Annotated in this window: 60 protein-coding genes, 20 tRNA genes, 3 rRNA genes and 4 riboswitches (1 of these 87 only partly in view); of the genes, 20 read left to right on the top strand and 63 right to left on the bottom strand. The window is 36.9% G+C overall.

Translation table 11 applies throughout. The features are described from left to right. The first annotated feature begins 6 nt into the window (after positions 1-6). The gene (locus AC0ONG_RS02610; protein ID WP_000456251.1) at positions 7-1662 is read left to right on the top strand and encodes a Na/Pi cotransporter family protein; all 1656 of its coding nucleotides are present in this window, start codon (positions 7-9) and stop codon (positions 1660-1662) included. Between the two features lie 36 nt (positions 1663-1698). Here the strand turns inward: AC0ONG_RS02610 and AC0ONG_RS02605 are convergent, their stop codons facing one another. Further along, positions 1699-2736, bottom strand: coding sequence for a YhdH/YhfP family quinone oxidoreductase (locus tag AC0ONG_RS02605; protein ID WP_223697953.1), 1038 nt, complete (start codon positions 2734-2736; stop codon positions 1699-1701). Positions 2737-3011: 275 nt separating this feature from the next. Here AC0ONG_RS02605 and AC0ONG_RS02600 point away from each other — a divergent pair, with 275 nt between their 5' ends. Together AC0ONG_RS02600 and AC0ONG_RS02595 are read left to right on the top strand one after the other, a co-directional pair. Next, positions 3012-4211 (top strand): LCP family protein, encoded by a 1200-nt coding sequence (locus AC0ONG_RS02600; RefSeq protein WP_000437428.1) that lies wholly within the window; start codon positions 3012-3014, stop codon positions 4209-4211. Positions 4212-4359: 148 nt separating this feature from the next. Beyond that, entirely contained in the window at positions 4360-4800 is a 441-nt protein-coding gene (locus tag AC0ONG_RS02595; protein ID WP_000642364.1) for a hypothetical protein, read from the top strand. Between the two features lie 32 nt (positions 4801-4832). Here the strand turns inward: AC0ONG_RS02595 and AC0ONG_RS02590 are convergent, their stop codons facing one another. From AC0ONG_RS02590 to AC0ONG_RS02530, 13 genes are all read right to left on the bottom strand, one after another. Next, positions 4833-5597 carry a sulfite exporter TauE/SafE family protein gene (locus AC0ONG_RS02590; RefSeq protein ID WP_000060621.1) on the bottom strand — a complete coding sequence of 255 codons (765 nt, stop codon included), beginning with the start codon at positions 5595-5597 and terminating at the stop codon, positions 4833-4835. Positions 5598-5630: 33 nt separating this feature from the next. Next, positions 5631-6110 carry a DsrE/DsrF/DrsH-like family protein gene (locus tag AC0ONG_RS02585; RefSeq protein ID WP_000437741.1) on the bottom strand — a complete coding sequence of 160 codons (480 nt, stop codon included), beginning with the start codon at positions 6108-6110 and terminating at the stop codon, positions 5631-5633. Between the two features lie 73 nt (positions 6111-6183). Further along, positions 6184-6480 (bottom strand): rhodanese-like domain-containing protein, encoded by a 297-nt coding sequence (locus tag AC0ONG_RS02580; protein WP_000661799.1) that lies wholly within the window; start codon positions 6478-6480, stop codon positions 6184-6186. A 13-nt stretch (positions 6481-6493) separates the two neighbouring features. Then, entirely contained in the window at positions 6494-6853 is a 360-nt protein-coding gene (locus tag AC0ONG_RS02575; RefSeq protein WP_001092313.1) for a rhodanese-like domain-containing protein, read from the bottom strand. Positions 6854-6890: 37 nt separating this feature from the next. After that, positions 6891-7118 carry a sulfurtransferase TusA family protein gene (locus AC0ONG_RS02570; protein ID WP_001022560.1) on the bottom strand — a complete coding sequence of 76 codons (228 nt, stop codon included), beginning with the start codon at positions 7116-7118 and terminating at the stop codon, positions 6891-6893. 25 nt (positions 7119-7143) lie between these two features. Beyond that, positions 7144-8280, bottom strand: a complete 1137-nt coding sequence (locus tag AC0ONG_RS02565) for an MBL fold metallo-hydrolase (RefSeq protein ID WP_000351932.1) — start codon at positions 8278-8280, stop codon at positions 7144-7146. Positions 8281-8318: 38 nt separating this feature from the next. Beyond that, a complete protein-coding gene (locus AC0ONG_RS02560; RefSeq protein ID WP_000023975.1) occupies positions 8319-8879 on the bottom strand; it encodes a sulfurtransferase TusA family protein in 561 nt (186 codons plus the stop codon). Positions 8880-8967: 88 nt separating this feature from the next. Beyond that, the gene (locus AC0ONG_RS02555) at positions 8968-9231 is read right to left on the bottom strand and encodes a metal-sensitive transcriptional regulator (RefSeq protein WP_000456202.1); all 264 of its coding nucleotides are present in this window, start codon (positions 9229-9231) and stop codon (positions 8968-8970) included. A gap of 189 nt (positions 9232-9420) precedes the next feature. After that, positions 9421-9810 carry a DUF2606 family protein gene (locus AC0ONG_RS02550; protein ID WP_000335660.1) on the bottom strand — a complete coding sequence of 130 codons (390 nt, stop codon included), beginning with the start codon at positions 9808-9810 and terminating at the stop codon, positions 9421-9423. After that, complete coding sequence (locus AC0ONG_RS02545; protein ID WP_000887271.1) at positions 9776-10744, bottom strand: trypsin-like serine peptidase; 969 nt, start codon at positions 10742-10744, stop codon at positions 9776-9778. Before AC0ONG_RS02545 ends, AC0ONG_RS02550 begins: the two co-directional genes overlap by 35 nt. Before the next feature lie 174 nt (positions 10745-10918). Continuing rightward, positions 10919-12190, bottom strand: a complete 1272-nt coding sequence (locus AC0ONG_RS02540) for a neutral/alkaline non-lysosomal ceramidase N-terminal domain-containing protein (RefSeq protein WP_000034541.1) — start codon at positions 12188-12190, stop codon at positions 10919-10921. 108 nt (positions 12191-12298) lie between these two features. Further along, positions 12299-13714 carry a stage V sporulation protein SpoVR gene (spoVR, locus tag AC0ONG_RS02535; protein ID WP_001202690.1) on the bottom strand — a complete coding sequence of 472 codons (1416 nt, stop codon included), beginning with the start codon at positions 13712-13714 and terminating at the stop codon, positions 12299-12301. A gap of 114 nt (positions 13715-13828) precedes the next feature. Then, positions 13829-14389 carry a nitroreductase family protein gene (locus AC0ONG_RS02530; protein ID WP_086398169.1) on the bottom strand — a complete coding sequence of 187 codons (561 nt, stop codon included), beginning with the start codon at positions 14387-14389 and terminating at the stop codon, positions 13829-13831. 232 nt (positions 14390-14621) lie between these two features. Here AC0ONG_RS02530 and AC0ONG_RS02525 point away from each other — a divergent pair, with 232 nt between their 5' ends. From AC0ONG_RS02525 to AC0ONG_RS02465, 13 genes are all read left to right on the top strand, one after another. Next, positions 14622-15218: a hypothetical protein gene (locus AC0ONG_RS02525; RefSeq protein WP_000276997.1), complete on the top strand. Its 597-nt coding sequence runs from the start codon at positions 14622-14624 to the stop codon at positions 15216-15218. Positions 15219-15343: 125 nt separating this feature from the next. Next, positions 15344-16861: a spore germination protein gene (locus tag AC0ONG_RS02520; protein WP_000467499.1), complete on the top strand. Its 1518-nt coding sequence runs from the start codon at positions 15344-15346 to the stop codon at positions 16859-16861. After that, positions 16858-17940 carry a Ger(x)C family spore germination protein gene (locus AC0ONG_RS02515; protein WP_000756805.1) on the top strand — a complete coding sequence of 361 codons (1083 nt, stop codon included), beginning with the start codon at positions 16858-16860 and terminating at the stop codon, positions 17938-17940. The genes AC0ONG_RS02520 and AC0ONG_RS02515 overlap by 4 nt, the downstream gene beginning before the upstream one ends. A gap of 16 nt (positions 17941-17956) precedes the next feature. Beyond that, positions 17957-19066, top strand: coding sequence for a GerAB/ArcD/ProY family transporter (locus AC0ONG_RS02510; RefSeq protein WP_001092365.1), 1110 nt, complete (start codon positions 17957-17959; stop codon positions 19064-19066). A gap of 45 nt (positions 19067-19111) precedes the next feature. After that, positions 19112-19624 carry a PCYCGC domain-containing protein gene (locus tag AC0ONG_RS02505; protein WP_000761022.1) on the top strand — a complete coding sequence of 171 codons (513 nt, stop codon included), beginning with the start codon at positions 19112-19114 and terminating at the stop codon, positions 19622-19624. 120 nt (positions 19625-19744) lie between these two features. After that, the gene (locus AC0ONG_RS02500; protein ID WP_001195459.1) at positions 19745-19993 is read left to right on the top strand and encodes a YhdB family protein; all 249 of its coding nucleotides are present in this window, start codon (positions 19745-19747) and stop codon (positions 19991-19993) included. A gap of 165 nt (positions 19994-20158) precedes the next feature. Next, entirely contained in the window at positions 20159-20578 is a 420-nt protein-coding gene (locus AC0ONG_RS02495) for a disulfide formation protein C (RefSeq protein ID WP_000532272.1), read from the top strand. A gap of 12 nt (positions 20579-20590) precedes the next feature. Further along, positions 20591-21043: a thioredoxin family protein gene (locus tag AC0ONG_RS02490; RefSeq protein ID WP_474203510.1), complete on the top strand. Its 453-nt coding sequence runs from the start codon at positions 20591-20593 to the stop codon at positions 21041-21043. 72 nt (positions 21044-21115) lie between these two features. Then, positions 21116-21331 carry a DUF1540 domain-containing protein gene (locus AC0ONG_RS02485; RefSeq protein ID WP_016078097.1) on the top strand — a complete coding sequence of 72 codons (216 nt, stop codon included), beginning with the start codon at positions 21116-21118 and terminating at the stop codon, positions 21329-21331. Between the two features lie 117 nt (positions 21332-21448). Continuing rightward, entirely contained in the window at positions 21449-22435 is a 987-nt protein-coding gene (locus AC0ONG_RS02480; protein ID WP_001140399.1) for a LacI family DNA-binding transcriptional regulator, read from the top strand. Positions 22436-22569: 134 nt separating this feature from the next. Then, positions 22570-23946, top strand: a complete 1377-nt coding sequence (locus tag AC0ONG_RS02475) for a sucrose-specific PTS transporter subunit IIBC (RefSeq protein ID WP_000367316.1) — start codon at positions 22570-22572, stop codon at positions 23944-23946. Between the two features lie 17 nt (positions 23947-23963). After that, on the top strand, positions 23964-25439 hold the full coding sequence (gene scrB / locus AC0ONG_RS02470) for a beta-fructofuranosidase (protein WP_000049745.1): 1476 nt from the start codon (positions 23964-23966) through the stop codon (positions 25437-25439). Then, a complete protein-coding gene (locus tag AC0ONG_RS02465) occupies positions 25436-26377 on the top strand; it encodes a carbohydrate kinase family protein (protein WP_474203509.1) in 942 nt (313 codons plus the stop codon). The genes scrB and AC0ONG_RS02465 overlap by 4 nt, the downstream gene beginning before the upstream one ends. A 13-nt stretch (positions 26378-26390) precedes the next feature. Here AC0ONG_RS02465 and AC0ONG_RS02460 read toward each other — a convergent pair whose 3' ends face one another. The 3 genes from AC0ONG_RS02460 to AC0ONG_RS02450 all read right to left on the bottom strand — a co-directional run bounded on the left by AC0ONG_RS02460 (position 26391) and on the right by AC0ONG_RS02450 (position 28440). After that, a complete protein-coding gene (locus AC0ONG_RS02460) occupies positions 26391-26642 on the bottom strand; it encodes a hypothetical protein (RefSeq protein ID WP_000834195.1) in 252 nt (83 codons plus the stop codon). 103 nt (positions 26643-26745) lie between these two features. Then, positions 26746-27507, bottom strand: coding sequence for a L,D-transpeptidase (locus tag AC0ONG_RS02455; RefSeq protein WP_033669406.1), 762 nt, complete (start codon positions 27505-27507; stop codon positions 26746-26748). A 66-nt stretch (positions 27508-27573) separates the two neighbouring features. Beyond that, on the bottom strand, positions 27574-28440 hold the full coding sequence (locus AC0ONG_RS02450) for an SDR family oxidoreductase (protein WP_001136284.1): 867 nt from the start codon (positions 28438-28440) through the stop codon (positions 27574-27576). Between the two features lie 201 nt (positions 28441-28641). Between AC0ONG_RS02450 and AC0ONG_RS02445 the strand changes: the two genes are divergently transcribed. Beyond that, the gene (locus AC0ONG_RS02445; protein ID WP_000482710.1) at positions 28642-29943 is read left to right on the top strand and encodes an NCS2 family permease; all 1302 of its coding nucleotides are present in this window, start codon (positions 28642-28644) and stop codon (positions 29941-29943) included. 83 nt (positions 29944-30026) lie between these two features. Here the strand turns inward: AC0ONG_RS02445 and AC0ONG_RS02440 are convergent, their stop codons facing one another. The 3 genes from AC0ONG_RS02440 to AC0ONG_RS02430 form a co-directional block, all read right to left on the bottom strand. Next, positions 30027-30230: a hypothetical protein gene (locus tag AC0ONG_RS02440; protein ID WP_000432821.1), complete on the bottom strand. Its 204-nt coding sequence runs from the start codon at positions 30228-30230 to the stop codon at positions 30027-30029. 126 nt (positions 30231-30356) lie between these two features. Further along, positions 30357-31211 (bottom strand): patatin-like phospholipase family protein, encoded by an 855-nt coding sequence (locus AC0ONG_RS02435; protein ID WP_000892695.1) that lies wholly within the window; start codon positions 31209-31211, stop codon positions 30357-30359. A 128-nt stretch (positions 31212-31339) separates the two neighbouring features. Further along, on the bottom strand, positions 31340-31801 hold the full coding sequence (locus AC0ONG_RS02430) for a MarR family transcriptional regulator (RefSeq protein ID WP_000384217.1): 462 nt from the start codon (positions 31799-31801) through the stop codon (positions 31340-31342). 140 nt (positions 31802-31941) lie between these two features. Here AC0ONG_RS02430 and AC0ONG_RS02425 point away from each other — a divergent pair, with 140 nt between their 5' ends. Beyond that, the gene (locus AC0ONG_RS02425) at positions 31942-33123 is read left to right on the top strand and encodes an MFS transporter (RefSeq protein ID WP_000748586.1); all 1182 of its coding nucleotides are present in this window, start codon (positions 31942-31944) and stop codon (positions 33121-33123) included. Positions 33124-33145: 22 nt separating this feature from the next. On the opposite strand, the gene kdpDN is transcribed toward AC0ONG_RS02425, so the two are convergent. From kdpDN to tenA, 18 genes are all read right to left on the bottom strand, one after another. Further along, a complete protein-coding gene (kdpDN, locus tag AC0ONG_RS02420; RefSeq protein ID WP_074790778.1) occupies positions 33146-34300 on the bottom strand; it encodes a KdpD-like non-kinase potassium sensor in 1155 nt (384 codons plus the stop codon). A 56-nt stretch (positions 34301-34356) separates the two neighbouring features. Then, the gene (gene kdpC / locus AC0ONG_RS02415) at positions 34357-34938 is read right to left on the bottom strand and encodes a K(+)-transporting ATPase subunit C (RefSeq protein WP_001085562.1); all 582 of its coding nucleotides are present in this window, start codon (positions 34936-34938) and stop codon (positions 34357-34359) included. Between the two features lie 17 nt (positions 34939-34955). Next, positions 34956-37046 (bottom strand): potassium-transporting ATPase subunit KdpB, encoded by a 2091-nt coding sequence (gene kdpB / locus AC0ONG_RS02410; RefSeq protein WP_001247991.1) that lies wholly within the window; start codon positions 37044-37046, stop codon positions 34956-34958. A gap of 13 nt (positions 37047-37059) precedes the next feature. After that, positions 37060-38727, bottom strand: a complete 1668-nt coding sequence (gene kdpA / locus AC0ONG_RS02405; RefSeq protein WP_000638320.1) for a potassium-transporting ATPase subunit KdpA — start codon at positions 38725-38727, stop codon at positions 37060-37062. A 19-nt stretch (positions 38728-38746) separates the two neighbouring features. Beyond that, positions 38747-38824 carry a K(+)-transporting ATPase subunit F gene (kdpF, locus tag AC0ONG_RS02400; protein WP_223153441.1) on the bottom strand — a complete coding sequence of 26 codons (78 nt, stop codon included), beginning with the start codon at positions 38822-38824 and terminating at the stop codon, positions 38747-38749. After that, positions 38824-38928, bottom strand: coding sequence for a SipW-dependent-type signal peptide-containing protein (locus AC0ONG_RS02395; RefSeq protein WP_000887894.1), 105 nt, complete (start codon positions 38926-38928; stop codon positions 38824-38826). The genes kdpF and AC0ONG_RS02395 overlap by 1 nt, the downstream gene beginning before the upstream one ends. 99 nt (positions 38929-39027) lie before the next feature. Then, positions 39028-39173, bottom strand: a riboswitch (cyclic di-AMP (ydaO/yuaA leader). Between the two features lie 260 nt (positions 39174-39433). Then, on the bottom strand, positions 39434-39667 hold the full coding sequence (locus tag AC0ONG_RS02390; RefSeq protein WP_003309103.1) for a hypothetical protein: 234 nt from the start codon (positions 39665-39667) through the stop codon (positions 39434-39436). Positions 39668-39680: 13 nt separating this feature from the next. Further along, the gene (locus AC0ONG_RS02385) at positions 39681-40067 is read right to left on the bottom strand and encodes a hypothetical protein (protein ID WP_000424070.1); all 387 of its coding nucleotides are present in this window, start codon (positions 40065-40067) and stop codon (positions 39681-39683) included. 93 nt (positions 40068-40160) lie between these two features. Beyond that, positions 40161-40308: riboswitch (cyclic di-AMP (ydaO/yuaA leader) on the bottom strand. 85 nt (positions 40309-40393) lie between these two features. Beyond that, positions 40394-41206, bottom strand: a complete 813-nt coding sequence (gene thiD, locus AC0ONG_RS02380) for a bifunctional hydroxymethylpyrimidine kinase/phosphomethylpyrimidine kinase (RefSeq protein WP_000867373.1) — start codon at positions 41204-41206, stop codon at positions 40394-40396. Positions 41207-41221: 15 nt separating this feature from the next. Continuing rightward, on the bottom strand, positions 41222-42241 hold the full coding sequence (gene thiF / locus AC0ONG_RS02375; RefSeq protein WP_098829423.1) for a thiazole biosynthesis adenylyltransferase ThiF: 1020 nt from the start codon (positions 42239-42241) through the stop codon (positions 41222-41224). After that, positions 42234-43004, bottom strand: coding sequence for a thiazole synthase (gene thiG, locus AC0ONG_RS02370; RefSeq protein WP_000931979.1), 771 nt, complete (start codon positions 43002-43004; stop codon positions 42234-42236). The genes thiF and thiG overlap by 8 nt, the downstream gene beginning before the upstream one ends. Positions 43005-43006: 2 nt before the next feature. Then, entirely contained in the window at positions 43007-43210 is a 204-nt protein-coding gene (thiS, locus tag AC0ONG_RS02365) for a sulfur carrier protein ThiS (protein WP_001049502.1), read from the bottom strand. Positions 43211-43225: 15 nt separating this feature from the next. Then, entirely contained in the window at positions 43226-44335 is a 1110-nt protein-coding gene (thiO, locus tag AC0ONG_RS02360; protein ID WP_016078108.1) for a glycine oxidase ThiO, read from the bottom strand. Then, on the bottom strand, positions 44328-44948 hold the full coding sequence (gene tenI / locus AC0ONG_RS02355) for a thiazole tautomerase TenI (protein WP_000787170.1): 621 nt from the start codon (positions 44946-44948) through the stop codon (positions 44328-44330). The genes thiO and tenI overlap by 8 nt, the downstream gene beginning before the upstream one ends. Before the next feature lie 10 nt (positions 44949-44958). Beyond that, complete coding sequence (locus tag AC0ONG_RS02350; protein ID WP_000670447.1) at positions 44959-45960, bottom strand: ABC transporter substrate-binding protein; 1002 nt, start codon at positions 45958-45960, stop codon at positions 44959-44961. Beyond that, positions 45957-46709: an ABC transporter permease gene (locus AC0ONG_RS02345; RefSeq protein WP_136996885.1), complete on the bottom strand. Its 753-nt coding sequence runs from the start codon at positions 46707-46709 to the stop codon at positions 45957-45959. Before AC0ONG_RS02345 ends, AC0ONG_RS02350 begins: the two co-directional genes overlap by 4 nt. Continuing rightward, positions 46709-47458 (bottom strand): ABC transporter ATP-binding protein, encoded by a 750-nt coding sequence (locus AC0ONG_RS02340; RefSeq protein WP_001256793.1) that lies wholly within the window; start codon positions 47456-47458, stop codon positions 46709-46711. Before AC0ONG_RS02340 ends, AC0ONG_RS02345 begins: the two co-directional genes overlap by 1 nt. Next, positions 47427-48122, bottom strand: coding sequence for a thiaminase II (gene tenA / locus AC0ONG_RS02335; RefSeq protein ID WP_000666828.1), 696 nt, complete (start codon positions 48120-48122; stop codon positions 47427-47429). The genes AC0ONG_RS02340 and tenA overlap by 32 nt, the downstream gene beginning before the upstream one ends. 85 nt (positions 48123-48207) lie before the next feature. Then, a riboswitch (TPP riboswitch) is annotated at positions 48208-48311 on the bottom strand. Positions 48312-48371: 60 nt separating this feature from the next. Continuing rightward, a riboswitch (TPP riboswitch) is annotated at positions 48372-48483 on the bottom strand. Between the two features lie 269 nt (positions 48484-48752). On the opposite strand from tenA, the gene AC0ONG_RS02330 reads away from it, so the two are divergent. Continuing rightward, positions 48753-49907 carry an SH3 domain-containing protein gene (locus AC0ONG_RS02330; RefSeq protein ID WP_001056031.1) on the top strand — a complete coding sequence of 385 codons (1155 nt, stop codon included), beginning with the start codon at positions 48753-48755 and terminating at the stop codon, positions 49905-49907. Between the two features lie 5 nt (positions 49908-49912). After that, positions 49913-50251, top strand: coding sequence for a hypothetical protein (locus tag AC0ONG_RS02325; protein ID WP_001137822.1), 339 nt, complete (start codon positions 49913-49915; stop codon positions 50249-50251). 240 nt (positions 50252-50491) lie between these two features. Here the strand turns inward: AC0ONG_RS02325 and AC0ONG_RS02320 are convergent, their stop codons facing one another. The 25 genes from AC0ONG_RS02320 to AC0ONG_RS02200 form a co-directional block, all read right to left on the bottom strand. Then, positions 50492-51643: a DUF3965 domain-containing protein gene (locus AC0ONG_RS02320; protein WP_000648912.1), complete on the bottom strand. Its 1152-nt coding sequence runs from the start codon at positions 51641-51643 to the stop codon at positions 50492-50494. A 321-nt stretch (positions 51644-51964) separates the two neighbouring features. Next, positions 51965-52384 carry a CBS domain-containing protein gene (locus AC0ONG_RS02315; protein WP_000195543.1) on the bottom strand — a complete coding sequence of 140 codons (420 nt, stop codon included), beginning with the start codon at positions 52382-52384 and terminating at the stop codon, positions 51965-51967. A gap of 129 nt (positions 52385-52513) precedes the next feature. Continuing rightward, a tRNA-Glu gene (locus AC0ONG_RS02310) sits at positions 52514-52585 on the bottom strand. Between the two features lies 1 nt (position 52586). Then, positions 52587-52661 (bottom strand) — tRNA-Asn (locus tag AC0ONG_RS02305). Between the two features lie 11 nt (positions 52662-52672). Further along, positions 52673-52746: transfer RNA gene (locus AC0ONG_RS02300), tRNA-Ile, on the bottom strand. A 9-nt stretch (positions 52747-52755) separates the two neighbouring features. Continuing rightward, positions 52756-52826: transfer RNA gene (locus AC0ONG_RS02295), tRNA-Trp, on the bottom strand. A gap of 6 nt (positions 52827-52832) precedes the next feature. Further along, positions 52833-52905: transfer RNA gene (locus tag AC0ONG_RS02290), tRNA-Thr, on the bottom strand. Positions 52906-52915: 10 nt separating this feature from the next. Further along, positions 52916-52991: transfer RNA gene (locus tag AC0ONG_RS02285), tRNA-Phe, on the bottom strand. Between the two features lie 8 nt (positions 52992-52999). After that, positions 53000-53075 (bottom strand) — tRNA-Asp (locus tag AC0ONG_RS02280). 3 nt (positions 53076-53078) lie between these two features. Next, positions 53079-53155: transfer RNA gene (locus AC0ONG_RS02275), tRNA-Met, on the bottom strand. A 20-nt stretch (positions 53156-53175) separates the two neighbouring features. Beyond that, positions 53176-53268, bottom strand: a tRNA-Ser gene (locus tag AC0ONG_RS02270). Positions 53269-53322: 54 nt separating this feature from the next. Beyond that, positions 53323-53415 (bottom strand) — tRNA-Ser (locus AC0ONG_RS02265). Positions 53416-53435: 20 nt separating this feature from the next. Continuing rightward, positions 53436-53508 (bottom strand) — tRNA-Ala (locus AC0ONG_RS02260). 15 nt (positions 53509-53523) lie between these two features. Then, positions 53524-53597: transfer RNA gene (locus tag AC0ONG_RS02255), tRNA-Pro, on the bottom strand. Between the two features lie 10 nt (positions 53598-53607). Further along, positions 53608-53681 (bottom strand) — tRNA-Arg (locus AC0ONG_RS02250). A gap of 3 nt (positions 53682-53684) precedes the next feature. Continuing rightward, positions 53685-53773 (bottom strand) — tRNA-Leu (locus AC0ONG_RS02245). Between the two features lie 16 nt (positions 53774-53789). After that, a tRNA-Gly gene (locus AC0ONG_RS02240) sits at positions 53790-53864 on the bottom strand. Between the two features lie 29 nt (positions 53865-53893). Continuing rightward, a tRNA-Leu gene (locus AC0ONG_RS02235) sits at positions 53894-53974 on the bottom strand. 15 nt (positions 53975-53989) lie between these two features. Then, a tRNA-Lys gene (locus tag AC0ONG_RS02230) sits at positions 53990-54065 on the bottom strand. A 4-nt stretch (positions 54066-54069) separates the two neighbouring features. Continuing rightward, positions 54070-54144, bottom strand: a tRNA-Gln gene (locus AC0ONG_RS02225). An 11-nt stretch (positions 54145-54155) separates the two neighbouring features. Beyond that, positions 54156-54239, bottom strand: a tRNA-Tyr gene (locus AC0ONG_RS02220). 8 nt (positions 54240-54247) lie between these two features. Continuing rightward, a tRNA-Val gene (locus AC0ONG_RS02215) sits at positions 54248-54323 on the bottom strand. Positions 54324-54328: 5 nt separating this feature from the next. Further along, a 5S ribosomal RNA gene (rrf, locus tag AC0ONG_RS02210) occupies positions 54329-54444 on the bottom strand. 100 nt (positions 54445-54544) lie between these two features. After that, a 23S ribosomal RNA gene (locus tag AC0ONG_RS02205) occupies positions 54545-57466 on the bottom strand. 146 nt (positions 57467-57612) lie between these two features. After that, positions 57613-57671 (bottom strand): 16S ribosomal RNA (locus AC0ONG_RS02200); it runs 1493 nt beyond the window's last position. Together the 16S, 23S and 5S rRNA genes with 20 tRNA genes alongside form the textbook arrangement of a ribosomal RNA operon.

The following is a 57671-nucleotide window of genomic DNA, read 5'->3' as shown; positions in this document are numbered from 1 at the left end:
GAATGCGTGGAATATAATGTTCAAGATATGATCTTCCAGTTCATTGGTGGATTAGGTATTTTCTTATTCGGGATTAAATACATGGGCGATGGACTGCAACAAGCAGCTGGAGATCGTCTTCGTGATATTCTAGATCGTTTTACAACAAACCCACTCATGGGTGTACTAGCAGGTATGTTAGTTACGGTATTAATCCAATCAAGCTCAGGAACAACCGCTTTAACAGTCGGACTTGTAAGCGCAGGATTTATGACATTAAGACAAGCAATCGGTGTTATTATGGGTGCAAACATCGGTACGACAGTTACTGCATTTATTATCGGAATTAAAATCGGAGAATACGCTCTCCCAATTATGGCAGTTGGAGCTATCTTATTATTCTTCTTTAAAAATAAAAAAGTACATTCTTTAGGTCAAGTTATATTCGGCTTTGGTATGTTATTCTTCGGTTTGGAATTAATGAGCGCAGGTATGAAACCTCTTCGCTCTTTAGAATCATTCCAAGAATTAACGGTTAGTATGAGTGATAACCCAATTTTAGGAGTTGTTGTCGGTACAGTCTTCACTTTAATTGTACAAAGCTCAAGCGCAACAATCGGTATTTTGCAAGAATTATTCGGTCAAGGTGCAATCGATTTACAAGCTGCCCTTCCTGTATTATTCGGTGATAACATCGGTACAACAATTACAGCTGTATTAGCAGCAATCGGTACTTCTATTGCCGCAAGACGTGCAGCATTAGTTCACGTTATCTTTAATATCGTCGGTACAATTATATTTACGATTTTATTAGTACCATTTACAAGCTTAATTCAATATTTCCAAACATCATTAAACTTAAATCCAGAAATGACAATTGCATTTGCACACGGAACATTTAACGTAACAAATGCAGTTATTCAATTCCCATTCATCGCTGTATTAGCATGGATTGTAACAAAACTTATTCGCGGCGAAGACTCTGCTATTGATTTCAAACCGCAACATTTAAACCCAATCTTTATTGAGCAATCTCCAGCTATCGCTTTAACAGAAGCTCAAAAAGAAATTATCCGTATGGCTGAGTTTTCATTACATGGATTAAAAGAAGCAAACCAATTTTTAAATACACAAGACAAAAAACACGCTGACATGGCTACTCAATTAGAAGGAGCTATTAACAATTTAGATAAAAAAATTACCGAGTATTTAGTTCTACTATCTGAAAAGCCGCTTTCACCTACGGATTCTGAAAAACATTCCGTTTTAGCAGGTGTTGTTGGAGATATTGAACGTGTTGGTGATCATGTAGAAAACCTTGTAGAACTTGTAGATTTCCAAATTTCAAATCGTGTTTCACTATCAGACGAAGCATTAGGTGAATTAAACGAAATGCTGGAATTAACGATTTCAACACTGCAAGACTCAGTTGAAGCTTTAACAAACTTCGATACCGAACTAGCTCAAACTGTTATTGCAAAAGAACGCAAAATCGACCAAATGGAACGTGTTCTTCGTAAACGTCACGTATTACGTCTAAACGAGCGTAGCTGTTCAGGTGATGCAAGTATCATCTTCGTCGATATGGTAAGTAACTTAGAACGCATTGGCGATCACGCTGTAAATATCGCTGACGGTGTTTTAGGTGAACAAGGAAAAATCAATTTAAAACAATCATTATAATGAAGAAAAGAGACGCTACATTAAGCGTCTCTTTTTTCACTTTATTTTAACAACTGTTCTTCCTTTTAACTTTCCTTGCAATATAAGTGCAAACTTCTCATCTAATTCTTCTAATGTACATTCTTCTGTATAAGACGCTAACTTTGAATTTTCCCATTCATCCGCTAACAATGTCCACACATCTCTTCTCACATCCACCGGGCATTGCACGGAATCTATCCCTAAAAGGCTTATGCCTCGTAAAATAAACGGATATACCGTTGTATGTAATTCCTGTCCTGCCACATTACCGCATGTCGTTACACAACCACCATACTTTACTGTTTTTAAAGCTGTTTCTAACATATGTCCACCTACAGTATCGATAACTCCGGCGTATATCCCTTTTAACATTGGTCTTCCTGATTCATCATTCAATTCCGCGCGATGAATCACTTTTTTCGCTCCTAGACGTAGTAGCATCTGTTCCTCTTCCATTTTCCCTGTCGCTCCTACTACATTAAACCCTAACTTACTTAAAATACTAACAGCTACACTCCCTACGCCGCCTGTAGCACCAGTTACTAGAACGTCTCCCATACCAGGATTAATTCCTGCTCCAATAAGCTTATATACCGACAAAGCAGCAGTAAAACCTGCTGTCCCATACATCATACTTTCCTTTAATGACATTCCTTCTGGTAAAGGCACGACCCAAGATGATGGGACGCGAATATATTCTCCGAAACCACCAGAGGTATTCATACCTAAGTCATATCCCGTTACAATAACTTGATCTCCTACATTAAAGGAGTTATCTTCACTTCTCACAACTTCTCCTGCGGCATCAATTCCTGGCGTATGAGGATACGTTCTCGTAACACCTTTATTACCAGTAGCTGAAAGGGCATCTTTGTAATTTAATGAAGAATAATGAACTTGTATGAATACGTCTCCCTCAGGTAAACTACTTACTTCTCTCTCAACAACTTTTCTTACAAACTGATGATTTTCCGTTTCGTTCACAACGATTGCTCGGAATGATGTATGATTCATTATGCTCTCTCCTTTATCCGTCAAATTCTTCTTTATTATATAGAAGAATTAAGTAAGCTTACTCATTTCTTCTTGGCTATATTTCAACAAATCTTACTTCCCTATCACTTTCTCATAATATATATTTTCATTTCTACCAAAAGCCCTTATACTTATTCTACATCTAAAAAAGAATATATAGAAAATCTGACTTTTTATAAATAAATTGAATTTTTACGAAATGTAAATGATTTGTAATGTTTTTTTTCGCTAAATTTCATTATAATAAGTGGATATGAGTGTCGTATTTCAATCCAAATGAAGGAGTACAGGAAATGGAGCAAAACCCATCTTTGCAAGAAAATACACGCAGTAAACCTAACAAAAATAAGAAAAAAATAAAAATTATTATAAGCGCTATACTATTCGTTTTATTAATAGGTGGCGGTTATACTTGGTTTTTAGTAAATAAAGCATCTTCTGCTGTTCGAAATGCCGCACACGATTTAGCACGCGGTGATAAATCAGATTTACGAGATAAAGCTGTTAAACCTATTACAAATAACGTCTCTGTTTTAATAATGGGTGTTGATGAAAGCGATGTCCGAGGAAAAGAATATGGTGAAGCTATAAGAACAGACGCGCTTTTACTTGCAACATTTAATAAAGATAGCAAAACTGTTAAACTATTAAGTATCCCACGTGACACATATACTTATATTCCAATAGAAAAGAAAAAAGATAAAATTACACATGCTCATGCATTCGGTTCTGCTAAAAACGGAAAAAATGGTGGACCACAAGCAAGCATTGATGCAGTTGAAAAATTAATGAATGTTCCTGTCGATTATTTTGTGAAATTTAACTTTAAATCATTTATAAAAATCGTCGATGACTTGGGCGGTGTTGAAGTTGATGTACCAGTTGAATTTACTGAGCAAGATAGCAATGATAATGCTGAGGCAATTCACCTAGAAAAAGGTGTTCAAAAGTTAAATGGCGAAGAAGCTCTTGCTCTTGCTAGAACAAGACACATCGATAGTGATGCAATGCGTGGACAACGTCAACAACTCGTTATCGAAGCTATTTTAAAGAAACTAACAAGTGTTGGTTCTGTAACAAAAGTTGGCAACATCATTGATGATATTAACGGACAATTCGTTACAAACTTAACATTTGATGATATGCTTTCATTCTATAAATATGGATCGGATTCGGAAATTGAGAAATTACAAATCCAAGGTGATGATTGCTATATGGCAAAAGGTGACGATACATGTAGCAAATCTGCTGGTGGTGGTCGAACTTACTACTACAATCCAGATAAAAAAGAATTAGCTAATGTTACAAATGAACTTCGTACTCATCTTGGGCTACCTGCATATACAAAGTCTGACTCAGACTCTGATTCGAAAAAGACAAAAGAATCTAAGTCTGAAAATTCAAGTGAACGCGAATCAAGTAACAATGAAGTGAAAAATAAGAACAAAAATAGCAGTGAAGATACAGAAACATCGTCTAACGACAATGAATAGTAAAGAAGCAGTACTCTATGGAGGTAGAGTACTGCTTCTTTTTATTTCGTCAGAATCAAAAATCAGAACTTTCTAACTATCTTTTTTAATATTTTTAAATTATAATAAATAGTAGCAATCTATTCCAATTATCAGGGGGCTCATACATATGAAAGCTGCAGTAAAACATAACATCTCAGATTTTAAAGACTACTTAAAATCCAACGATATATACATGGAAGAAAATATAGATGAAAATGATGGCTCTGTTCATTTTTCAGTAGGATTAGAGACAGAAGCTGGCGCAAAAATTCAACTTATCGCTGCTTTCCAAAACGAACATCCTACGGTGGATATATACTGCTTCAATGTTGCTCACGTGCCTGATGCAACATCAACAAATAATATTTTACATGTCATTAATGAATTAAACACATCTTATCGCTTTGCAAAATTCACATTAAACAAGCAAAATGCAATTGATATTTCAGCATCTCTTGCATTCTCAGAACCAAACTTTAATCCAGCACTTGTCTTTGAACATACGAGAATGCTATATAAATTAGCAAATGACGAATATAAAAACTTAATGAAAGTTATTTGGGCATAAATAAAAGGATGGGCTACAAGCAGCCCATCCTTTTATTTCGATATCATATCAATCCACATTTTAACAGCAGTGCCTACAATCAAAATCGATAACATATATTGCAGTGCTTTTTGATTGATCCTCTTCCCGACTCGCACTCCAAGCGGCGCAGCAAAGATACTTGCAACCGCAATAATAAGAGCTGGAATTACAACTACTTGACCAGTTATCACTTTTCCAGTCGTAATCCCTACTGAGGAAATAAACGTAATAGCGATAGATGTTGCTATTGTTGTACGTATCGGCAATTTTAAAATAACTAACATAATCGGTACTAATAAGAAAGAACCGCCAGCACCTATAATGCCTGATGCTCCTCCTACAATAAACGCTAACAAGCTTGCTAACCATTTATTATATTTCACTTCACCACTATTATTTCGTTTCGGTACGAACATCATAATAGCAGCAATTGTTGCTAACGCTGCATAAACAACATTGACCGTATGTTCCTCTAATACGTTAGCACCAAAGCTCCCTATGAAACTTCCTATTAAAATACTAGCTCCCATATACACAACTAACGTTTTATCCATATCATTACTTTTCCGATAAGCCCATGCGCCTGCAAAAGTTGCAAAGAATACTTGTACCGCTGTAATACCACTCACTTCATGTGACGTATAACCAGTAAATCCTAAAAATACTGGAATGTATAAGATCATCGGATAATTAATAATCGCACCGCCAATTCCAACCATTCCTGATATAAACGATCCTATAAACCCAATTATAAAAAGTAATAATACTAAACTCACCTTACATCCCCCTCCTTCTAAAAAGAAGGTGATTTAAATGAATAAGTTTACATTCCCATCCGAAGCATCTGCTAAATATGCCCCTACGCCTGCAAACTCTACCCCTTCCATAATCTCTTCCTCTTTTAACCCTAATAAATCTACTGTCATTTGACAAGCTACAAGTTTAATTCCTTGTTCTTTCGCCAAATCAATTAAATCTGGCAAAGGCATTGCGTTATGTTTTTTCATAATGCCTTTAATCATCTTTGGCCCCATGCCAGCAAAATTCATTTTGGATAATCCCATCTTATCGGCACCGCGTGGCATCATTTTTCCAAATACTTTTTCTATAAATGTTTTCTTTACATTCACATGTTCATCTTTCCTTAAAGCATTTAATCCCCAGAAAGTATGAAAAATAGTTACCTCTTGGTCATACGCCGCTGCACCATTTGCAATAATATAAGCAGCCATTGCTTTATCGTAATCTCCGCTAAATAACACGATTGTCGTTTTCTTCTGTTGTTCCATATTGTTCCTCCTTCAAATTACCTATAGGGGTATTTTATTATTTTTAAAAAGTCTCAAATCTTTTATCTCTATGCTATATGACTTTACCTTCCCAAGCTAACATACCACCTACCATATTGATTGCTCGAAAACCGTAACCTTCTAAAAATTGAACGGCTCTTGCACTTCTCGCGCCAGAGCGACAAACGATAATATATTCTTTCTTTTTATTCAACTCATGCATACGAAACTCTAATATCCTTAGCGGAATATTACATGCTTCTGGAATTTTTCCTTCAGCTACTTCTTCTACTTCACGGACATCCACAATATTTACTGCTTCTTTACGTAATAATTTTTCTTCTAATTCTTTTGCTGTCATTTCTTTCATTTTAAAGTCCTCCTCACAAACCATTCATACCACCTGAAACATTGATAAGGTGCTGGAATCCTAATTTCTTTAATACCTTTGCCGCTTGCTTACTTCTCATCCCGCTCTGACAAATAACGATTACTTCCGCATTTTTATCTAATTGATTTGCTTTACTAGCTAACTCATTTAACGGGATATTTCGAAATCCCTTCATATGATTCCCTCTATATTCACCTACTGTACGAACATCGATAAATTGCTTCCCCTTTTTCCCCACTATACTCTTTAATTCTTTTCCACTTATATTTCGAACACCTTTTACCGGTAAAAAACGTGAAATAACAAATCCTGCAGCAAGTACAATGAAAAGCGTACTTAATATTGTGTTCATATAACTCCCCCTCTATATTTATAAAATTATTTCTTTACTACGCCTTCTTAATCCAAAACTTTAGTACATCGCCTTCTTCTTCATGCTTTACAATGTCATGACCACTTTTATTTGCCCACGCTGGAATATCCTTAACTGACCCTTTATCCGTTACATGTATTTCTAACACTTCTCCAGTGTCTAAAGCATCCATTGCTCTCTTTGTTCTTACAATCGGCATTGGACATGCTAAACCTTTCGCATCTAATACTTGTTTTATATTCATGATCAATTCCTCCAATTTGTTATTTTTATAATGACTCATGCACTGCACAACGATTTGGGCCAATCTCCATTTCTCGCTCTTCTTCCACACTCGGATGAATTTTCCCCATATTCGTTTGACGAATTTCTTCATATGCATTTGGTTGTGGCGGTAAGTTCTCTGTCACAGCTTTACGAAACTCTATTTCATCAGCAATATTTAACCCTACATTCTCTTTAAATAAATCTTGTAAGCTCGCACTCACAACGCCTCTTTCATCCATTTCACTTATTTTTGAATAATGGGCTGGTAAAACAATTAAATCTTGAGACAGTTCCTTATAAAGTGTATATAACGTATTTCTTAAATCACTCACCCAATCTTCAGCCTTACCAGCAAGATCAGGACGCCCGATTGAATCTACAAATAAAATATCGCCTGATAATAAATAAGAATCATCTACAATGAATGACGTACTTCCAATCGTATGCCCTGGTGAGTATAATGCGTCAATTACAATTTTAGTACCCCCCACCGTAATAACAGATCCTTCAACAAGCGGTTCGTATGAGAAAACAACTTCCTCGGCATCTTTTGGCGGTAACCAATACGTACCACCTACCTTTTCAGCTAACTTACGTCCACCAGAAATATGGTCTGCATGTAAATGTGTATCCATTACATTCGTAATCGTAACGCCATGCTCTTTCGCAAACTCTTCATATGCCTCGGCTGTCCTTACCGCATCAATAACTGCTGCTTCACCGTTAGAAACAACCATATAAGATAAACAGCCTTTTCCAAGACGATTAAATTGATATATACTCCCTCCGCCCTGTACATCCCCTACTTTTAACGGCTTCACATATTCACTCCAAGCTTTCATTCCACCAGCTAAATAATAAATATTTTGTAATCCCGCTTCTGTTAATTGCTCTGCCACAAATATAGAAGACCCTTCTTTTGCACATACTACTAAAACATCTTTATCTTTAGGTAATTCACTTACAATATGATCTACACCATCTAACAAGTCAAAGTAAGGTTTATTAATAGAAGAAACTTGTTTCCCTTCAATTTTCCAATCTTCATAATCCGTCTCATTACGAACATCTAAAATGAATAACTCTCCGAATAAAACTTTCTCTGCAACATCTTTTGCTTGTAACATCTTAATGTCCATTTAATTACCCCCATAGGTATATTTCTGTTTAAAAAATTTTATTTCTCCACATTTCCTTGCCACCCTAACATACCAGGAATGACATTTTTCACATTTGAAAAACCTTTCTCTTTCAACATTTGGCAAGCTACATCACTGCGGTTACCAGTTCGACAAATAACATAAATTTGCTTCGTCTGATCTAACACTGCGCTGTCTAATTCACCTAATGGCACCGAAATGGCAGATGGAATATGGCCAAAAGCAAATTCCGCTGCTTCGCGAACATCTAATACAATGCTCTCTTCCCCATGAGACAATATAGACTGTAATTCTGCATTCGTAATTGTATGTGGATATTTCACAGCTTCATTCACTTCATGCTCGTTTGCTTTCCTAACATAATGCACCAATACATCACCCTCGTGTTTCGTCCCGATATATTGATGTCCTACTTTACTCGCCCAACTTTTTATATCTACCGTAGATCCTTTATCTGTTGCCTTAACTTCAATCACCTGCCCTGGTGTTAACCCTTCTATCGCCTTCTTCGTTTTCACAATAGGCATCGGACAAGCCAAACCTTTACAATCTAAACTCATATCCACTTTTATACTCATAATCGATTCCTCCACAATTTATATACATATACCTGCAGGGGTATATTAAAATGTTTTTGAAAATCTGTCAACACTTACGTTTGACAGATTATCGGCTTTTTACAAGTAATTGAACAGCTTCTTTAATTAACTCTTCATTTGAACCATTGCCACTTTCAAACTGTTCACGTAAACAATGCTCTAAATTCGTTCCAACAACAAGTCCAATTGTACGATCAAGTGCAGAACGAGATGCCGTTAACTGTGTAATAACTTCTCGGCAATCTTTTCCTTCTTCCATCATACGAAGCACACCACGAACTTGACCTTCAATACGTTTCAATCTATTTTTCATATCTTGATTGTATTCCACTATAGACCACCTCCGTAATTGTAAATATATTATACATTACTTTATAACTTTGTATAATATCATATACCCTTCAGGGTATATTGTAAAGTTTTTAATCTTTAGACTGAAATTTATACTTACTTCACACTTTTTCTAAATCATATAAAAATAGGCCGAATCAACCATATGATTGGTTTCGGCCTATTTTTATTAATTTACGTTAATCATTATTAATTTAGCTACATTTCTATCATTAATCACAATCTCTTTTTTCTCATTATTCGGCAATAAAATTATATACTTTCCTTTTCTAGGAATCTTCCAAATCAATTTTCCTTCTTGATTAGTTTTCCCTATCGAAATCACGATTTCTTTACTAGGCTGAGGTAATTCATCTTTTATAAGCATAATTTCAAAGTCTTTTATCTGTTGTTTCTCTTTATTTTGAACATAGAAAGTTATAGGATTAACAACTTTACTAACATTCTCTTCGTTATTTACTATATAACTAGACATCATGATTATGACCAATATACAATACAAAATCCAAATAGAATTACTATATTTATTCAGACCATTTTTTAATATTATTAAACACATCGTCTGTTATCCGATTTCCAAAATTCATATTTTTATTTCCTCTTGTATGAATGGCTATTATTTTGATACCGGTATCGAAATACTGATATACAGGTGATCCACTTTGCCCCTCATAAGTATCAATCTTGTATGTTAACATTCTAGGAGAAACTCCCTCAATTGGACCATAGTCTCTCCACATTGTGTAACGTTCATTTCCTATTTTATCAGCGGGATATCCAGGAATCGCCGCAAGTAAACCTTTTGGTGATTCTACATAGGTAGTTCTATATCCCAACCAGCCAGTATAATCTCCTGGAGACCCATTTAATTTAATCGTTCCATAATCATAATCTGAATTTTCATTATCAGTCCATCCACTTACTGAATAGAGTTTTGTCCAACTATAAGGTAAATACGGTGCTTGGTTTCCATTTCTACCAGGGGTCACAATAACATTTGTCGCCCATCCACCAATTTCTTTATTGTAAATACAATGTCCAGCTGTAAGCACTGTATCTTTACTAATTAGTGCTCCTGTACACCCATAAACTTCTCCACTATTATACTGAGTCGCAACATGGACTATAGCGCTATACGGATATGAAGTTGTATCATTAACCCGTATTCGATCATCGCTTCCTATAACAGAATAGGTAAGAATATTAGGTGAATAATTTAACGTACTATTTTCCAAATATGCTCCCCAATCTTCCCCACCATGTTTTCGCCCTTCAAATGAGGGCGAAACAAGATCTTCTCCCCTTCGATCATTACTATACAATGATTGTTCTTGAAACAGTTCACGTTCTCCCTCATTTGAGACCGATGTCCACGGTACATCTTCTGCATACACCTTCTGATGCACCAAAAATACTATGCAAAAAAATATAAAAAGAACACCAAAACGATAAAGAGCCAACCTGCATCTTATAGAAATAAAGCTATCCAACATAACTTACCTCCTATACAAGTGATAGCAAACAATTGAGGATCCCTTTATAAATTCTAGTTTTTCTTTTTTTAGAAGTCAATGTAATTAACAATGATAATCATTATTAATTACATTGACTTAATAAACTCAAACAATTATTTATATTCTTTACTCTGCTTTCAAAAATCTGTCTTATTAAAGCTTCACTTTATTACATAAGCCCGTAACCTTCTTCACAATCAGCTCCGCAGTATTTTTCTCCGGTGGCATCAATAAATTCGTAACAGGCCCATATACAACAGGATTTAATTCTACTTCATATCCACCATATGTAAACTCTTCCCTTGTCGGTAAATAACCAATATATCCATTCGTATATCCACCAAGAAAGGCTATTTCATTTTGAAGACTCTCTTTCACTTCTAACGCGGTTTCTGAAAAAGGTTCCATCGGTATACCAAAGAACATTCCATCATTAACTTGAAACAGTTGAACTTCTAAATCAATACGTAACTGCCGAATACCTTGCTTATATTTCTCTAAAACGATAGTAAGCCACTCGTCCGTGTTCACACCCCACTGCTTCTCCGCCAATTGAGCCATGCTTCGTATCTCATTCATTTCAGGAATATCTTTCAACTTCATTTGCATCATACTCGAAACTGTTCTTAAATTTACAATTGGACTATATGTAACTATTGGCAATATTGTTAATACATGTCCACTAAGTGTGTAAGCCATTTGTTTTACTGCTTCCCTTGAACCGCGATACTTCGCATTTACATTACCAGCAGCTCCTTGCACAATAATAACAGGGCAATTTACGATTTTCTCAAGAATCTCCCTCGTCATTCCAGGATAATCCGCTGATAATACATCGCTATCACCTTTTAAAACATTCGGATGCGCAGTACAAAATACAATAATCCCAGATAGCTCCTTCGTTTCAGCATTTCTTATTGCTAACATGCCAATTCGTTTATCTACAACACCCTCTATATTTGTTCCCATCTTTGCTCTTCCATCAGATGTTCTCTCTCTTCGGTTTATCCCAATATCACCTGTCGTAACACTCCAGCCAACTTCACATAGCCCCAAGTTATTATTTGCAGTAACAGCACCGTGCACTACATTATTTACTAAACTCGTTTTATACGACTTTACTAAAGCTTGCTCACCAACAGTTTCCGGACCAGAATGTGTATGTGTATAAACAACTGTTATTCGCTCAAATGGCACATGAAGCCTGCTAGCTACGCGCTCACGAATAATATTCGTATCTTCTACTAACATCCCAATATTATCAATGCTTATAAACACAGTTTTCATTTCATCTTTTTCAAATACAAAAACTGTCCCATAAATATGCTCTTCAATATTATTTATTCCTGTCTCTCTATGGTATCCAACAAAATCAATACCGACAGGCGGCGTAATATCTACCTTACATACCCCTATTTTGCTCATTTGAATCGCTCCATTTCTCTATATAACTCCCTTTCTTCAAGAATAGCATATTTAACTTTGCCCCAAATAAAAAAGAACGGACATAGCATTCTATGTCCATTCTTTTCATCACACATACTTCCGATGCACCATCTTCCCATCATAAGAAAACACAACGCCCTTACTTTCCACAATCGACTCCATATGCACCGTTCTTCCCCATAACTGATGAATGTATGGCAGTACTTTTTCTAAGTATTTTAAATCGAGCTCAATTCCTTCGTAACTATGTTTAATGTACAACTCTCCGTTCTTTAAGTAGTCACCATCTTCTACTACTAAGTACGGGAAGCCACCATTTGTACGCATATTTACGAGCTGATCACGTACATGTTCCCACTCTTTATCTATTACCTTATATTCTTTTCCTTGGCGTTGGAATAAGTACATATCTTCTCTCATTACGAGATCTTTGTTTAAGTAGTTCCTTAAGAATGATACATCCCATTCGATTTCGCGTACTTCAAAGATTTTGTCACGGCCAGATCCTGGTTTTACACCGCGTCGTTTCATTTCTTCTGTCGGGTTATTGTAGCGCTCCTCTATATCTTCAAACATTTTAATACCTAGGTAGTATGGGTTAATACTTGTTTTTGATGGTTGAACTACACCTGCATTAAGCTTTGCGAATTCAATCGCTTCAGAAGATGTTAAGTCCATTTCACGGAGTATGCGTTGATGCCAGTATGATGCCCAGCCTTCATTCATAATTTTTGTTTCAAGCTGCGGCCAGAAATATAGCATTTCCTCACGCATCATCGTTAATATATCTCGCTGCCAATCTTCTAGCTCACGGCTATATTCTTCAATGAAGAGGAGTAAATCTTTCTCTGGTTGCGGCGGAATTTTCTTCTTTTTATGCATATTAGGTCGTTCTCTCTTTTTGTTTCGATCATCTAAATTCCATAAGTCATCGTACTGTGATATCTTTTTCTTTTCTACATCCTCTTCTAAATCTTCAATACTCCACGCAAGTTTTGGACGCATAATCGATGGGTCAATATGCTCTTGAATGGCAAGTACGGCATCTAAAAATGTTTCTACCTCTGCTTTTCCGTACTTATGCTCATACGCTTTCACACGGTCCGCTGTTGCCGCCATACTTTCTACCATATCTCGCTTCGTATTTGAAAAACGAATATTATTTTTGAAGAAGTCACAGTGTGCTAAAACGTGCGCTACAATTAATTTGTTTTGAATTAACGAGTTCGTATCTAATAAAAAGGCGTAACATGGATCAGAGTTAATAACGAGTTCGTATATTTTACTAAGACCTAAATCGTATTGTAATTTCATTCTAAAAAACTGTTTTCCAAAACTCCAATGTGAAAACCGCGTCGGCATCCCATATGCACCAAATGTATAAATAATTTCCGCTGGACATATTTCATAACGCATCGGATAAAAATCAAGCCCAAATCCAGTCGCAATTTCCGTAATTTCCGCAATCGCATATTGCAGTGCTTTATCGTCACTTGCTCTCATTATTTTCCCTCCTTACACTTTCCCTTAAGAAAGTGTATGATGGAGAACAAGCTTTCATGAGGATTGATTGCATAATAAAAAGACACCCCCGCAAAAACGAGAATGTCTTATCTATTAACCTTCAATAATCTCCATCTTCTCCGTAATCGGAGTACGAGCTTTTCCTTCTGGTGCTTTATCGAAATAGCCAAGGTGAAGAATTCCAACGATACGTTGACCTCTTGTTAAACCAAGTCCTTCTATAAATAATGGATTATAGTTTAATCCGCCTGATTTCCAAACACAACCTAATCCACGTTCCCAAGCAAGCAGTTGGAAGTTTTGCATAAATGCACATGTTGCAGCGTAATCTTCGTCACGTTGAATTTGACGTGGATCTTCATTAATATAAACAACGATTTGTGCGGGCGTGCTTAAGAAACGATCTGATAAAATTTTGCCGCGTTTCGCTCTTTCTTCTTCTGTGAAAGAGTTTAATACTGCGTCTACTAATTTTTTGCGACCTTCTCCAATGTATAATTTACAATTCCATGGTTCACGGTGTTTATGATTCGGTGCCCACGTTGCGTCGTTTAATAGTTCAATTAATAACTCTTTATCTACAGCTTTATCTGTGAATGTACGTACAGAGCGTCTTTCTTTAATCAAATTTGCGATGGAAGTATATGTAGTCATATTTTTCTCTCCCTTATTTTTATCTATATGTATACATTTGTTATTGATATTGATTTTCAATTTCGATTATACCTTAGTTTTTTACTATTAATCAATGTTTTATGTTGGAAAACTTCTAAAAATGTCATTTAATACTGTGAATAAAAAAACTTAACTTGTTCACAAGTATTTCACATTTTATGGAAATGATATGTGTACAGTTTTCTACATTATCCATCTAGGAGGAGTTTATATGTACAAAAAAATCGCAGTAAGTATGACCATGGCAACATTATTATTCGGGGCAACCGTCTTCCCTACTTTCGCTGCCACGCCAAAAGAAGTAACATTGCACCATCATAAGCCTATTTCAGAAGAAGAAATGCAGTCGCTAGAAAAACTCGGCTACAACAAACATGAAATTTGGAGAGCTGCTCACATTGCAAGAATCAGTAAAAAAGAAATAAAAGACGTTTTAGCTTACTATAAGCAAAATAAATCTTGGGAGAAAACAGCCGAGCATTTCGGTGTAGATCCAAGTAAGCTGAAAAAACATCATATGAATAAAGAAACAAAGCAAGCACTGCTACAACAGTTAGCAACTATGCAAAAATCCACACCGGATCAGCTAAAACAAAAAATGAAAGAATATAACATCAAATTGCGTCACCTTACTGTGTTAACAATCATCTCTCAAAAAAGCAATACCCCTCTTGATGATGTATTAAAAATGAAAAAAGATGGAATGGACATGAAACAAATTGCCGAAAAATTAAATGTAAAAAGAGAAGATATACGGGCGGAAATGATGAAATTAGTGAAGTCTATTAAAGAACAAAAAACAAATTAAAATGCTAAAAAGGAAGAGCCATTCACCACTCTTCCTTTTCTTTATGAACTTTCAATTTTTAAGTATAAATTCCCGTCTTTCCCAAAAACTAACACAAGTAAATGATGTAAGTTAGGGGTGAGAAAATGTTCGGTTTATCATCTAAGAAATCAAAAAAGACTAATACAAAAACACTTTGTTCTATCCCAGAATTTATACAAACCATGAAAGAATCAAGCGATTTTGTCTCTTATAACATACTTAAAGATGAAACGTTGTGCTTATTTTATTATAAATCTGTCGTGGAAGCACTTATTATTAAACAATTCATTTTAACTCCTCTAAAAAAGGAATCGGAACAAATCCAAAACATCTCTGATTTATGTAATATCATCTCTATTGAAGACATTATTACCTCCCCTTCTATTGATGATATTCGTGAAAAATTATTAGGTGGATACATTTTAATACGATTAAAAAACAATTCGAATCCTGATCAATATGCTTTAATTCGTGCCGAAAGTACTGTTTTAGGAAAACGATTATATAACGATACAGAAAATGAGTATAGCGTAATCGGGCCTAAAATCGGTTTCGTTGAAAACCTTGATACAAATATACACTTATTACGTCGAAATATTGTAACTGAGCAACTCATCTTTAAAGAAGTTACCGTCGGATCTATATCAAAAACGAAAGTAGCAGTTGCTTATATAGAAGGAGTTACAAATGAACAATTCATCAACACCGCAATACAACGGCTAGAAGACATTGACTTTGATGTCCCATTTGATTCAACTATGATTGAGCAATTTATTAGTGATAATAGCAATTCACCTTTTCCTGTTCTATTACCTACAGAGCGATTAGATCGAGCTGTATTTGCGTTAATTAACGGGGAAGTTTTAATTTTAACAGATGGCTCTCCATATGCTTTATCAGGACCAACAACGTTACTGGATTTTTTCATTTCACCAGAAGATTATTATTTACCGTGGATGATTGGATCGTTCTTTCGTATTATTCGTTTTTTCGGAGCTATATTTTCTCTGTTTTCCTCCGCTATTTATACAGCGGCTTTAACATATCATTATCAAATGATTCCTGCCGATTTACTAGGTCCTATTATTTTCTCGAGAGCTAACGTACCTTTCCCTCCTATTCTAGAAGCACTCTTTTTAGAAATTACAATCGAATTGCTTCGTGAAGCGGGAGCGCGTTTACCGACAAAAGTCGGACAAACGATTGGAATTGTTGGGGGGATTGTAATTGGCCAAGCATCTGTTGAAGCGGCTTTGACAAGTACTATTTTACTAATTGCAGTTGCTTTATCCGCTCTTGCATCATTCACAACACCAACCGTAAAGATGTCTTCTACTATCCGGTTGTTACGCTTTCCGCTTATTCTTTTAGCCGGTGCATTCGGAGGATTAGGCCTTATTGTCGGATTTGTATTTATTTTAGCTCATTTAATTAAATTAAAATCACTTGGATCACCTTATTTATTACCTTTATATCCATTTCGTGGTTTAGGTACAGCAGAAGGTTTTCTTCGATTACCATTTAGTCAAACGGCACAAAGACCTTCTTTTCTTAGACCAAAATCAAAATGGCGCTATAATCCAAACAAATCGAAGCAAAAACGTGATGGTGAGAATGAATGAAAAAAGTTTTATTGCACCTTATCATTATCTTCTTCGTTTTACAAACTGGCTGTACACAAACGTATATAGTAGATGCACAGCGTATTATTCATATTGCTGGATTTGACATCACAAAAAACAAAAGATTCCAAGGAACTATTCTATTCCCAGAGTACACACATGGTGTAAAGTCTAAGCCAGAGACGCAAACAACATCTGCCCGTTCACTTGAAACAATTGCTTCACGATTGAATGCGAAATCTCCTCACAATGTTGTTGTAGGTCAAATGCGTGTCGTCCTATTTGGAAAAGCTCTAGGAGAACGCGGAATGGGAGAGATTATTACTAACTTACAACGTGACCCAAATATCGGGCGTGATGTACAACTAGCAATTGTAGATGGATCGGCTGAAGAGCTTTTAAATTACGGAAAAAAAAATGGGTCTTTATATATTGCTGATTTACTCGAACAAAATATAAGAAATGAGAACATTCCACAAACCACATTAAACATTTTTTTATATAATTATTACTCTTCTGTATGTGATGCCTATGTTCCTTATATTAAAATGGACGATAATCATTCTGTCGCTGTCAAAGGACTTGCCTTTTTAAAAGGCGATAAAGTCGTCATGTATACGGATAAAAGACATTCTGTTTTAGCAAAATTACTTATTAACCCTACGAAAAATGGACGTTACGAAGCTGCGATAACAAAGGATAAACATAAAGGCATGGTTGTTATACAAAACTTAGCTGGGGAAAATAAGTATGATATAGATCAATCTGGCGACATACCAAAAGTAAAAATCCATTTAAAATTAAATGGATTAATTAAAAACTCTCCTAATTGGATTGATTTAAGAAAAAAAACAAATATCAACTATATAAAAAAACAAATTGAACGAAATGTCGAAAAAGACTGTGAAGATTTAATAAAACAATTTCAAGAAAAGGAAATTGATCCTTTAGGAATACGAGATGAAATTAGAAGCCATACAAGAAAATGGAATATAAAACAAATTCGAAATATGTATAAAAATGTAGCGGTGGATATAAATTTAGATCTTAATATTGTACAATCTGGAATCGGAGAATAGTGAGGTGAAATAAGCAATGAATACAATAAATAAAACAAAGACAGTCTCTCCATATTTTGCATTTATTTTATTGCATTCTCTCCAGATTGGTATAGGAATTCTCGGATATCAACGTGTAATTTTAAAAAACGCTGGTTATGATGCCTGGATTTCTCTTATTATTGCGGGAATTGCAACTCATATTGTGCTGTTTTGTATGTTAAAAATGCTTGAAAAAGACGGAGATTTAATTAGTATCCATACAACAACCTTTGGAAAGTGGTTTGGCTCTATATTTTCTGTAATTTTCACTCTTTATTGCTTATTATTTTGCCTTACTGTTCTTCGTACATATATGGAAGTGATACAAGTTTGGATTTTCCCTACCATTAAGTTATGGAAACTTACGCTTATGTTTTTGTTAGTCACTTACTACATTATAAAAGGTGGCTTCCGTTCTGTGACAGGGATATGTTTTTGGGGTATTGTTCTTCCTATTTTCGTTGTATTCTTTTTAATCTATCCAATGAAATATGCTCATTTCCGTAATATTTTACCTATTTTTACACATTCACCTTTTGACATGCTTATATCTGCAAAACACTCTGCATTGGAATTTCTGGGGTTTGAAACAATTCTTATCTTTTATCCCTTTATTGAAAAAGGAAAATCTTTAAAACGATGGGCCCATGCTGGAATTGCTTTTAGCACCTTAATTTATGTAGTTTTAGCTATCGTATCCTTTATGTATTATAGTGAGGGTCAATTAAACCGTACTATTTGGCCTACTTTAACAATGTTAAAAATAATTAAAGTTCCTTTTATTCAGCGTTTTGAATATATTATTATTTTCGTTTGGTTTTTAATTATTTTACCAAACCTTTGCTTAACCATTTGGTCATCATGTCAAACGATGAAGCGTTCCTTTCATATTTCATTTAAATTTACATTACCGTTTTTTATTTTCATCATATTTTCAGCTTCTCTGCTTTTCACAAACCGTGAAAGTATCAATACATTAAATACCGTACTATCTCAAGCGGGTTTATATATTGTATACGCTTATATCCCAATTTTATTTCTATTTCATTCGCTAAGATGGCGTTTCAAAAATCAGTCGAAAAAATCTTCACCCGACACTCCATAATCTCTGATACAATTTGATTAATACATTTGTAAAGGGGACAAGCGAATGAAAAAGTATGTATTTTCTTTACTTGCAGTACTAAGCTTAATTCTTGCTGGATGCGGAAGTACTGGTACAAATGACAAAAAATCTTCTGAATCAAAAAAAGAAGAACATGACCATGCATCCCACACTCAACAAGCTGACATTCAAGAGAAAACAAAAGGAGTCGACACACTTCCGACCTTCCTAGATAAGCTTGATCCACAAATGAAAGATATTTACAGCGTCGCTGGGCAAAATGCAGAGCTATTAGATTGGATTCCATGCTATTGTGGTTGCGGTGAAAGTGTAGGACATAAAAATAATAAAAACTGCTTTATTCGTGAAATTAAAAAGAATGGTGAAGTTGTTTGGGATTCCCACGCAACGACTTGCGTCAATTGCCTAGAAATCGCAGTTGAATCTGCTTCCATGAAACAAAAAGGAAAATCAACGCTTGAAATTCGTAACTATATCGATAATAAATACAAAGAAGGCTATGGCAAACCAACACCTACGCCAATGCCAAAAGCTTAAAAAACGAGGGAATTCCTCGTTTTTTCTTTTCATTCTCTTTTTTTCTTAACAAATTCTTTCAAGTGTATTTCTCCTTACTTATCACACACTATATATAACTCTCGGTAAGGAGGGTACACAGTGCAAACATATAACGACTATGATAAAGCTCTCTATTACACGTATTGCTGTAATTGGGATAAGTTACTCGTTCTCATGGTTCAAACGAACGATCAATTATTTTCTAAGCGTATTGAGCATTTTTTACACGCTTATCAATACAGCAAAGAACTACCAGAAGTTGATAAACAACTGCAGCTCCTATTTCAATATATTGACCATGCATCCCAAAAGTCGCATGTAGAAGAAGTAGAGCAAATTCAAATGTAAAATATAGCGCTATTCTCTTTAGGAGAATGGCGCTTTTTTAAAATATTAATACCAATAAAAGTTTCCTCTTATAAAACTTTTATTGATAAACATATTTTTTCTTTCTTTTCTATACCACTTCATACTATAATTTAGTATGTAACTATTATAAGAGAGGTATAAAATATGGGACGAGAAAAAAAGCAAGAATATGCTTTACTTACCGCATGGGGAGCTTCTTTTGTCGCTACACTAGGAAGTCTGTACTTTTCCGAAATCATGAAATTTGAGCCTTGTGTCCTTTGTTGGTATCAACGCATTTTTATGTATCCATTCGTTTTATGGCTTGGTATTGCTGTAGCAAAGAAAGACTATCGCATCGCAAGTTATTCTTTACCAATCGCAACTATTGGCGCTTGTATTTCTTTATATCACTATGCAATTCAAAAAGTCGCAGCATTTTCAGCAGCTGGGGCAGCTTGTGGACGTGTACCATGTACGGGAGAATACATAAACTGGTTCGGCTTTGTGACAATCCCGTTTTTAGCACTTATCGGCTTTATTACAATCGCTGTTTGTAGCTTTATTGTCATTAAAAACAAATAAGGAGATGAAAGAATGAAAAAAATGCTTATATTTGGTGGTATTATTATCGCCTTGTTCGTGGCAATTTTTGCAGTAACACAAATGGAAGAAAAAAATGCTACTAGCCAAAAAATTGATAATTCTACTGAAAGTAAGACAAACGGTTCTGACTACTACACAAATAAAATCTCTCTTTCAGATCTTCAAAAGAACTTAAAAGAGAAAAAAGAAGAAACAGTATACTTTTATCAAACATCTTGCGTTCATTGCCAAAAATTATCTCCTGTCGTAGTGCCGATGGCTAAAGACTTGAACGTTGATATGAAAGTTATGGATATTGAAAAATTAGATGCTCCTTGGGATGAATATAAAATTCAAGGTACACCAACAATCATTCATTTTAAAGATGGCAAAGAAGTAAGCCGTATTAGCGGTGAACAGCCAAAAGACAAATTAAAAGAATGGCTTGAGCAAACGAAAAATTAACGAGAAAAGGAAACTCCTTCTACACATGAAATGGGCGTAAAATCCCACACTAATGTATAAGGAGGGGGTTTTATGCCAGAAGTAAGATGTTCTGTTTCCAACTGTTCTTTTTGGGGACAAGGTAACTTTTGTCAAGCAAGTGCAATCGTCGTTCAGCCTGATGCAGATGAAACTGGTCAAACTGAAAATGATTCATATACAGCTGCTGTTTTAACAAACGAGACGCTAGAAAGTTCTGTAGCAACGAGTGTAGAGACTTGTTGTCATACATTTAAGCCTAGATATTAACAATTATTCCACCTCATATACGTGAGGTGGTTTTTTCTTTCCCTCTTCTTGTTTACGTCATCTCTAATTCTCCCTATAATAAAGTTAACATTTTTATGAATACGAAGGTGAAATACTATGGCTAAAACAATTGCAGATATCGCCAAATTGGCTGGAGTTGCAAAAAGCACAGTCTCTCGTTACTTAAACGGCGGATATGTAAGTGATAAAACAAAACTTAAAATCGAAGGTATTATTCAGGAAACAAATTTCTCTCCCAATACATTTGCTCAAAGTTTAAAAGCAAAAACAACAAATTTAATTGGTGTCATCATCCCCCGATTAGACTCCTTCGCTACAATGAAAACACTTATCGGGATTGATAAAACATTACAGGAAAATAACTATCAAATGCTTGTAGCAAATGCAAATCAAACAACCGAAACTGAAATACAAGCTATGGAAAACTTTATAAAACAAAGAGTAGCTGGCATTATTTTATTAACAAAAACATTAACGAATGAACATCAAAAAATTATGGCTAATTCAAACATCCCTATTTTATTCGTCGGGCAAGAATATAAAGATCAATATTGCCTCGTTCACGATGATTATGATGCAGCTTATGAGTTAGGGGCATACGTGTTATCACAAGGTCATCGACATATTGCCTATTTAGGGATAGAAAAAGATGATATTTCTGTTGGAATAAATCGAAAAAATGGTTTTCAAAAAGCAATTGAAAATTTAGAACCGGCTTGCAACGTTTCATATTACGAAACAACTTTCCGCATAGAAGATGCCATGAAACAAGTACAACATATTTTAGATAATAATCGCCCAACTCTTATCGTATGTGCTACAGATAACATCGCTCTTGGCGCAATGAAAGTGATTCACTCCCACTCCCTTTCTGTACCAGGTGATATTTCTGTAACAGGATTCGGTGGATATGATATTTCAGAAATGGTACACCCTAGCTTAACGACAATTGCGTTTGACTATGAGTATGCTGGAAAGCTTGCTGCCACTTCTCTTTCACAGCTTGTTGAAAACAAAACTATACCAAAAATATTACACTCTCGTTATACATTAAAAATCCAAGAAAGCGTTGACAAAATATAAAGGCGCTCTATAATAAAATTAAAACCGGTTCCACATTTTAAAAACAGGATTTTCAACATCATTTCCCTGTTTTTTATTTTAACTTATTGCGGAACCGGTTCCACAAGAGAAATTTATAGTAAGGGGGAATTTTTATGGATATGAAACAAATTGCAAATCAAGTATTACAGAACATTGGTGGAAAGGAAAACATTGTTCGTGCCACACATTGCGCGACTCGCCTTCGTCTTATATTAAAGGATGATACGAAAATAAACGCTGCAGAAATCGAAAACATCGATGGAGTAAAAGGTGCTTTCGCAACGACCGAGCAATATCAAATTATTTTTGGAACTGGCATAGTAAACAAAGTATATGATGAATTCTCAAAACTAATTGGAATAGCCGAACTAGATTCTACAACATCAAACGATATACCTAAGAAAAAAATGAATCCTATCGCCCGCCTAGCAAAGACACTATCCAATATTTTCGTTCCAATTATTCCAGCTATCGTCGCAAGCGGTTTACTTATGGGTCTACTCGGAATGTTGAAAGCGTTTAAATTAGTTCCTGGAGATCACTCACTTATCCAATTACTTGATATGTTCTCAAGTGCAGCTTTCATTATTTTACCTATTTTAATTGGAGTAAGTGCCGCTAAAGAATTTGGTGGAAATATTTTCTTAGGGGCAGTTGTTGGTGGTATATTAACTCACCCAAGCTTAACAAATCCTTGGACTCTTTCAAATGCAAAACCAACTGTTTTACATTTCCTTGGCATGGATATTGATATGATTGGCTATCAAGGTACTGTTTTACCTATTTTATTATGCGTATACGTTATGAGTACAATTGAAAAAGAACTTCGAAAACGTGTTCCGAACTCTTTAGATTTATTAGTTACACCATTCTTAACAATTATTATAACTGGCTTTTTATCACTTATTATTATTGGACCAATTGGATATAAAATCGGTGACGGTATTACGTACCTTTTAAATACAATTTATCAATTTGCAGGACCAGTAGCTGGTCTTATATTCGGTGGTCTATATTCAACAATTGTTCTTACTGGCTTACATCATAGCTTCCATGCTATTGAAGCAGGCTTACTCGCAAATAAAGATATCGGTGTCAATTTCTTACTCCCTATTTGGTCAATGGCGAACGTTGCACAGGGCGGCGCTACTTTAGCTGTCTATTTCAAAACAAAAAACAAAAAAACGAAAGAAATTGCAATTCCGGCAGCAGCTTCAGCATTTTTAGGAATTACAGAACCAGCTATTTTTGGTGTCAATTTAAAACTAGGTAAACCATTTATTGCAGCAGCTATTGGCGGCGCAATTGGAGGCGCTTACGTTGTTTGGATGCAAGTAGCAGCTAACGCATACGGTTTAACAGGTATTCCGATGCTTACAATTGTTGCACCTCTTGGCATGATGAACATGATTCACTATATAATTGGCTTCGCTATTGCAGTTATCACTGCTTTTGTTGCCACATTCATTTTATATAAAGAAAGTAAATAATAACGGGGTGAAAACCTATGTCAAAATATAAAACAATACTGCAATCTAATAAAGACGAATTACATTCTTTATATGAAATTGCAAACCAAGATTCATGGAAACCAATTTATCATATCCATCCACCATTTGGATTAATGAATGATCCTAACGGTGTATCATACTACAATGATGAATATCACGTTTTTTATCAATGGTATCCATTTGGTCCCATTCATGGAATGAAGCATTGGGGACATGTGAAGTCAAAAGACCTTATTAACTGGGAGCGTATGCCTGTAGCCATCATCCCTACTGAAAGCTATGAATCACACGGTGCATATTCTGGTAGTGCTATCGTAAAAGATGGCCTTCTTCATTTACTTTATACAGGGAATATAAAAAATCCTGATGATTCCCGTGATGCAAAACAATGTATGGCAACAATGGATTCACAATATACGATGACGAAATATAGTAATAATCCTGTTATTGATATAATTCCTGACGGATATACAAAACATGTACGTGATCCAAAAGTCTGGAAACATAATGATATGTACTATATGTTACTCGGTGCCCAACGTGAAAATACAACAGGAACTCTATTACTATACAAATCACAAGACCTATACAATTGGCATTTCCAAGGCGAAATTACAACAAATTTAAAAGAATTTGGATTTATGTGGGAATGCCCCGATTACTTCCAATTATCAGGGAAAGATGTACTTCTCTTTTCACCGCAAGGAATTGAAAAAGACGGAGAAAACTTTCACAATGTATACAATGTCGTTTATGCTATAGGTCATTTCGATATTAAAAATTTATATTTCCATATTGATTCCTATTACGAAGCTGATAAAGGATTCGATTTTTATGCCCCTCAAACTTTAGAAGACGCTACTAGTCGTCGCCTATTATTTGCTTGGGCAGGATCAAGTGAAATCACATATCCTTCTGATGATTATATGTGGGCTCATTGCCTAACACTTCCACGTGAATTAACATTAGAAGATAACATCATAAAACAAAAACCAGTTTCAGAATTAACAAAACTACGAACAACAAAAAAAGACATTTCAGGAGATATAACAGCTGGATTAAATGTATTATCAACGCTTGATGATGAAGGCTCCTATGAATTAATTGTTACACTTAAAACAGAAGATGCAAAGCGTTTTGGGCTTTCTCTCTTCCACAATGAGGAGGAATGTTTCCCCATTACATTTAATCGGGAACAAGGTACTATTTCTATAGACAGGGGCAACTTCTACCATCAATTTGGCGGAGAATATGGATTTGAACGCTGTAAAAAAATCGATATTCAAGATACGATAGAACTACAAATATTTGTAGATAAAAGCATCGTGGAAATTTTCTTATACGATGGTTCAACAGTCTTTACGTCCCGAGTTTTTCCTCGAAAAGACATGAAACATCATATCGCAATCTTTTCAGATGCAAAACTAAACTTTACCATCACACAATATAAGCTGAAAAGAGGGATTGTATGAGAAATGTCTTTTGTATAGGTGAACTATTAATTGATTTTGTGTGCCGAAATACTAACGTTTCTTTAGTAAACGGTTCAGATTTCGAAAAAAAAGCTGGTGGAGCACCCGCTAACGTTGCTGCTGCGATTACAAAATTAGGTGGACACGCTACATTTATGGGGCAAGTAGGAAACGACCCATTTGGTGAGTTTCTTGAACAAACTTTAGAGCGTGCGCAAGTCGATACATCCATGCTCATAAAAGATAAACAAACAACACTTGCATTCGTATCCATCGATCAAGATGGCGAACGTGATTTTACTTTTATGCGTGGTGCAGATGGTGAATATCAATTCAATAGCATTGATTTATCAAAAATACACACAAATGATTTAATACATTTCGGTTCAGCGACAGCTTTACTATCAAGCCCATTAAAAGAAACGTATTTCCAGTTGTTACAATATGCGAAAGATAACGGCCATTTTATTTCTTTTGATCCAAATTATCGAAGTGCACTCATTACAAATACAGAACAATTCTCTCAAGATTGTCTAACCTTTATAAAACATGCACACTTCGTAAAAGTAAGTCAAGAGGAAGCTACTATGCTCTCTAAAGAAAGTGATTTACAACAAGCTGCACTCAAATTATTAAATTATGGCGCAAAAGTAGTAGCTATTACACTTGGAAAAGACGGTACCCTTCTTGCGACAAATGAAGGTCAAACCATTGTCTCTTCTATTTCCATTCAACAAGTCGATACAACTGGTTCTGGTGATGCTTTCGTTGGAGCAATGTTATATCAGATTGCCCAAAGTGAACATACACTTTCGTATCATTTCAAAGACTTAACAGCGTTTATCTCCTTTGCAAATAAAGTAGGCGCTATCACATGTACAAATTACGGTGCAATTGCCTCTCTTCCATCATTAACAGATATAAAAGCATACGATTAATCGTATGCTTTTTTTACATCCCTCTCCAAAAATCATGCATAATAAAAAAGTACAAAATAACGAGAACGGCCGTCCCGCATAGGGTAATGCGCCGATATATACTCTTCTCTCCTTCCCTCGCTTTCACAAACGCCCAAATAAATCCGAAGAATAATATTAAATCAACATATGGAACATAAAAAGAAAAGACGAGAAACGCATATAAATACACGATAAATAAACAGGTCGTTACTAAGAAAACTTTAAACGCAAATTCACTTTTCATAATATAACCGCCCCCTATCTGTACTGTATTATATTCAGCAAAATACAATAGTTGCAGTTAAACTCCAAGTATAAATAAGCTACCGTCTATAATACGGTAGCCATTACGGAACATTGTATTTCCGTTTATATATATTACTTAAAATCGAAGAAGGAATTTGCTCGTAACGAATTTTCTCTCCTGTTTCATCTATAATATACGAATTGTTTCCTATATAATATATTCCATCTTTTCGTTTTGAGTACACTGGATATCTTTCATTTGGCAATACCGTTTTCACTTTCGTTAACTGTCCATTTGGTTCTTGCCAATATATATCCGCGCGGTCTACTAGCGTAAGTACTCCAATTTGTTCTTCTTCTATTTTTCGACCATTCCAGCTCACAACGCGATAACCAAGCTTATTCGCTTCATATTCGGGACTCGTATGAAAACGAGAAATGATTACTTTTGTTTGTAATTGTACTCGGTCATATAACCATTGTATATCCCTGTCATGCATGCGAATACAACCATTTGATTCCCTACTTCCAATCGTCCATTCCCGATTTGTCCCGTGAATCGCATATTCATTCTTATCTAGTCCCAGCCACCTCGTACCGAGAGGGTTATTCGGTGCACCCCCAGGTATTTTTTTTCGATGGTATTCTTTATTTTTAAATTTAGTTATAATACAAAAGTTACCTTCAGGCGTAGGTGTACGCTCTCTTCCAGTCGTTACTGGAAATGTTTTTGTGTAATTTCCATTTTCAAAAAAAGACAACTGGTTTGTCGTAAGATTTACTAATATTAAATGATCTGTATTAGCAAAAGCACTAACCGGTAGGATGAAAAATAATAGTATGACGAAACATGACTTTTTCAGCTATATCCCCCCTAGTGCTCACTATAATAAGTGGAATTAACATTACTTTGCTCTTATAAATGAAAACTATCCATTTACAATAACTCCCCCATTTACATGTATCATTTGTCCGCTAACATAGGATGAATCACTAGACGCTAAATATACATATGCTGGCGCTAATTCATATGGTTGACCAGGTCTTTGCATCGGAACATTGCTCCCAAACTGTGATACTTTTTTCTCATCAAAGCTTGATGGAATAAGTGGTGTCCAAATTGGTCCTGGCGCAACACCATTTACACGAATCCCTTTTTGCACTAACGATTGGGAAAGTGATCTTGTAAAAGCTACGATTGCCCCTTTCGTTGCGGAATAATCAATTAAAGTTTCATTTCCTTCGTATGCAACGATAGACGCTGTATTTATAATGACATCACCTTGCTTTAAATGAGAAAGTGCGGCTTTCGCAACGTGAAAATAAGAAAAAATATTAATACGAAAAGTCTTCTCTAGCTGTTCTGCTGTAATATACTCTAAGCCTTGCTGCGGATATTGCTGCGCGACATTATTTACCAAAACCTGTAAACTACCTAACTGCTGGACGGTCTCTTGAACAACATCTTTACAATGCTGTTCATCACTTAAATCACCCGGCAACAATACACACTTTACACCTTCTTTCTCAACATATTGCTTCGTCTCATTAGCATCCCCCTCCTCATCTAAATACGCAATCGCAATATTTGCTCCCTCTTTCGCAAAAGCGATGGAAACAGCTCGTCCAATTCCGCTATCTCCACCTGTAATTAATACATTCTTTCCTTTTAACTTTTCGCTTCCTTTATAATTGGGATCTTCAAACTGCGGTAGAGGATTCATTAATGATTCAATGCCAGGCTGTTTATTTTGATGTTGCGCCGGCATTGTTACAAAGTTTTTTTGCTGTGGCATAGCTTCTTTCAACTCCTTTTTCTTATAATGTGCATAATAAAAACTGGAATTCGCACATCATATTACGATTAATATTCGAATTTAAGACACAAAATATGAATTGTTGTAAACTTTTTATGCAAAACTATTGCAAAATAGTTAAAAAACGAATATTATATATAACTGTTGTGAAAATTATTCGTAAACAGAAAGGATGTTTATATGTTTAACCTTTCAAAACATAAAACTTCTATTAAAACTGAAATTATGGCAGGTATTATTACCTTCTTAACAATGGCATATATCATTGTCGTAAACCCTGTCATCCTTGGGGATGCAGGTGTTCCATTTGAACAAGCATTTACAGCAACAATTATTGCTGCTGTTGTCGGAACATTATTTATGGCAATCTTTACAAACTTACCAATCGCAATCGCGCCAGGTATGGGATTAAATGCTTACTTCTCTTACTCTGTTGTAAAAGCACATGAAGGCATGACTTTCGCAATTGCATTCTCTGCTGTATTCGTAGCAGGTATGATTTTAATTTTGCTATCATTTACATCTTTCCGTACAAAATTAATGGAAGCAATTCCTGAAAACTTAAAACATGCAATTACTGCTGGTATCGGGCTATTTATCGCCTTTATCGGTTTACGTTTAACAGGTATCGTTACAAAAAATGATGCAAACTTAGTTGGACTTGGTGATCTTCACTCTGCTCCAGTTCTACTAGCATTAGCTGGACTTGGAATTACTATTATCCTTATGTCTTTAAATGTAAATGGCGCACTATTTATCGGCATGCTATTAACTGGTATTATCGCTTTCTTCACAGGACAATTAACATTCTCAAATGGTGTTACATCAATGCCTGGATTACCAGAAGGAATTATCGTTTCAAATCCAATTACTGCTGTATCTGATGTAATTAACTACGGATTGTACGGCGTTGTATTTTCATTCTTCCTTGTTACATTGTTCGATACAACAGGTACATTACTTGGGGTAGCTCAACAAGGTGGATTTATGAAAGATGGGAAACTTCCAAAAGCTGGACGAGCTCTTCTATCTGACTCATTCTCGGCAACAATCGGTTCTATGTTCGGAACAACACCATCAACAGCTTACATTGAATCTTCTGCTGGCGTTGCAGCTGGTGGTCGTACTGGTTTAACAACTGTTACAGTAGCTGTTCTATTCGCACTAGCAGCATTCTTTGGACCATTAGTAAGTGCCGTTTCTGGTGTATCAGCTATTACTGCCCCATCATTAATTATCGTTGGTAGTCTTATGATGGGTTCAGTTCGCCACATCGATTGGGACGCATTTGATGAAGCATTCCCAGCATTCTTAGTAATATTAAGCATGCCACTTACATCAAGTATCGCAACAGGTATCGCACTTGGATTTATTTCATACCCACTTATGAAAGTAGCAAAAGGTAAATTCCGTGCTGTTCACCCACTTGTGTATGTATTTGGAATTTTGTTTGCTTATCAATTAATTTTCTTACCACATTAAAATCCCTCATAAAGAGGGATTTTTTATTTATAAAAGAAAAGTAGAGCATCGAAATTAGATGCTCTACTTTTCTTTTGTTACTTTTAACACTTCTCATTTACTTGTAATTCTTTACTGTACTTTTGAATGAACACTGACGAAATAACCATTACCATCCCTACACTCAACCCAATAAGCTGATCTAGTAGCATTTCATCATGAATGAACCAGCGCAGTAAAAATACACCACCAAAAATAAGCAACATAGTAAATCCAGTATGTCTAAGACCTTTATATACATTTTCCATATGTATCACCTCTTCACATACTTTTATCCATATTATACCATAATCTAAAAACGTGTATAACCAACATTCGGTATTGAAACCAATAATAAAAAGACTGCAGAGAACTCCATCTCCACAGCCTAATTATTATTTTTGCAAAAACGCCTGCAAATCTGCAAACTGTCTCTTTGCATCTTCATAGCCTTGCTCATATAGATTTTGTAGTTTTGCTGTATCTTTTTCCATACGATCTACTTGAAGCGGCACTTCTGGACGAATAACAAATAAATTCCCAGCTTGTTCTTCTTTTTCAATGTAGTGAAGTGTTTCATTATACACTTCATAACGATTCAGCATCGTGTTAACAAGGTTCGGATATTTTTTATAAGCTTTCGCTGCAACCCATCCAAACTTTGATTTTTTCTTCGCGTAACCATGATTTCTCGTTAAAATAACGACTGATTTTTTAAAACCATCTTCCTGTGCTTTACGAACTGGAATTGGATCCGAAATCCCGCCATCTAATAATTGCTTACCACGGTAATTTACTACAGGTGCAATGAAAGGCAATGAACTAGATGCTTGTAATAAATTTAGTGCATCATCATTCGTTCCTTCTTTTTCAAAATAAACAGACTGTCCTGTTTCACAATCTGTCGTTCCTACAAGGAAACGCTCTTGGCTATTAAAGTATGTTTCAAAATCAAACGGAACATGCTTTTCTGGAATCTCATGAAAAATGAACTCCATATCGAATAACTGGCGTTTTCTCCATAAATTTTTATACGATAAGTATTTTGGGTGTGATGCATAATCAATATTTACTGTTTTATTTCTATTTCTTTGTCTGGAAAGATACGACGCTGCATGACAAGCACCAGCTGATACACCGATTACATATGGAAAATATAAATCTTGTTCCATAAAGTATTCTAATATCCCGCCCGTGTACACACCACGCATACCGCCGCCTTCTAATACTAACCCCGTATTTTCAAGCATGTTACTCTCTCCTCTATATATATTGACTCTTTAATTATTCACCATGTTAAGTATCTTTTTCTATTATATATGAGTTCTTTCAGAAATTATATTCAAAAGACTTGAGAAAAAGGAGTTTTTTCTTCCAATTATATTTCCAAATGGTTGGAGACATCCTTTATAAATCTTTGAATAAAATCTTGCTCTTCTTTCGTATATCTATCTAAAAATAACAGCCACTTTTCTTCAGCTTGTTTATGTAATTTATCATGAGCTTTATATATTTCATTTCCGCTTTCCGTTAAACGGAAGAAGATTTCTTTTTGATTATCTAACATTTGCATCTTCTCAACGAATTTCTTTTGAAACAACTTTGTACAAATTTTAGAGATTGCACCCTTCGTCATTCCCATTTCTGTCGTAATAGCAGTTACATTCATCAAACCATTTTTCCCGATACACTCGATCACATGTAACTCAGATAAAGACATACCACTTATACCTGTCTCACGAAGAAATTTCTCATTTTGCCCTTTCAAATGTTCTTCTTTTTTATGCAAAAGTGTACGAATGTCCGAAAGTATTTCCATTTGTTTCGTTGCATAATCCAATCCGTTCGCCTCCTGAGTTTCTAAAGAAACAAATTAACTATATACCATTTTAAAATCATTTTTTCATATTTACAAGTGAGAAAATCATGTTAAAATAAATTTAGTTTCCGAGGAAACTAAATGACAAGGAGGTTAACAAGATGAAAAAATCCAAAATACATTTCATTTTATATGTCGTCTGTATGAGTGCCTTACTCGGTTCCTTCGCTCAAAATATTTACACGCCTATCTTACCGATGATTCAAGGTTCTTTTCACACTTCTCTTTATCTTGTAAATGTAACAGTTTCCCTTTTCACATTCGTTCTTGCGATTATGCAGCTCATATATGGACCTTTGATTGATACAAGAGGGAGAAAATCTGTCCTTATCCCTAGTTTGATCATTAGTACAATTGGTTCAATCGGATGTGCTTTTTCAGCGAACATATATGTATTTCTATTTTTCAGAGCTGTTCAAGCTATAGGAATAGCAGCTATACCTGTAGTAGCAGCAACGATTATCGGCGATTTATTTGAAGGAAAAGAACGAGGAGAAGCAATGAGCCTGTATCAAATGTTACTTGCTCTTGCACCTGCGATCGGCCCTCTCATTGGTGGTTATCTAGGCAGTATAAATGGCCACGTATCCGTATTTCTCTTTTTATCTATACTTGGCATTCTCTTATTAACGATAAATATTTCACTACTTCCAGAAACAAAACCAACTGTAAGTAAACAACCGCAAGCAAAAAAGAATTACTGGTTTATCTTAAAAAATAAAACTGGATTTTCTATTACTCTTATTGGCTTCATTCAATTTTGTATTTACTTTTGCTTCCTCGTTTTTTTACCGAGCATTTTAACAAATTCATTTCACTTAACTGCAAGTAAAATTGGCCTTATATTTGTACCAATGTCCCTTTCTATTATGTTAGGAAGTTATTGCTACAAGCTTTTGCAAAAACGCCTCACAACAAAGCAAGCTTTATTCATCACTAGTTTCTTCAATATTATATGTGTCACTTTATTCTCTTTCACATATAGCATCAATATCCCATTCACCATTATCGTTACATCTTTATACGGTTTTAGTATGGGACTTTCTATGCCAACTCACACTACTTTATTAACGGAAGAATTCGTACAAGAACGCGCAACAGCCATCGGTATGTATAACTTCATACGCTATCTCGGTATGGGCACAGGGCCACTTGTAGGTGGATTTCTTGTATTTAATCAAAATTACTTTTGGATTTTCTTCCTAGGTGCAATTACATTTCTATTTATCATTTTATGCGCACTGAAAATGCTACGTTTTCAGGCTGTACAAAAAGCAAAATAGAGACCTATAGATGGTCTCTATTCTAAACTCTTTGATCTGCAACGATATGAATATCAATATACTTCGTTTCTCTCATAATTTCATTTACAATTGAACCTTTTCGAATTTCTTCCCACCTTGTTCTTGCTGATTGTCCGAGTAAAATTTGCGTTACTTGTAGTCTTTTCGCAACTTCAATAATAACATCCGCTGGCTTTCTTCCTTTTGCCTCTTCTAAAACAAAACTCGCATCAAATTGATTCGTTAACGACTTCCACTCTTCAATCGTCTGCTTTTTCCCAGCTGAAATAGAATCTATATTTTCCCTCTCAACGTTTAATACGTACAATTCAGCATTTAACCGATCAGCCATGCGCCATCCCCGTCGTATTAATTTCTCCGCTGTCGAACTGTATTGTACACAAACAAGAATTTTTTCTTTTACACCAATCGGTTCTATTACTGTTTGGCTAATTTTCTCGTCCATATCATCTGCCACTTCCCGAAGTGATAATTCTCTTAGTGCCCCTAAATTATTAAGCGTAAAGAAATTTTGTAAGCTTTGCTCTATTTTTTCTTCCTTATATATCTTTCCATCTATTAACCTCTTCCTTAATACTTCCGGCGTTGCATCAACGAGCTGAATTTCATTTGCTTTTTGTAAAATAAAATCTGGAATACGTTCTCGCACTTTAACATTCGTAATTTGAGCAACAATGTCATGAACACTTTCTAAATGTTGAATATTAAAAGCTGATAAGACGGATATACCGGCATCTAGCAATTCCTGTACATCCATATAACGTTTCTTATTTTTAGATCCAGGAATATTGCTATGCGCAAGTTCATCCACAACAACGACTTGCGGTGCACGTTTTATAATTCCTTCCACATCGAGTTCATAAAATACTTTCCCTTTATACTCTATTTCTTTTAAAGGAACTTTTTCTAAATCAGCAATTGCTTCTTCCGTCTCTTTTCTACCGTGCGTTTCAATTAAACCAATTACAATATCCGTACCATCCTTTTTCATTTCTCTTGCATCAAAGAGCATTTTATAACTTTTTCCTACTCCTGGAGCCGCTCCTACATATAACTTTAACTTCCCGCGGTTTTGCTGACGAATATATTCTAAATACTCTTCTGGTGTTCGCCTTTGAAAAGTTGGTTTATAGTCATCCGCATACAAAACACTCACAACCTTTCTTTCGAAACAACGCTACCTCAATCCGTTAGATTGAGGTAGCGTTGTTTCTATTTCAGTAGTTTCTGCAATTCTAAATTTAACTTTAAAACGTTTACGCGGTTCTCTCCAAATAAGCCAAGTGCAGCACCTTCTGTTTGATCTTTAATCAACTGATTTAGCGTTTCTTTCGGAATATTCGTTAATTTAGAGATACGATCCACCTGCACAGAAGCTGCCTGCGGACTAATATCAGGATCTAGCCCTGAACCTGAATTCGTCACTAGATCAATCGGCACTTCTGTTACCGGAACAGCCCGATTTTGTTTCTTCCACTCTTCAATACTTTTCTCTACTCGTTTCTCTAAATCTGGATTAGATGGTGCATAGTTATTTGAACCAGATGCTTCAGCCTTATATTCAATACTAGAAACACGCCCTTGAAAATAACGTGGATCCGTGAAGTTTTGACCAATTAATTTAGAACCAATCACTTCATTTTTATCATTATATATTAGACTTCCATCCGCATTATCCTTCATTACTGCTTGTGCAATACCAGTAACAATAAGCGGATATACAAGCCCGCACAACACTAAAAATGTAAAAGTAATACGGATAATTGGTGATAGTATACTTTGTTTCTTCGCCATCTTTTTCCCCCTCTTCCTTATATGAACAAGCCGACAATTATATCAATTACTTTAATTCCAATGAATGGTACAATCACTCCGCCAAGTCCATAAATAAGTAGGTTTCGGCCAAGTAGTGCATTCGAACTCATTGGTTTATATGCGATACCTTTCATCGCCAATGGAATGAGTAATGGAATAATAACTGCATTAAATAGTAATGCTGATAAAATCGCTGACAGTGGTGATGTTAGTTTCATAATGTTTAATGCCTCCATTTGCGGAATCGCAAGTGTAAACATCGCTGGAATGATTGCAAAATATTTTGCAATATCGTTCGCAATACTAAACGTCGTTAACGCACCACGCGTCATTAACAATTGCTTACCAATCCCTACAACCTCAATAATTTTTGTCGGGTTCGAATCTAAATCAATCATATTCGCTGCTTCTTTCGCAGCTGTCGTACCACTATTCATCGCTAATCCAACGTCAGCCTGCGCTAATGCCGGCGCATCATTTGTACCATCACCTGTCATCGCTACAAGTTTCCCTTTATCTTGCTCTGCTTTAATAACCGCAATTTTATCTTCTGGCTTACACTCAGCAACAAACTCATCTACCCCTGCTTCTTTTGCAATCGTTGCTGCTGTTAACGGGTTATCACCTGTACACATAACCGTTTTAATCCCCATTTGGCGCAATTGTTCAAAACGCTCACGCATACCTGGCTTTACTGTATCCTTTAAATAAATTAAACCGTAAATACGATTATCCACTGCAACTACAAGTGGTGTCCCGCCCTCTTTGGAAATGGAATCTGCTTTTTGATTTACATCTTTCGGAATCGTTCCACCTTGTGACCTAACCCATTCAATTACGCTACCTACAGCACCTTTTCTCACTTTCGTTCCGTCCTGTAAATCCACACCACTCATTCTCGTTTCTGCTTTGAACGGAACAAAATCACCTTGCTCTGCAATTTCTCGATTATATGATATAGCTTTCGTTTTTACATATTCTATAACTGATCGACCTTCTGGTGTTTCATCTAAAACTGAACTAATCGCGGCCCATTTCCCTACTTGCTCAATCGTCTCATTTCCTACAGGAAGCAATGTATGTGCCATTCGGTTCCCGAAAGTAATCGTACCTGTTTTATCTAAAATGATTGTATTAATATCACCCGCAGCTTCTACTGCTTTACCCGACATCGCTAACACATTGAACTTTGTCACGCGGTCCATCCCGGCAATACCAATTGCTGATAATAAACCACCAATTGTCGTTGGAATTAAACAAACTAACAACGCTACAAGTACAGCTGTATCAATTTGAAATCCTAAATAGTTTGTAAAAATCGGCAACGTCACAACAACGATTAAGAAAATAAGCGTTAAACTCGTTAATACTGTATTTAAAGCAATCTCATTCGGCGTTTTTTGACGAGCAGCTCCTTCTACTAACGAAATCATTTTATCAATAAATGATTCACCAGGATTACTCGTAATGACAATTGTAATCTCATCACTTACGACCATCGTCCCGCCTGTTACGGAACAAAAATCGCCGCCCGCTTCTTTTATTACAGGAGCTGATTCCCCTGTAATTGCAGATTCATCTACAGATGCTAACCCTTTGATTACTTCGCCATCATTCGGAATCATTTCTCCTTGTTTTACGATAACAACGTCACCTTTTGTAAGATCAGTTGCTGAAACTTGGACAATGTCTCCATTTTCTTTTACAACATTTGCAAACACATCTTTCTTCGACTGCTTTAAAGAATCGGCTTGCGCTTTACCACGACCTTCTGCTAATGCTTCTGCAAAATTCGCAAATAAAACTGTAAATAATAGAATGAGAGAAACTGTTATATTAAACCAACCTGGTATACTACTAGAACTACTTGGAAGAAAAGATAAAATGAACGTAATGATAAATCCAATTTCCACAACGAACATAATCGGATTCTTTATCATGACTTTCGGATTCAATTTCGCAATGGATTGCTTCATCGCATGTGTTACGATATCACGATCCATCGTTTTCGCTTGTCTAACTTCATCTTCTACAGCATGTATTTGTGACTCATTTAATTGTTTTTCTTTTACTACTACCGGTCTCATCATTTACCCTCCATTACTTCAATGTAAGAAATTCTGCAATTGGTCCGAGTACTAACATCGGGAAGAATGTTAATGCACCAACAATTACAATTGTTCCGATAAAGATACCACCAAATAAACTATTATCTGTACGGAACGTTCCGACTGTTTCTGGCACTACCGTTTTTTCTTTCAACGAAGCTGCCACAGCTAGCATCGTAATTAAACTGAAGTAACGTCCTAAAAACATAACTAAACCAGTCGTAATATTCCAAAACGGTGTATTATCTCCTAATCCTTCAAATCCAGATCCGTTATTCGCAGCTGACGATGTATATTCATATACAACTTGCGTTAAACCGTGGAAACCGGAATGAGAAATAGCATCCGTCCCTAAATTTGTTGAAAGAGCTAATGCCGAAAAGCCTAAAATGAGCAATGGATGAAATAGTATCGTGACCGCAATTAATTTCATTTCCTTACCTTCAATCTTTTTACCTAAAAACTCTGGTGTCCGTCCAACCATTAACCCAGATATAAACACTGCAATAATTGCATACATAATAATATTTACAAAACCTGCTCCAACGCCGCCATATACTGTGTTTAACATCATATTTACAAGTGGAACTAAACCGCCAATTGGTGTTAACGTATCATGCATCGTATTAACGGCGCCTGTTTCAGCAGCTGTCGTTACCGTTGCGTATAGTGAAGAAAATACTGTTCCAAATCGTACTTCTTTCCCTTCTGTACTTCCTTGTACATGTTCGATACCCATTCCATTTAATGCCGGATTCCCGTTTAGTTCAGATGTCGTAATTGTTATAAATCCTAGTAGAAACACCATGAATAGTGATACGAAGAGAATACGACCTTGTTTTTTATTTCCTACCATTCGTCCGTACGTAAATGGAAGTGCTGTTGGCAATAACATCATAAGCATCATTTGCAAAATATTACTCATTTGTCCTGGGTTTTCAAAAGGATGCGTAGAGTTTGCTCCGAAAAATCCACCGCCGTTATTTCCAAGTTCCTTAATGGAAACGAATGATGCAACAGGCCCACGTAATATACTTTGTTTTGCCCCATCAATCGTTTGTGCTGTAACCGCTCCATCTAACGTTTGCGGTACACCAAGTGCGACAAAGACTAGCGCCGCAATAAATGCGATAGGAAGAAACACTCTCGTTAGTGCTCTCGTAAAATCAACGAAAAAGTTACCAAGTTCTTTTCCAGCGAGCCCTCTTATAAATGCCATAACGAGTGCTAATGTCGTTGCCGGTGCTGCAAACATTAAAAATGTAATTCCGATTAATTGTGATAAATAAGATAAACCATTTTCACCGCTATAATGCTGTAAGTTTGTATCAGCCATAAAACTAATTGCTGTATTAAAAGCGAGCGTAGGCTCCATTCCTTCAATATGTGCTGGATTTAGCGGCAACACACCTTGTAATCTGAAAATGAAATATACGACAACAATCATAAATCCATTGAGTAAAACTAATGATAATGCGTACTGTTTCCACGTTTGATTGTATTCTTTTACACCCGTAATTTTAAAAATAAGTTTTTCAAAAGGGCCGAATACTTTATCTAGCATTTTGCTACCTTGAAAAGCTTTTTCTAAATAAATCCCCATTGGCTTTGCTACTAAAATAAACAAGAGCATTGTAATAATGACTGCAACCCAAATCATAATGAATGATTCCCCCTAATTAAAACTTCTCTGGATTTAATAATGCATACACTAAATACACTGTAATTGCTGCGACTATAACCGATAAGACAATCATCATGATTGCTTTCCTTCTTTCACAACTTTATCTGACCAACTTGCAAGACTTGCCATCGATGCAACTAATAAAATAAAAATCCCGACCATTACAACATCTAACATAACTATCCCTCTCTTCATTTTGTTAAAATTTACCATTTAAATATTAAAAAAGAACACTGAGCTCTACTCAGTGTTCAAAAAATGAACAACAAAAAGTAAACCTCCTCTCTAAACGCTTACGAGGTTAGCTGTCGGATTCGGGCCTAAAGAGTAGCCCTACTTTCAAAACTGAAAGATTCACCCCAAGTGACGATGCACAAAATTGGTTCCCCCGCTCCATTTCTGGAACTCAGCGATTTTAGGTTTTTTTGGAAATTTTATGAATGATTTATGAGAGTAAATATACTCCTCTATATTTCACTTGTAAAGGGGTAAATTACTGAAAATAAGAAAATATCCATCTATTTAAACGCTTACATTGAGTATTATTAATATTCTTTCATCTATTTACTCGTCTTTTCTTTCATTTTCACAGAAATGATCTTTTCAATACGAAATAAAAAGAGCGAATGACATAAAGTGCATAGCTTGTTGCACTTAGCATTCGCTCTTTTTATTTCACTATTTATTCTCCTCGTAAAAAAGCACGTAAATTTCTCCCGCGAATATAAACCTGTGACAATTCTGCATGTAGCTGCTCATATTCGGTAATATCCACCTCTAAATACAAAGCATCTTTTGATGGTAATATAATATACGGCCCTGGAAAAAGGGGATCAATCTGAACCAATTCTTGAACTCGCTCTACCGATACTGCCCAACGATTTGCTATATCTCCAAGTAATAGTACCTTCATCATTTCTTCCCCCGCTCTATTCAAAAAATAAAAAAGAAATATTATCACAATTTGTAAACACGACAAACTTAGCTCCAATTGTTTCATAGAGCCTCGCTGGATATCGTTTATTCCTTGTAACAACAGTAATAGGTGCTTGAAAAGAAAAGCGAATGTGTTCTGTGAAAAAACTAACGATTGGAAGCTCATCCCCTAGTAAAATCACCTTCTTAATACACTCAAAAATACTAGTAAAGTCCTGCTCCTTACTGCAACTATAAGTCCAATCAAACCCACAATTCCTAACTTCAGCCGCTATCTCTTCATTTGCCGTAAAAATAATTAACTCATGTTGAAATGATACTAGATCTCTTAAACTATCTACCTTACTTTCTTCTCCCACACAAATAAGTGTTAGTTCCATGTACCTCATCCTCCTTAGTATAAAAGAAATCAAACATAGATTGATATTCCCCTATACTAATCAGATCGATGAAGTGATGTATCCATCATGGCACCGTCCTCTCTCAAGACGCTTACGAAGTTAGCTGTCGGATTCGGACTTTGAGAGTAGCCCTACTTTCAAAGTTGAAAGATTCACCCCTAGTGCAGACGCACAAATTGGTTCCTCCGCTCCATATAATTGGACTCAGCGTTTACAAAAAAATATATTCTGGCTGATATATTACTCCTGTATTTTGAAAAAGTAAACAGAAAAAAAGCCAGTTATAAAACTGGCTTTTCACTTATCTATACACGCGTTCTATTCACTTTATACGCAAAATGATTCGTCGGTCCATGACCACTACCAATATTCAATGGCTCTTCAATTGCTATACTAATAAATCGTTTTGCTTCTTGAACAGCATCTTCAATTGAGTATCCTTTCGCAAGTCCTGCTGTAACCGCTGAAGCAAATGTGCACCCACTTCCGTGCGTTTGCTTTGAAGGAATTCGCTCGCTTCTAAACTCAATAAATTCTTCTCCATCAAAGAGGAAATCAATTACTTCATTACCTTGATATTCTGCATGTCCGCCCTTCATAAGCACATATTTAGCACCTAATTTGTGCAATACTTTTGCAGCTTCCTTACTATCTTCAACATTATGAATCTCCATCCCAGTTAACACTTCTGCTTCTGGAACATTCGGTGTTATAACGGTTGCTACTGGTAATAAATATTCTTGTAATGCATGAACTGCTTCTTGCTGTAATAATGATGCACCGCCTTTTGCGATCATAACGGGATCTAGCACAATATTATTCCAGCCAAATTTTTTAATTTGTTCTGCAACAATTTGAATTATTTCACTACTAAATAACATTCCTAGTTTCACTGCATCTGGTGTTAAATCCGTACCAATTGAATTCAGCTGTTCTGTAATACCTTCTAAAGGAACAGGATATACCCCTTGAACGCCAAGCGTGTTTTGAGCAGTAATTGCCGTAATAGCCGTCATTCCGTATACACCAAGCTCTTGGAATGTTTTTAAATCTGCCTGAATTCCAGCACCACCGCCGCTATCAGACCCTGCAATTGTTAAAGCTTTATTCACTTTCATCCCACTCATCCTTTTCTATCCAAAATAGCGATGATAAATCGTTTTTGCTTCGCTTATATCTTTCGTTCCATGTACGAGCACACGGCCATCTTTAAAGGCGACTAACCTCTTGTCTTCAACAGAAAATGATAATAAATATGGATTTACATTTAAATCATTCACGCGACCTTCCAGCAACTCTTTATATTGTTCAAAATTTATTTCTTCTTTATGAGGTGGTCTAATTTGAACTGTATTTCGTCCGCATAAAACTGCTGTTTTTGATGTGTTCTCTTTATTTAAATATGGATACAATGCATTCTCTCCACATGAAGGACAATTATGCTGGCGAAGCTTTTGTACATTCATACATAAATACTCATTCTTCCACATATCAAACGATACAAGCCCATCTCGAAGTGATTCGTAATCTTCTACTAACAGTTTAAGAGCTTCTGTTACTTGATGAGAAACGACAAGAGATACAGCAGGTGATATAATACCCGCTGTATCACATGTTGCCCCGCCAAGCGGAATCGACTGTAATAAACATGATAAACATGGTGTTTTACTAGGAAGGATTGTGTAAGAAAGACCGTAACTACCTACACATGCACCGTAAATCCATGGAATAGAATATTTTTGTGCTATATCATTCACAATAAAGCGTGTTTCGAAATTATCAGTCGCATCAATAATTACATCAACGTTTGTAACAAGTTCTTCTAGCTCTTCAGCTGTTACATCTTGAACGAGAGCTTTTATTGTTACATCGCTATTAATCTCTTCTAAACGTTTTTTAGCCGCTATAGCTTTTGGGAGATTATTCTTTACGTCGCTCTCTGCATACAATTGTTGTCTTTGTAAATTACTCCAATCTACATAATCACGGTCAACAATTGTTATCTTGCCCACACCCGCTCTTACAAACATCTCTGCATTTACACTACCTAATGCACCTGCACCGATAATAAGTACATGCTTTTCTCTTATCTTTTGCTGCCCTTCTGCTCCAATTGGAGAAAATAGTTCTTGGCGAGAATATCGATTATTCAACTACGCTCATTCCTTCTAAAGGACTACTTGCAGTTGCACAGCGCTTACGTGCAATACGACCTGCTTCAAATCCTAAACGGCCTGCTTCAATACTTAGTTTCATTGCTTGTGCCATTTTAATAGGATCTTTTGCTCCTGATACAGCTGTATTTAATAACACACCATCTGCTCCTAATTCCATTGCAAATGCCGCATCAGCTGGGCTACCAATACCAGCATCAACGATAACTGGTACTGTCGCTTGTTCAATAATGAAGCCCAAATTTAATGGATTTACAATACCAAGTCCTGATCCGATTGGAGATGCTCCTGGCATAATCGCATGCACGCCAAGCTCTTGTAATTTACGTGCTAATACAACATCATCAGATGTGTACGGAAGTACGATAAATCCTTCTTCCAGTAACTTTTCAGATGCCTTTAACGTTTCTACCGGATCCGGTAATAACGTTCTATCATCACCAATAACTTCTACCTTTATCATGTCACAAAGCCCAGACGCTTTTGCTAATTTTGCAATGCGAACAGCCTCTTCAGCATTTTTTGCCCCTGCTGTATTTGGTAATAACGTATATTTTTTCACATCAAGTTTCTCTAATAAATTAGGTTGCTTTGCATCAAAGATATCCATACGACGTACTGCAAACGTTAAAATTTCAGCTTCAGAAACGTCAATTGCCTTTTGCTGTACGTCAAAATCAGGGAATTTACCTGTTCCTAATAAAAGTCTAGAATGAAATGAAAATGGTCCAATGTTCAACATAATCAACCGCCTCCTACGAAAGTTACAATCTCAATTTGGTCTCCATCAAAAACAGATGTATCTGTATGATCATCTTTTTGTAAAATATCTTTATTACGCTCTACTACAACAATTCTGTTATCTAGCTCTAAATGTGTAAGTAACTCAGCTACTGTTTTTACACTCGCTGGCACTTCAATTTGGTTACCATTAATTTTTAAATTCAAACTTCCATCCCCTTTCTAAACTCTTCTAGAAAGCAATGAATCTAGCAAATGATTCTCTTGCTTTCCTTCTATTAAATCAGCCATATATTGGCCAGAAATAGGACTTAATAAAATACCGTTTCGATAATGGCCCGTGCAAGCATATAAACCTTTTATTTCTTCATGCTCTCCCATATAAGGAGCTTCATGATTCGATTGTGGTCGTAATCCTGCCCACGTGCTTTCCCATTCTGCTTCTTTTAAAGCTGGCAATATTGTATAAGCACGCTCTAATATAGAAGTTATACTTTCTGGCTGCACAGTTTTATTGAACGTATGTGGCTTCATTGTTGCCCCAATTACATAACGTCCACCGCGCTTTGGAGTAATGTAAAATCTTTCTTGAAAAATAGGTGCTTTTAAAAGTTGTTTTCTACTTCTTACCGCAACCACTTCTCCTTTAACTGGATATGTACCCCAATCACGGTGAAAATAACTGAGTAACTGCGTGCTCCATGAACCTCCTGCAATAACGACTTTCTCACATGTGACAATACCTTCACTTGTAATAACTCCAGTCACTTTATTATTTTCAATACGAATATCAAACACTTCTGTCTGTTCATATATATCAGCACCGGAAATTGCTGCAGAATGTGCGAATGCTTTCGTAAGCTCTGGTGCAATAACATGACCGTCTTTCGGATAATATACTGCTCCTATAATAGATTCGGATAGATATGGCTCTTTTTCCCGCACATGGTCTCCCGTTAGAAAATAAGAATCTTCACCTGTTTTCTGCTGCCAATCCATAATGTGAAGAATTCTTTCCTTCTCATCTGCATTTTGAGCAATACGATAAATTCCTTTTTCTTCATATCCAATATCAATACCCGTCTTTTCACGTAAAACTGCTGCAAGTTGTGGAAATATAGCTCGGCTTTCTCTAGCAAGTTCAAATAGCGGATCATACGCATCCCATTCTGCCTGAACCCCGAGTAAACCAGCAGCTGCTTTCGAAGCTTCCGATGCAATTTTTTGCTTCTCTACAATCGCTACTTTATGTCCTCTTTCTGCTAGAAAATGTGCAACTGAACTACCAATTACACCACCACCAATAATCGCTACATCATACTTCTCACACATGTTTTTCCGCCCACTTTCTTATTGATTCCTTATAAGACTTCGCTTTGCTATACGGGTTACTACTACTTACAATTCCAGACATAACTGCTATACCACTTACACCGTTAGTAAGAACATCCACTGTGTTTTCTGGGGTAATTCCTCCAATTGCTGTAATCGGTATAGATAAACACCTTGCAATGTCTGAAATTTCTTCAAGCCCTCTCGCTGGCACACCTTTTTTACAATCTGTCGGAAATACATGGCCATAAACGAGTGAATCCGCTCCATTTTTAAAAGCTACTATTGCTTCATCTAGCGAATGCACAGAATAACCGACATGCAAATACGAAAACTTTTCTTTCACTGACTTTACATCTGTACTTCGATATCCTAGTTGAACACGAGGAATATTTAATAAAATGGCGATATCAATTCGATCGTTTATGACAATTTTAGAAGCCGGAAAGCCCTCCATTAATAGACTTTCCACACCTTCATATAATTCCTTCGTACTCTTCTCACGCTCACGAATATGCAAATAATCAATCTCACTCTCAATTTGCATCGCTACATTCACTAACTCTTCGAATGGCATATGGCCATTTGAGATTACGTGGAGCTCATTTTTCATATTCATTCGCCTACTTTAAAATATTTTCGAATAGTTCATCGGCTGGGACGGTTTCTTTCGTCATTCCTTTGTCTTTCAGCCATTTATTTTGTTTTTCCCATGATTCTTTTGAATCTGATAAAAATGGCTCATCTTTCGTTTCCATCTTCTCTAATAAAATTTTCATACTTTCTTTTTCAACTTCTGGCACAAGCGGGAAGTTTTCTTTTTCTTGATGATTTAATAAAATATTTAATGCTTCATCTGGATTTTTCTTCATGAAATCATAGCCTTTTTTCGTACCACGTAAGAAGGCTTGCAACGCTTCTTTATCTTTTTTCAACGTTTTATCACCTGTTACAAATACAAGCTCATGATAATTCGGTACACCATAATCTGCTGGATTAAAGTACGCTGGTTCATGACCTTCATGACGCATAACAGGTACTTCATGGTTAATGTATGCCCCTGTTACCGCATCCACTTTTTTCGTAATTAATGCTGGTACTAAATCAAAGCCAACATCGACTACTTTCACTGTATCTGGATTACCACCAGCTTCTTTTACCATCGTTTTTAAATACATCTCACTTAAAGGTGTTCCAGAATAGCCAACTGTTTTCCCCTCTAAATCTTTTGGCGATTGAATGCCTGCTGATTTCAGCGATACAACATGATTTAATGGTGAACGTACGACAGCTCCAATTGATTTTACTGGAATTTGTTCATTTGCTTTTGCCATGACAACATCTGGCTGATAATATAAACCAACCGTTACTTTTCCTGCAGCTGCTAAAGTTAATGGATCAGTCGGATTAGAAGGGAATTTTATATTCACCTTTACTCCTTCTTCTTTAAAATAGCCTTTTTCAATTGCTGCATAAATAAAGCTATGTACCGCATTTGGGTACCAATCAAGCATGACCGTTATTTCTTTTTCCTTTTTACCCTTATCTGACGCTGAGTTACTAGAACATCCAGCAATCATTGCAACTAATAATGTCAACACAAAGATGCTTTTTAAAAATTTCATGAATACTTCCTCCAACTAATAAATTTCTTTTCTAATACTGAGATAAGTATGACGAAGAAAATAGCTAATAATGATAACAATACAATAGGTGCAAATACGCCAGCTCCATCTAACTGCGTCATCATTCTCTTACTGAAATATCCAAGCCCAGCTTGTGCACCGAGCCATTCTCCAATTGCTGCTCCGATAACACTAAGCGGAACTGCAATTTTTAAAGCTGAGAAAAAATAAGGAAGAGCAGATGGCAACTTTAATTTAAGAAAAACATCTTTTTTCGTTGCCCCATACGTAACTAATAGCTCCTCCCATTCTTTTTTCGTACTGCGTAGTCCATCATACGTATTGACCGCAATTGGGAAAAACGTAATTAAAACTGTGACAACAACCTTACTCCAAATTGTGTATCCAAACCATAAAACAAATAGCGGAGCAAGCGCAGTAATCGGAATCGTTTGTGAAGCAACTAATAATGGATAAAATGCTCTCTCCATCCATGTACTCACATTCATTAACATCGCTAGCCCTACACCTAATACGATAGAGATAACAACACCTATTAAAACGACGTATAACGTTGCAGGTAAATGAACTGTAAATAATATGTCTTTTAGTTTCCATATCTTCATTACAATCGCAGAAGGTGACGATAAAATGTACATCTCATCTACAATTCTTGCTCCTATTTCCCACACAGCTAGTAAAGTACTAAAAAGTGTAATAGCAGGAACTAATTCTTTCAATCGGTTCATCACACAAGTACCTGCCTTTGTAACATACTAAGAAGCTCATCTTTCAGCGCTAATACTTCCGGTTTATATAAATCTTTTCGTGTTCTGTTATGATCAAGCGGTACAGTCCGCTCAGTCAAAGTCGTTATCGGCTGCTGTTCCACTACTAAAACTCGGTTTGAAAGAAATAACGCTTCTTCAACATCATGAGTAATGAATAAAATTGTTTTTTCCCACTCTTGCCATTGTTCAAACAACCATTCTTGCAAAGAGGTCTTCGTTAAAGCATCCAATGCACTAAATGGTTCATCTAACAGCAATATTTCCCCGCCTGTTAATAAAGTTCGAATAAAAGATACACGTTGTCTCATACCACCAGATAAATCTTTCGGATATTTTTTCTCATACCCTTGCAAACCAAATTTATGTAACAGTTCCTTTGCCTTTACTTGTGCTTCTTTCTTCTGTACACCTTGGCACTCTAGCGGCAGGGCAGCATTCTCAATAATTGTTCTCCACGGCAAAAGCATATCTTTTTGCGGCATATATCCTACAGGATGGTGCTTTGTTTCTGTCAGTTCTATCTGTCCAGTACTTACCTTTTCTAGACCTGTAATAAGGCGAAATAAAGTACTTTTCCCACATCCACTCGGTCCGATAATACTGACAAACTCTTTCTCATGTATAGAAGCATTTAATTCATGGATGATTGGTTTCTCATCATAATGAAAAGAAACATTATGAAACTGTAGTATGTTCTTGCTCCTCAAATCCCCACATCTCCTTACGATAGGACATATCCCAGAATAAATATTCAAATCGACTGGAATATAAGAAAATCTCCTCTAATCTTTCTAGTTCTGTCTCAGACTTTCCAACTGCCATTTCATTTAATAAATCTATTAACCAAATACACAGATTACCGTATTCTTCCGAACTATATCCTTGAATCCACTCACCAAAAAACTCATGATCTCTTGCTCCAGGAATATCATTTAAACGCTTTCCAATTTCCCAATAGCTCCACATACATGGAAGAAGCGCTGCTATTAATTCCGCAAGTGTGCCATTTTGAGATACAGACATCATGTAATTTGTATAAGCTAAATTTTTAGCAGATGGTTTCGCAGACTCTATCTCCTCTATAGAAATTCCAAGTCTTTTTGCATATTGTTTATGGATTGTCATTTCGCCATTTAATATTCCATCAATTTGTTCAGCGAACTTTCCCATTACTTGTGGATTCGTTGCTTTTACAACACCAATCGCATATAACTTTGCATAATCTAGCAGATATAAATAGTCTTGAATAATATAATACTGGAATTTATCTTTTTCTAACGTGCCATCTCCCATACCCACTACAAACGGATGATTATGACTCATCTCCCAAACCGGTTGCACAGTTTCTAATAATCTATCGCAAAATTTCATTTCTCTATCCCCTTTCAATATATGTATCTAAATAAAAAACCACTTCTATATATAAGAAGTGGTTACAGCAAATAAAGTTATACATTTATTCGATGTTCCACTTCCCTTCGCTAGTATTACCTAGATCAGGTGTTGTAAGGGTTAAGGATTATTCCTCTCTCAGCAAATCAAGCACCCCTAGTGGTTTCAATATGAAATTTTTAAATAAAAAAGCCCCGTTTCTATACGCAAAGAAACGGGGACTCATTGTTAGTGTCCGAATTGCTTCCCTACGCTAGCATAATCTAGATCAGGTAATAAAAAGGATCAAAGGCTTACGGCCTACTCTCAGCTGGCAACACCAGCTCTCCTAGCAAACTATAAAATTATCACTGTCAGTATAACACCCTAATAAGACATCATCAACTTTTTTAATTTTCTTAATTATTAACAGAATATCAAAGTTATACAATACATACATTCTATTTTAGAAAATAAAACCCCAATTAATTGCATAAGAAGGAATCATTATCCTCAAAAAATTTATTTTTATATTGATTTCATATTACATTTATGTGAATACACCCACTATATTATATCTTTATACTATAATAAAATTACAACTATACAACTAGAGGAGGTCTCTATTCCATGAATATGAAAGCTACTGCTTTAACAGCAACTACTGTAGCGATTGCTTCTTTACTTCCTTCTATGGGTGAAACAAATGTACAAAAAGCAAACGCTGAACAATTATCTAATATTAAAACTGGGTATGTCAAAGTCGATCAAGTAGCATTACATACAGAAGATAACGTAAAAAGCACATCAATTGATACAATTCGCTTTAATACAAAAGTGAACATCCTTGAAACAACTAATGAGTGGTATAAAGTATCTGTTCATAATAAAGTAGGTTATGTACAAAAAGATGCTATTTTACTAAAAAACAAACTTCATTCTAATGATCAATACATCGTTAATGCTAATGCATTAAACGTTCGCTCTGAACCTAATTTAGAATCTTCCATTTTAGATGTATTACCAAATGGCAAGTTTATTACCGTTCAAGAAGATCAAGGCGAATGGTATAAAATATCGCATAATGGCCAAACAGGTTACGTACAAAAAGCATTCATCTCTAATGGTTCACAACCCTTAGTAAAAGGAATCACCGTTCAAAATAATACAAAATATACTGTTGCAACACCTAATCTAAATGTACGTAGCAACGCTAGTACAAGTAGCGCTCTACTCGGTTCATTACAAAACGGTACACAAGTACAAGTAGTAGAAACTGTAGGAACTTGGTATAAAATTCGTTTTGGCACAGGATACGGGTATGTAGCAAAACACTATGTAGTACAAAATCAACCACAAGCTAAAACAGATCAACCTTCATCAATTCCAGCTGCTTTCAAATTCCCTGCTCAAGGAAGAATTAGCTCAACCTTTGATATACGCTGGGAACAAATGCATTATGGTATAGATATTGCCGCTCCAGGAAACGTCTCTATCCAAGCTGCTGCTGCAGGTAAAGTTGTGAAATCTTATTATTCAGCTAGCTATGGCAATGTTGTTTTCATTGCGCATCAAATCAATGGGAAATTATATACAACTGTTTATGCTCATATGAAGGATCGCACTGTACAAGCTGGTGATCAAGTACAAACTGGACAATTAATAGGTCATATGGGAAACACAGGTCATTCATACGGGCAACATCTTCATTTTGAATTACATAATGGAGAATGGAATTTTGAAAAAACAAATGCAGTAAATCCACTGCCATATTTAGTTAGGTAAATTGTATGCCACGCAATATACCTCTTATAATTGAATACGTAGCCTTTTTAGGTTTAATCTGTTGTTTAATCATTTACAATACAAACATTGTATTTTTATCTATTATTATTGCTTTTGTTGCATTAGAAATTATGATGGAATCATTTCAAGTGCAACTAAAACAAAAAATTGCCCATATTTATAATGCTATTTTTCTTTTGAGTGCTCTCATAACAAATATAATTAGTAATGGCTTTTATTTATCTACTGTATTTCCAGTATTCTTTATGGCTGTTTTATTATTTGTAGCTAGATATATTAATGTCCCTTATAAACAAAAACAAGAACAAGAACACGAAGCTTAGAAAGAGGAGACACTGTGTACCAATCTTTCAAAGATACTCCAATAAAATACATATTGAATTTGTATAAGAAAGCCAATACTTTTTTTGGTATACAAGGAAGTTATACTGCACAACTTCTCCTATATGGAATGTTGTTTCTTGTCTTAATCATTTTCTCCTTGTTTTACTAACAAAAAAGGATCTCACATAAACTGGAGATCCTTTTTAATTTATATTAATTTTTCATATCGAAAATATTGTTTATCCACAAGCATATTTTTCATAAATAAAGCTCAGATTATATTTTTTCTCTAAGCTCATTCGTTGTTCATCATCGCACCAATAGAAAAGAATATCATGAATCGTTGCATAACGCTTATTTTTAAGAAATAGCCTAAAGAATGATGGTAAACAATCATGTAATTGTATAAATATATAATTGCGTAGTGTTTCTTCTTTATATTCAATGCCCTTACAAATATACAGTAATTCTTCACAATAATATGCATGCTGTGGAACTTGTATCATTTCGAAAAATGGCACATAAGATAGTAGCTTTCCAATAAAATGACCATATCGATCCATTACTCCTATCGTCATATGCTCCATCATTTCTTTCATCACATATAAATAATCATCTACATGCGTTGTCTTTAATGGGTCTAAGCGATCGGAAATTTGAGATAATACAGCTCTTTGACATGCTAAAACTGCCTGACTAGGTCCATAATATGATAGGAAATCTGTACACTTACGATATTTCCGTAATAAATCATGTGTATACAAATCATATACAAAAGTATTACAATACATTGCTAAACTCATCATATCACTATTTAATTGCTCTTTTGATAATGATTTCGCTCTCTTGCACATATAAAAGAATGTAAATTCCAATACTTCTTTATGAGATAATAAATGTTTACAATCGGTTATACACTTCTCATTAAATTTAACTCTATCCCAAATTTCAATATCCCTATCTGTCAATTCACCTATACGATATTTAATAATTAAATAATTTAAAGCAACTGATTGCGTCAAAAGATCCCATGTTTCATATTCCAATGAAGTATGAACAAACTCAGCTAATCCTTGCGCTATCATAAAATCATTTGCCTCTTCATACCAACCAATCTCTTGGCATAAGCGAAGAATACGCACTAAAGTTGGAATTTCATCTTTATGAAACTGCGGTAATTTCTTTGCTTTATTCATGCCATATACGATAAATGCCGCTAAATTTTCTTCTTTATAAAATTCTTTCTCTTTCCATACTAATATAGTTCGTTCTTTCCCCTCACCTTTTGGGTGACAAGGTACAAGCAAAGAAAATAATTCAGCGAAATTATTTGGTTCTATATATGTATCTGTAACCAAATTCCAATTTGGATCGCCCTGTACAGCCTTCATATAATTCCCCTTCCCTTTTCATCTATGTAGGAAATATTAATTTATTATCGCACCACTAAAAATTAATATTGTTATATTCAAAATCTATCATAATACTTATATCTATCAGTATATCATCTTTTCTCTTATTAAAAATTAAGAATAACAAATTTTAAAAAAATGTCGAAATTATTAACCGTATCCTTATTATATAATGTCTCAGATACATCACGCTAACATATTAGTTTAATCCATATATGCTAGAATAATGCATCTGAACTTTATATATAATTTAGCTCTTTATGAGTGACCATTAAACTCTCGGTTAATTAAAGTTTCAATTTACTCTGTACGCTCTGAGATTTCGCTCAAGGCAAATCCAGCTTGATCATCTGCTGATTCCCTTATAGCTAAATCTCCTAGTGCTAACATGCCAATAAGCTGACCACTATCAACTACTGGTAACCGTCTAATTTGATACTGTGCCATTAGCTCTGTAGCTTTTTCAATAGAATCATTTGGAGAAACTGAGATAATATTTGTTGTCATTACATTTGTAATTTTATTAGATCCAGGATGTTTTTCAGCAATCCCTCGAACAACTAAATCTCGATCAGTAACAAGCCCAACAACTTGCTCATTTTCAACAACAGGAATTAATCCAACCGATTCTTCCTTCATTTTTACAGCTGCCTCATATACATTGTCTAGCGGTGTACAATGTACAATATGGGTACTCATTAAGTCTCTAACTTGTGTCATTATTTATTTCCTCCTTTTTATACATACCATAGCTTTTCCAAAATTCCTTTATTTATTTCTGGAAAGTAACATTATAAAAAGGATTAACAAAATAAAAAAGAGCCAGCATAATGCTGACTCTTTTTTGTATGACCCGTACGGGATTCGAACCCGTGTTACCGCCGTGAAAGGGCGGTGTCTTAACCACTTGACCAACGGGCCATGGCTCCGCAGGTAGGACTCGAACCTACGACCGATCGGTTAACAGCCGATAGCTCTACCACTGAGCTACTGCGGAATAATATATGATGGGCCTAAATGGACTCGAACCATCGACCTCACGCTTATCAGGCGTGCGCTCTAACCAGCTGAGCTATAGGCCCATATACTTACAGGGGCAGTAGGAATCGAACCCACACTGGAGGTTTTGGAGACCTCAGTTCTACCTTTAAACTATGCCCCTAAATGATGCCGGCTAGAGGACTTGAACCCCCAACCTACTGATTACAAGTCAGTTGCTCTACCAATTGAGCTAAGCCGGCATAAAAAAAATGGTGGCTCGGGACGGAATCGAACCGCCGACACGAGGATTTTCAGTCCTCTGCTCTACCGACTGAGCTACCGAGCCAACATAAATGGCGGTCCCGACCGGGGTCGAACCGGCGATCTCCTGCGTGACAGGCAGGCATGTTAACCACTACACCACGGGACCATTTGGTTGCGGGGACAGGATTTGAACCTGCGACCTTCGGGTTATGAGCCCGACGAGCTACCGTACTGCTCCACCCCGCGACAATATTAAATTTAAAAAATGGAGGAGGTAGAGGGATTCGAACCCCCGCGCGACTCTCGCCGCCTGTCGGTTTTCAAGACCGATCCCTTCAGCCGAACTTGGGTATACCTCCATGAAGGAAAAATAAATATTTTATTATTATATGTCTAAACCATTTAAAAGAAAATGGAGGAGGTAGAGGGATTCGAACCCCCGCGCGATTCTCACCGCCTGTCGGTTTTCAAGACCGATCCCTTCAGCCGAACTTGGGTATACCTCCGAGACATATATTAAATAAAGTGGAGCCTAGCGGGATCGAACCGCTGACCTCCTGCGTGCAAGGCAGGCGCTCTCCCAGCTGAGCTAAGGCCCCATGTTTTTTGGAATATCGGGAAGACAGGATTTGAACCTGCGACCCCCTGGTCCCAAACCAGGTGCTCTACCAAGCTGAGCCACTTCCCGTTAATAAAAGCGCGCCCGAGAGGAGTCGAACCCCTAACCTCTTGATCCGTAGTCAAACGCTCTATCCAATTGAGCTACGGGCGCATATGGTGCCGAGGGCGGGGGTCGAACCCGCACGGTGGTCACCCACCGCAGGATTTTAAGTCCTGTGCGTCTGCCTGTTCCGCCACCCCGGCATGTCATATTGAAAATTGGAGCGGAAGACGGGATTCGAACCCGCGACCCCAACCTTGGCAAGGTTGTATTCTACCACTGAACTACTTCCGCAAGACATGTATGAGTTGTTTTATTAAAAGTGCGGGTGAAGGGAGTCGAACCCCCACGCCAAAGGCGCTAGATCCTAAGTCTAGTGCGTCTGCCAATTCCGCCACACCCGCATGTTTTATTAAAAATGGTGAGCCATGAAGGATTCGAACCTTCGACCCTCTGATTAAAAGTCAGATGCTCTACCAACTGAGCTAATGGCTCTTAATGGCTGGGCTAGCTGGATTCGAACCAGCGCATGACGGAGTCAAAGTCCGTTGCCTTACCGCTTGGCTATAGCCCAATAATTAAGAATGGTGGAGGGGGGCAGATTCGAACTGCCGAACCCGAAGGAGCGGATTTACAGTCCGCCGCGTTTAGCCACTTCGCTACCCCTCCGACATATATGGTGGAGGATGACGGGATCGAACCGCCGACCCCCTGCTTGTAAGGCAGGTGCTCTCCCAGCTGAGCTAATCCTCCATTTTGCCTGGCAACGTCCTACTCTCACAGGGACAAGGTCCCAACTACCATCGGCGCTAGAGAGCTTAACTTCCGTGTTCGGTATGGGAACGGGTGTGACCTCTCTGCCATCATTACCAGACTGTATTCATTTAAGACAAGAATCATTTTAACTTATTTACTTTTGAAAGTCAACAAGTTTTTATATTCTTTCAAAACTAGATAACATTGCTTCATATTATATGGTTAAGTCCTCGATCTATTAGTATTCGTCAGCTCCACATGTCACCATGCTTCCACCTCGAACCTATCAACCTGATCATCTTTCAGGGATCTTACTAGCTTACGCTATGGGAAATCTCATCTTGAGGGGGGCTTCATGCTTAGATGCTTTCAGCACTTATCCCTTCCGCACATAGCTACCCAGCTATGCCCTTGGCAGAACAACTGGTACACCAGCGGTGCGTCCATCCCGGTCCTCTCGTACTAAGGACAGCTCCTCTCAAATTTCCTACGCCCACGACGGATAGGGACCGAACTGTCTCACGACGTTCTGAACCCAGCTCGCGTACCGCTTTAATGGGCGAACAGCCCAACCCTTGGGACCGACTACAGCCCCAGGATGCGATGAGCCGACATCGAGGTGCCAAACCTCCCCGTCGATGTGGACTCTTGGGGGAGATAAGCCTGTTATCCCCGGGGTAGCTTTTATCCGTTGAGCGATGGCCCTTCCATGCGGAACCACCGGATCACTAAGCCCGACTTTCGTCCCTGCTCGACTTGTAGGTCTCGCAGTCAAGCTCCCTTATGCCTTTGCACTCTACGAATGATTTCCAACCATTCTGAGGGAACCTTTGGGCGCCTCCGTTACACTTTAGGAGGCGACCGCCCCAGTCAAACTGCCCACCTGACACTGTCTCCCGGGTCGATAAGACCCGTAGGTTAGAATTTCAATACAGTCAGGGCGGTATCCCACCAGCGCCTCCACCGAAGCTAGCGCTCCGGTTTCAATGGCTCCCGCCTATCCTGTACAAACTGTACCAAAATTCAATATCAGGCTACAGTAAAGCTCCACGGGGTCTTTCCGTCCTGTCGCGGGTAACCTGCATCTTCACAGGTACTATAATTTCACCGAGTCTCTGGTTGAGACAGTGCCCAAATCGTTACACCTTTCGTGCGGGTCGGAACTTACCCGACAAGGAATTTCGCTACCTTAGGACCGTTATAGTTACGGCCGCCGTTTACTGGGGCTTCAGTTCAGAGCTTCGCTTACGCTAACCCCTCTCCTTAACCTTCCAGCACCGGGCAGGTGTCACCCCCTATACTTCGCCTTACGGCTTCGCAGAGAGCTGTGTTTTTGCTAAACAGTCGCTTGGGCCTATTCACTGCGGCTTTCCGTTAAGAAAGCACCCCTTCTCCCGAAGTTACGGGGTCATTTTGCCGAGTTCCTTAACCAGAGTTCTCTCGCACACCTTAGGATTCTCTCCTCGCCTACCTGTGTCGGTTTGCGGTACAGGCACCTTTTATCTCGCTAGAAGCTTTTCTTGGCAGCGGGGAATCAAAGACTTCGCTCCATAAGGAGCTTCCCCATCACAGCTCAGCCTTTACGATAAGCGGATTTGCCTACTTATCAGCCTAACTGCTTGGACGTGCACAACCAATCGCACGCTTCTTCTATCCTTCTGCGTCCCTCCATTGCTCAAACGATAAAGAGGTGGTACAGGAATATCAACCTGTTGTCCATCGCCTACGCCTGTCGGCCTCGGCTTAGGTCCTGACTAACCCTGAGCGGACGAGCCTTCCTCAGGAAACCTTAGGCATTCGGTGGACGGGATTCTCACCCGTCTTTCGCTACTCATACCGGCATTCTCACTTCTAAGCGCTCCACCAGTCCTTCCGGTCTGACTTCACTGCACTTAGAACGCTCCCCTACCACTGATACCATCGGTATCAATTCGCAGCTTCGGTGGTGTATTTAGCCCCGGTACATTTTCGGCGCAGAGTCACTCGACTAGTGAGCTATTACGCACTCTTTAAATGGTGGCTGCTTCTAAGCCAACATCCTAGTTGTCTAAGCAACTCCACATCCTTTTCCACTTAATACACACTTTGGGACCTTAGCTGGCGATCTGGGCTGTTTCCCTCTTGACTACGGATCTTATCACTCGCAGTCTGACTCCTAAGGATAAGTCATTGGCATTCGGAGTTTGACTGAATTCGGTAATCCGATGAGGACCCCTAGTTCAATCAGTGCTCTACCTCCAAGACTCTTACACTTAAGGCTAGCCCTAAAGCTATTTCGGGGAGAACCAGCTATCTCCAGGTTCGATTGGAATTTCTCCGCTACCCACACCTCATCCCCGCACTTTTCAACGTGCGTGGGTTCGGGCCTCCATTCAGTGTTACCTGAACTTCACCCTGGACATGGGTAGATCACCTGGTTTCGGGTCTACGACCACGTACTAAACGCCCTATTCAGACTCGCTTTCGCTGCGGCTCCGCCTCTTCAGCTTAACCTCGCACGGGATCGTAACTCGCCGGTTCATTCTACAAAAGGCACGCCATCACCCATTAACGGGCTCTGACTATTTGTAGGCACACGGTTTCAGGATCTCTTTCACTCCCCTTCCGGGGTGCTTTTCACCTTTCCCTCACGGTACTGGTTCACTATCGATCACTAGGGAGTATTTAGCCTTGGGAGATGGTCCTCCCAGATTCCGACGGAATTTCACGTGTTCCGCCGTACTCAGGATACATTCAAGAGAGAACGAAGTTTCGACTACGGGGTTGTTACCCTCTACGACGGACCTTTCCAGGTCGCTTCGTCTACCTCGTTCCTTTGTAACTCCGTATAGAATGTCCTACAACCCCAAGAGGCAAGCCTCTTGGTTTGGGCTATGTTCCGTTTCGCTCGCCGCTACTCAGGAAATCGCATTTGCTTTCTCTTCCTCCAGGTACTTAGATGTTTCAGTTCCCTGGGTCTGTCTTCCATACCCTATGTATTCAGGTAAGGATACCATACCATTACGTATAGTGGGTTTCCCCATTCGGAAATCTTCGGATCAAAGCTTACTTACAGCTCCCCGAAGCATATCGGCGTTAGTCCCGTCCTTCATCGACTCCTAGTGTCAAGGCATCCACCGTGCGCCCTTTCTAACTTAACCAAACTAAAAATTAAAAAATATGAGCTACACTGTTATCTAGTTTTCAAAGAACATACATTTATATATGAGAGATAGTTCTCTCAAAACTGAACAAAACGAAACACGGAAACTTATATTGATGAACAGCGTTCATCAATTCTCCATAGAAAGGAGGTGATCCAGCCGCACCTTCCGATACGGCTACCTTGTTACGACTTCACCCCAA

The organism is Bacillus sp. TCT6, from assembly GCF_056033845.1.
This window is presented reverse-complemented; position numbering and strand designations above follow the sequence as displayed.

Excerpts from the sequence above, each read along its gene's own strand:
- thiD (WP_000867373.1), bottom strand. The coding sequence starts at position 41,206 with ATGAAAGTGAATAAAGCTTTAACAATTGCAGGGTCTGATAGCGGCGGT.
- AC0ONG_RS02390 (WP_003309103.1), bottom strand. The coding sequence starts at position 39,667 with ATGATGAAGGTACTATTACTTGGAGATATAGCAAATCGTTGGGCAGTA.
- AC0ONG_RS02595 (WP_000642364.1), top strand. The coding sequence starts at position 4,360 with ATGAAAGCTGCAGTAAAACATAACATCTCAGATTTTAAAGACTACTTA.
- AC0ONG_RS02585 (WP_000437741.1), bottom strand. The coding sequence starts at position 6,110 with ATGGAACAACAGAAGAAAACGACAATCGTGTTATTTAGCGGAGATTAC.
- kdpA (WP_000638320.1), bottom strand. The coding sequence starts at position 38,727 with ATGATTTGGGTTGCAGTCATTATTACAATGCTCTTGTTTATTTTAGTA.
- AC0ONG_RS02565 (WP_000351932.1), bottom strand. The coding sequence starts at position 8,280 with ATGGACATTAAGATGTTACAAGCAAAAGATGTTGCAGAGAAAGTTTTA.
- AC0ONG_RS02545 (WP_000887271.1), bottom strand. The coding sequence starts at position 10,744 with ATGTTGGATAGCTTTATTTCTATAAGATGCAGGTTGGCTCTTTATCGT.
- AC0ONG_RS02550 (WP_000335660.1), bottom strand. The coding sequence starts at position 9,810 with ATGTGTTTAATAATATTAAAAAATGGTCTGAATAAATATAGTAATTCT.
- AC0ONG_RS02480 (WP_001140399.1), top strand. The coding sequence starts at position 21,449 with ATGGCTAAAACAATTGCAGATATCGCCAAATTGGCTGGAGTTGCAAAA.
- AC0ONG_RS02520 (WP_000467499.1), top strand. The coding sequence starts at position 15,344 with ATGTTCGGTTTATCATCTAAGAAATCAAAAAAGACTAATACAAAAACA.
- AC0ONG_RS02320 (WP_000648912.1), bottom strand. The coding sequence starts at position 51,643 with ATGAAGGCTGTACAGGGCGATCCAAATTGGAATTTGGTTACAGATACA.
- AC0ONG_RS02445 (WP_000482710.1), top strand. The coding sequence starts at position 28,642 with ATGTTTAACCTTTCAAAACATAAAACTTCTATTAAAACTGAAATTATG.
- AC0ONG_RS02425 (WP_000748586.1), top strand. The coding sequence starts at position 31,942 with ATGAAAAAATCCAAAATACATTTCATTTTATATGTCGTCTGTATGAGT.
- kdpB (WP_001247991.1), bottom strand. The coding sequence starts at position 37,046 with ATGAGACCGGTAGTAGTAAAAGAAAAACAATTAAATGAGTCACAAATA.
- AC0ONG_RS02540 (WP_000034541.1), bottom strand. The coding sequence starts at position 12,190 with ATGAGCAAAATAGGGGTATGTAAGGTAGATATTACGCCGCCTGTCGGT.
- AC0ONG_RS02345 (WP_136996885.1), bottom strand. The coding sequence starts at position 46,709 with ATGAACCGATTGAAAGAATTAGTTCCTGCTATTACACTTTTTAGTACT.
- AC0ONG_RS02525 (WP_000276997.1), top strand. The coding sequence starts at position 14,622 with ATGTACAAAAAAATCGCAGTAAGTATGACCATGGCAACATTATTATTC.
- thiG (WP_000931979.1), bottom strand. The coding sequence starts at position 43,004 with ATGTTGAACATTGGACCATTTTCATTTCATTCTAGACTTTTATTAGGA.
- AC0ONG_RS02580 (WP_000661799.1), bottom strand. The coding sequence starts at position 6,480 with ATGAAAGAAATGACAGCAAAAGAATTAGAAGAAAAATTATTACGTAAA.
- thiO (WP_016078108.1), bottom strand. The coding sequence starts at position 44,335 with ATGTGTGAGAAGTATGATGTAGCGATTATTGGTGGTGGTGTAATTGGT.
- AC0ONG_RS02465 (WP_474203509.1), top strand. The coding sequence starts at position 25,436 with ATGAGAAATGTCTTTTGTATAGGTGAACTATTAATTGATTTTGTGTGC.
- AC0ONG_RS02515 (WP_000756805.1), top strand. The coding sequence starts at position 16,858 with ATGAAAAAAGTTTTATTGCACCTTATCATTATCTTCTTCGTTTTACAA.
- AC0ONG_RS02570 (WP_001022560.1), bottom strand. The coding sequence starts at position 7,118 with ATGAATATAAAACAAGTATTAGATGCGAAAGGTTTAGCATGTCCAATG.
- tenA (WP_000666828.1), bottom strand. The coding sequence starts at position 48,122 with ATGAAATTTTGCGATAGATTATTAGAAACTGTGCAACCGGTTTGGGAG.
- AC0ONG_RS02460 (WP_000834195.1), bottom strand. The coding sequence starts at position 26,642 with ATGAAAAGTGAATTTGCGTTTAAAGTTTTCTTAGTAACGACCTGTTTA.
- AC0ONG_RS02450 (WP_001136284.1), bottom strand. The coding sequence starts at position 28,440 with ATGCCACAGCAAAAAAACTTTGTAACAATGCCGGCGCAACATCAAAAT.
- tenI (WP_000787170.1), bottom strand. The coding sequence starts at position 44,948 with ATGAAAAATGAGCTCCACGTAATCTCAAATGGCCATATGCCATTCGAA.
- spoVR (WP_001202690.1), bottom strand. The coding sequence starts at position 13,714 with ATGAGAGCAAGTGACGATAAAGCACTGCAATATGCGATTGCGGAAATT.
- AC0ONG_RS02530 (WP_086398169.1), bottom strand. The coding sequence starts at position 14,389 with ATGACTACATATACTTCCATCGCAAATTTGATTAAAGAAAGACGCTCT.
- kdpC (WP_001085562.1), bottom strand. The coding sequence starts at position 34,938 with ATGGCGAAGAAACAAAGTATACTATCACCAATTATCCGTATTACTTTT.
- AC0ONG_RS02600 (WP_000437428.1), top strand. The coding sequence starts at position 3,012 with ATGGAGCAAAACCCATCTTTGCAAGAAAATACACGCAGTAAACCTAAC.
- AC0ONG_RS02505 (WP_000761022.1), top strand. The coding sequence starts at position 19,112 with ATGAAAAAGTATGTATTTTCTTTACTTGCAGTACTAAGCTTAATTCTT.
- AC0ONG_RS02495 (WP_000532272.1), top strand. The coding sequence starts at position 20,159 with ATGGGACGAGAAAAAAAGCAAGAATATGCTTTACTTACCGCATGGGGA.
- AC0ONG_RS02325 (WP_001137822.1), top strand. The coding sequence starts at position 49,913 with ATGCCACGCAATATACCTCTTATAATTGAATACGTAGCCTTTTTAGGT.
- AC0ONG_RS02575 (WP_001092313.1), bottom strand. The coding sequence starts at position 6,853 with ATGAACACAATATTAAGTACGCTTTTCATTGTACTTGCTGCAGGATTT.
- AC0ONG_RS02510 (WP_001092365.1), top strand. The coding sequence starts at position 17,957 with ATGAATACAATAAATAAAACAAAGACAGTCTCTCCATATTTTGCATTT.
- AC0ONG_RS02485 (WP_016078097.1), top strand. The coding sequence starts at position 21,116 with ATGCCAGAAGTAAGATGTTCTGTTTCCAACTGTTCTTTTTGGGGACAA.
- AC0ONG_RS02475 (WP_000367316.1), top strand. The coding sequence starts at position 22,570 with ATGGATATGAAACAAATTGCAAATCAAGTATTACAGAACATTGGTGGA.
- AC0ONG_RS02315 (WP_000195543.1), bottom strand. The coding sequence starts at position 52,384 with ATGACACAAGTTAGAGACTTAATGAGTACCCATATTGTACATTGTACA.
- AC0ONG_RS02490 (WP_474203510.1), top strand. The coding sequence starts at position 20,591 with ATGAAAAAAATGCTTATATTTGGTGGTATTATTATCGCCTTGTTCGTG.
- AC0ONG_RS02330 (WP_001056031.1), top strand. The coding sequence starts at position 48,753 with ATGAATATGAAAGCTACTGCTTTAACAGCAACTACTGTAGCGATTGCT.
- AC0ONG_RS02385 (WP_000424070.1), bottom strand. The coding sequence starts at position 40,067 with ATGGAACTAACACTTATTTGTGTGGGAGAAGAAAGTAAGGTAGATAGT.
- AC0ONG_RS02440 (WP_000432821.1), bottom strand. The coding sequence starts at position 30,230 with ATGGAAAATGTATATAAAGGTCTTAGACATACTGGATTTACTATGTTG.
- AC0ONG_RS02350 (WP_000670447.1), bottom strand. The coding sequence starts at position 45,960 with ATGAAATTTTTAAAAAGCATCTTTGTGTTGACATTATTAGTTGCAATG.
- kdpF (WP_223153441.1), bottom strand. The coding sequence starts at position 38,824 with ATGATTGTCTTATCGGTTATAGTCGCAGCAATTACAGTGTATTTAGTG.
- scrB (WP_000049745.1), top strand. The coding sequence starts at position 23,964 with ATGTCAAAATATAAAACAATACTGCAATCTAATAAAGACGAATTACAT.
- AC0ONG_RS02560 (WP_000023975.1), bottom strand. The coding sequence starts at position 8,879 with ATGAGTATAAAAGTGGATATGAGTTTAGATTGTAAAGGTTTGGCTTGT.
- AC0ONG_RS02395 (WP_000887894.1), bottom strand. The coding sequence starts at position 38,928 with ATGTTAGATGTTGTAATGGTCGGGATTTTTATTTTATTAGTTGCATCG.
- AC0ONG_RS02435 (WP_000892695.1), bottom strand. The coding sequence starts at position 31,211 with ATGCTTGAAAATACGGGGTTAGTATTAGAAGGCGGCGGTATGCGTGGT.